The sequence below is a fragment of the Ramlibacter cellulosilyticus genome (assembly GCF_014297465.1).
GTDB lineage: Bacteria > Pseudomonadota > Gammaproteobacteria > Burkholderiales > Burkholderiaceae_C > Ramlibacter > Ramlibacter cellulosilyticus.
Window position 1 is genome coordinate 107,760 of the sequence record NZ_JACORT010000005.1, and the last position, 47,242, is coordinate 155,001.

Consider the following 47,242-nt stretch of genomic DNA (forward strand, 5'->3'; position numbering starts at 1 on the left):
TGTCTCCTTGTTGCGACCGGCAATGGTACGGCGTGCGGGTGCGTATAGTGGGTGCATGGCCTACGAACTGCACTACTGGCCCACGATCCAGGGCCGCGGCGAATTCGTCCGGCTCGCGCTCGAGTCGGCCGGTGCGGACTACGTCGACGTCGCGCGCGAGGAAGGCGGCATGGAGGCGATGATGGGCTACCTCGACGGCCCCGGCGTGAAGCGCCCGCCCTTCGCCTGCCCCTTCCTCGTCGACGGCCGCAAGGTGATCGCGCAGACCGCGGCCATCCTGCTGTACCTCGGCCCGCGGCTCGAGCTCGTGCCTGCGGGCGAGGCGGACCAGCTGTGGGTGCACCAGGTCCAGCTGACGCTCGCCGACCTCGTGGTGGAAGCGCACGACACGCACCATCCGATCGCGAGCGGCCTCTACTACGAAGACCAGAAGGCCGAAGCCTTGCGGCGCGCGGAAGACTTCCGGCGCAACCGCCTGCCCAAATTCCTCGGATGGTGCGAGGCCGTCCTGCAACGCAACGGCAATGCCGGTCGCGCGGTGCCGCGCATGGTAGGCGGCAAGCTCACGTACGCGGACCTGTCGCTGTTCCAGGTCGTCGACGGCCTGCTGTACGCCTTTCCGAAGGCAACGAAGCGCGTGCTGCGCAAGACGCCCCTGGTCGCCGCGCTGCACGCGGGCGTGCCGCGCCACAAGCGGCTGGCGGACTACCTCGCGAGCGAGCGGCGCATTCCGTTCAACCAGCAAGGCATCTTCCGGCGCTACCCGGAACTGGATGGCTGACCCATGCGCCGCCGCCTGCTGGTCACCGCCCTCGCCTGCGCGCCCGCCTTCGCGCAGGAGCCGCCCGAGTCGCCGCGTCCGCGCCAGAAAGTCTCCGCCGCGCAGATCTACGAGGCGCTGTCCAGGCGCTTCCCCGTGAAGCGCGGCCTGGGCGGCCTGCTGGAACTCGTGGTGAGCGCGCCGGGCCTCCTGCTCCTGCCCGCGCGCAACAAGATCGGCGCGTCGCTGCGCGTGGAAGCCAGCGGCCCCGCGCTGCGCACGCCGCAGGTGGGCGACCTGGACCTCGTCTTCGCGCTGCGCTACGAAGCGAGCGACCAGACGCTGCGCGCCTACGAACCCGAGGTGCTGGACCTGCGCCTGCCCGGCACCCCACCGGAGTCAGCGCAGGCGATCCGCGCGCTGCTGCCGCGCATCACGCGCGACCTGGGCGAGTTCGTGCTGCACCAGTTCACGCCGCGCGAACTGGCCCTGCCCGACACCATGGGCTTCAAGCCGGACCGGGTGACGGTGCTGGAGGACGGGCTGGAAGTGAGCTTCGCGCCCAAAGGCTCCTAGGTGCTCGGCGTCGTGTGTTGCGCGTCGATGGCGGCCTTCGCCTCCTCGATCGCGGCCAGTTCCAGCTTGCGGCTGCCGAAGCGCGGACGGCCGATGTAGTTGCTGACCGCGGTCACGCGCTTCACCACCCGGCCCTCGCGCCGGATCGTGTAGCTGCCGTGCCGGTCGGCCTCGATCTCGTAGCTCGGCCCGGTGCCGCCCACGCTCGCGTAATTCATCTTCATCTTGCCCCGGAATGTAGAGCCTTCTGCTGCTTTCCGGCGTGGGACGATCACGGATCGTTGCAAGGGTTGCGACCTGCGCACGGATGAGACGGTGCGGCGACATCCACCCGCGCCGTGCGCCGCTAGCATCGACACATCCATGCAAATGTTCCTGCGCTCCTGGCCCAGCCTGGCCGCCTGGCTGGGCCGCTGGTTCCGGCCCCTGTCCCGCCGCCGGCGCGGCGCAGGCGCGCGGGACACCGACGGCGGCACCCACGTCTCGCTCCTGAACGTCGTGCGTCCGCGGCGCGGCGGCCGCTACATGGCCGTCGACCAGATCGTCGGCGACCGCGCGGAATGCGCCTGGGTGGACGGCGGCGTCAAGCGCACCGGCTGGTACGCGCTGTCGGAGCTGGAAGTCGTGCCCGCGCTCGGCCCGGAGGACGCCCGCTGGCGCGAAGCCTTCCGCGCCGGCAACCACCGGAAAGTGGGTTGAGCGTCACGGGTGCTGGGGTGCGCTTCGCGCAACCCAGCCTACATCGCCAGCCTCCTGGGCCGGGTTCGCCGCCGACGCCGTAGGCTGGGTTGCGCGAAGCGCACCCCAGCAGCTCACGCCGTCGGGGACCGCCACCACCCCAGGAACGCCAGCACGCAGAACAGTCCGAGCGCCACGCCCGCGAGCACGTCGCCCGGGAAGTGCGCACCCAGCACCACGCGGCTCGTGCACACCAGCAGCACCATGCCCACCGCGACTGCGAGCGCCAGCGCCCGCTTCCAGCGCGTGCGCGTGTGCGCGTACACGAGGGCGCACAGCATCCCGTAGAACACCGTGGACGCGACCGCGTGGCCGCTCGGGAAGCTGTAGGTGGCGAGCTGCACGAGCGGGTCGTCCCACGCGGGCCGCGCGCGCTGGAACAGGTTCTTGAAGCCGACGTTCACCAGCATGCCGGTCGGGACCACCAGCAGCAGGCGCGCCGAGTTCCAGTCGCGCCGCCACGCGAGCCAGAACGCGACGACGGCCGTCGCGGCCAGCACGTAGACGGTCTGGTGCGCCGTCGTCACCGCCATCAGGACGGCCGTGAGGGTCGAACGGTGGCGGGAGGCGAAGAAGTGGCTCACCTGCTGGTCGAACTCCAGCATCGGCCCATGCGTCACCACCTGCAGCGCCAGCAGCACCAGCACGGCCAGGCAGAAGAGCATCGCGGCCGAGCGCCAGCGGCCGGCCCGCGGCGGGTTCACGAGCCGCGAGGCAAGCTCGGGTGCGGCCATGCGGGCAGCTCCTGCAGCGGGTGGGCGCGCCCCGCGGCGAGCGCCGCCTCGAACGCAGGCAAGGTGAGGCGCGGCTCGTCGCCGAGCCCGCGGACGATGCAGACACCGTCGGTGCCCGTGGTCGCCACCGCCTCGACTTCGCGCGGTTCGAGGATCCCGCCGATCGCCGTCACCGGCGCCCCGGCCGCGCGGCACCACCACGCCAGGTTGTCCAGCCCTTGCGGCACCCACGGCATGTCCTTGGTCGTCGTCGGCCACACCGGGCCGCAGGCGATGTAGCGCGGCGACAGCGTGCGGGCCCGCGCGAGCTCCCACAGGCTGTGCGAGCTGATGCCCAGCGCCATGCCGGTCGCACGCAGTTCGCGCCGGCCTTCGTCGCCGAGGGCCAGCAGGTCCTCCTGCCCGAGGTGCACCCCGGTGGCGCCGAGCTCGTGCGCGAGGCGCCAGTGGTCGTTGACGAACAGCTCGGCCCCGGCATCCGCGCTGTCGGCGACCGCCTGCTGCACTTGCTCGCGCAGCAGCGCGTGCCAGCCCGCATCCGGCTGCGCGGGCGTCTTGATGCGCAACTGCACCGTGCGCACGCCGGCGTCCAGCACCTGGCGCAGGCGGTCAGCGCTGTCGACGATGGCGTAGAGGTCCAGTCGGCGTTGCGCAGGGGCGAAGCGCGGCGGGTCGGGCAGTGCCTCGCCCCAGGACAGCAAGGGAAGCGCGTGCGGCGAAGCCATGGCGGCGACGATCAGGGCGTCGGCCGCAACGAAGCCGCGGCCCATCGCCTCACGCGCGCGCGCGGCGAGCGCCTCCGCGTCCTGCGACGCCGTCGCCAGCCAGCCGCGGGCATGCGGCGTGTCCAGCCAGGCGAACGCAGCGCGCGCGCCGACGATGCACACGGCTTCGCAGCCCTGCGCACGCAACGCCGCGGCGAGCTGCGGCGCTTCGCCCTGCGTCCCCGCGCGCTGCCTCGCCTCTCCCACCGTGCACAACAGCAATTCCTGCATGTCCTTCATCGCATCACCAATCCACCATCCACCACCAGCACCTGCCCCGTGACGAAGCCGCTCCACGGCGAAGCCAGGAACAGCACCGGCCCCGCCACGTCTTCCGGCCGAGCCAGCCGGCGCAGCGGCGTGGCCGCCATCAGGCCCTCGCGGAACGGTGCACGCGTCGCTTCGCTCGCGTCCGTGGGGTACACCAGGCCGGGTGCCACGCAATTCACGCGCACGCCCAGCGGGCCGAGCTCGGCCGCCAGGTTGCGGCTGAAGCCGACGAGCGCCGATTTTGCCGTCGTGTAGTCGTGGTAGGGGACGGTGGGCTGCTCGACGAGGTCGCTCACGATGTTGACGATGCTGCCCTGCGCCCGGCGGCGGAAGTGCGGCAGCACCGCGCGGCAGGCGTGGAAGGCGGCGCCCACCGAGCCTTCGAACTGCGCCTGGTAGTCGGCCCAGGAGAGCTCCTCGAAGCGCGACCGCTGCTCGGGGTCGAACGCGTACGCGCGGAAGGCATTGTTCACCAGCACGTCGATGCGGCCCGCTTCCGCCACCACCTGCTCCACGAGCGACTCCACCTGCGCGGGCTGCGTCACGTCGGCCTGCACGGCGAACGCGTCGCCGCCGAGCTCGCGGCATTGCGCGACGACGCGCTCGGCCGCCTCCGCATGGCGCAGGTAGTTGACGGCCACCGTCGCCTGCTCCGCCGCGAAGGCGCGCGCGATGGCCGCGCCGATGCCGCGGCTGGCGCCGGTCACCAGCACGACCTGGCCGGCGAAGTTCATCCCGGCTCTCCCTTGCGGCCCGGCAGCAGGTCCGCGCTCACGTGGCGCGCGACGTCCACGCGTTGCTGCAACAGGCCGAGCTTGCGGTAGGTGTCGGCGGCCGCCTGCAGGGAAGCGACGTCCATGCTGCCCAGGCCGCTGCGCCGCGTGAGCTCGGACACGCTCGCCGCGTTGCGCAGGCGGATGATCTCCAGGTTCAGCGCCGGGTCGGTGCCGTCGATGGCGCGTTTCGCCGCCAGCTGCGCCGCCTCCTGCGGCTCGCGCATCATCCACGCCGCGGCGTCGCGATAGCCGCGCAGGAAGCGCTGCAGCGCGTCGCGCCGCGTGCGGTAGGTCTCCTCGCGCACGACGAAGAGGTCGCTGGAGACCGGCAGGTACTTGCCGACCTCGATCACGTTCACGTCCGGCAGGCCGCGCCGGCGGCCGACCAGCAGCCCCGTGTCGGTGGCCGCGGTGGCGTCCACCTGCCCTTGCATCAGCGGCGCGAAATTGAGCAGGCCCGTGACGACCACCGTCACGTCCGCTTCGGTGAGCCCCGCCGTGTGCAGCAGCACCTGCAGCGCCTGCCGCGTGCCGCTCGCCAGGCTGTAGACGCCGATCTTCTTGCCCTTCAGGTCGGCCGGCTTCGTGATGCCGCTGTTCTTCAGCGAGACCACGTTGAAGACGTTCTGCGGATAGATGTCGTACACGGCGCGCAGCTGCTCGCCCTTGTCGAGCGCCGCGAAGAAGGAACCGGGGTCGCTGAAGGCGACGTCGGCTTGCCCGGCGAGGATGTTGCGGATCGCATCCGCGCTGCCTGCTCCGGGCACGTATTCCAGCGCGAGCCCCTGCGCGCGGTAGAAGCCCTTGTCCTCGTCCACCAGCAAGGGCGTGACCTCGGTGATGGGCTTGCTCCAGCCGGCGACCACGAAGCGCTCGAGGCGCGCCGTGCCTTGGGCGCGCAGTGCGAAGGGCGCGGCGAGCAGGCCGGCGAGCAGCGTGCGGCGGGGGATCGGGTTCATCTTCTTCTCCTCAGGTGTTGCGCGTGAAAGGCAGCAGCAGCCAGCGCTCCAGCAGCAGCGTGGCCTGGTAGGCCGCGAGGCCGAGCGCGGCGATGAGCACCAGCACCGCGAACATGCGCGCGGTGTCCATCGTGCCCTGTGTGGCGATGACGAGGGCGCCGAGACCCTGGCTCGCGCCTATGAATTCACCGACGACGGCGCCCACGAGCGCGAGCACCACGGCGACGCGCAGGCCGGCCAGGATGGCGGGCAGCCCCGACGGCAGCTTGAGGCGCCACAGCGTCTGCGCGCGCGTCGCGCCGAGCATGCGGAACAGCTCCAGGCGCTCGGGCGCGACCTGCTGCAGGGCGGTGAGCGTGTTCTCCATCAGCGGGAAGAAGCAGATCAGCGCCGTGATGACGACGGTGGACGTGATGCCGAAGCCGAACCACAGGACGAACAGCGGCGCGAGCGCGAGCTTGGGCACGACCTGGCTCGCGATGACGTAAGGCATGAGCAGGCGGCGCAGCGTCGCGTGCTCGCCGAGCAGCACGCCGGCCGCGAAGCCGAGGCTGCTGCCCGCCAGCACGCCCAGCACCAGTTCCAGCGCGGTGGCCCGCAGGTGCGGCCAGAAGTAGCCGCTCGCGAGCCCCTGCCACAGCGAGGCGGCAATGGCCGACGGCGGCGGCAGCACGAGCGCCGGCACCTTCAACGCCCGGCACGCCGCTTCCCACGCGAGGAGCAATGCGATGGCGAGCAGCAGCGAGCCCGCGCGCAGGGCCCAGTTCATGCGGCCGCGCCTTCCAGGTGCAGCGCCGCGCGCACCTGCGCGCACAGGCGCGCGAACTCGGTCCCGTAGCGCACCTGCGCATCGTGGCGCGGAAGGGTGACGGCGATCTCCTGGGCGATGCGGCCGTCCTCCACCACGTCGACGCGGTCGGCCAGGAACACGGCTTCGGCGATGTCGTGGGTGACGAAGAGCACGGTGGCGCCGCTGCCGCGTGCCATCGCGAGCAGGTCGCGCTGCAGCTCTTCGCGCGTGATCGCGTCGAGCGCCGCGAACGGTTCGTCGAGCAGCAGCAGCGAAGGCTGCAGGATCAGCGCCCGCGCGAGCGCCACGCGGCTCTGCTGGCCACCGGAGAGCTGGCGCGGGTACTTCTGCGCGTGCGCGGCCAGCCCCAGTTGTTCGAGCAGCCGCAGTGCGCGCTCGCGCTCCTGCGCATCCGGGCGATGGTGCAGCGTCACGGGCAGCAGCACGTTGTCGATCACGCGCAGCCACTCCAGCAGGTTGGGCGACTGGAAGACGAAGCCGATGTCCTGCGGCGTGCCGTGGAACACCACCCGCCCCTGCTGCGGCTCCAGCAGGCCGGCCGCCAGCTTGAGCAGCGTCGTCTTGCCGCAGCCGCTGCGTCCCACCAGGCAATGGAAAGCCCCTTGCGCGACGTCGAGCTCGGCGCCGTCCACGGTCGGCGGCCATCCGGGGAAGGCGAAACGCACCTGCTCCAGCTTCAGCAGGCTCACGGCCGCTCCTCCTGCGCGTACGGCGCAAGGCGGTCGGCCGCGCGTTCGGCGGAAGACTCGATCTCCACCATGCGCACCAGGTCCGCGAGGTTGAAGCGGCCGTCGTGGTGCCAGCCCGCTTCGGGGGAGGTCATCGCGCCGAGCGCCGCGATGCGCGTCACGCCGGCGCGGCCCAGCGCTTCGGCGAGCGCGAAGAGCTCGCGGGGATCGCAGGCGACGCCTGCTGTCTGCAGGAAACGCGCGTGCGGGGCCACCAGGGGCACGACGGCATCCAGCGTGTCGACGGCGCAGACCAGGATGCTGCGCGCGCCCGCCGTGGGGGCGAGCGGCCGCGCGGCGTCGCTGTACGCGACGGACCAGGTTGCGTCCGGTGCTCCGAGCAGTTCGCAGCCCGCGTCGGACAACGCCTGCAGTTCGGCGGACTGGCGCCAGCCCGAGACCGCGGCCGCTTCCTCCAGCGCGAGCGCACGGCGCGGAAAGCGGTGCTGCAGGCCCGCGAGTTCCGCCGCCACGTGCTGCGCGAAGCTGCGCGGGTCGGTGCGGCCGCCGCGCTGCACGTAGAACAGGTGCGGGGAATAGCAGCCCTGCTGCTCGTAACGCGCGATGTCGTGGGCCGCGAGGCGTGCGGTAGCCGGGCCGCGCTGCGCGTCGAGTGCCGCGCGCGAAATGACGCCAAAACCGAGCTTGTGCCCGTAGCCCAGGAAGCGCGTGGTGACGGGAACCTGCGCCCGCACCTGCGCGATCGCCTCGTTGCCCCCGTAGGCCAGCACGGCGTCCGCCTCGCCGAAAACCGCGCCGGCACTCGCCGTGTCGCCGCCCTTCCACCAGGCGATCGCCAGGCAGTCGGCGAGCGGCGGATGCACTTCGGCCAGCATGCGGGCCATCAGTGTCGCGAAGACGGGCTCCGCGCTGGGCAGCTTGCCGACGTTGCCGGCCTTCACGAGCAGCCCGCAGGCGAGGCTCCACAAGGGCAGGCCCGGGACGTTGCCGGCCCAGCTGTGCACCAGCAGGTCGGGCCCGCAGGCGCGCACGAAGCCGCCTTTGGCCGCCGGCTGGAATTCGTCCAGCACCTTGGGGTTGGCGAAATCCTCGGCGACGAAACGGTGCAGCTGCGGCGCGCGGAAGGACTGCAGGTAACCGGTGAGGCCCAGGCGCACCATCTCCGCGTCGTAGCCGCTCACGCGCGGCAGCAAGGCCTGCGCCTGCTGGCGGTACGGGTCGCGCGGGTCGAGCAGCCGCGCGATCGCGGCATCGAGGATCTCCACGATGCGCGAGACGGGCAGCGGCTTCAGGTGTTCGGCGGCCGCGGCTTTCACGCGCCGCGCGAGCGTGGCGAGCTGCGCGGGCTGCAGGACGGGAACGCGCACCTCGAGGCCGTCGAACGCGAGCACGTGCCAGCCCACCTCGTCTTCGGCCACGCCCGGCAGGTAGCCCGCGGTCCAGGCGGTCCTCATGGCTTCGCCGCTTGCAGGAATTCGGCCACGGCCAGCGAGCAGCCCTTGGCCTGCGCGCCTTCGGCACGACCGAGCAGCAGGAAGCCGTCGCCCGCGGCCACGCCCACGTCCTCGGTGAGGATGCTGGTGACGGAATTGAAGTTCGCGAGGTCGCAGTGGACCAGCACGCCGCGTTCGCCGCGCGGCACCTCGCGGCCGGTGAGCGGGTCCACCAGGCGCGAGCGCAGCCAGTGCGGCCCCGTCTTGACCGAAGGCACGCGGACGTTGCCGTCGTCGTAGAGCTGCGTGCTCAGCTCCGTCATGCCGTACATGTTGATGCAGCGCTTGCGCGGCACGCCGAAGGAGGCTTCGAGCCCCGCGTAGAACGCTTCCAGCGGCAGATCGCGGGCCTGGCCCTTGTAGCCGCCGGTGTCCAGGATGCGGCTGCCTTCCGGCAGGCGCAGGCGCTCGCCGCGGGCGTGCAAGGCGTCCACGAGGTGCACGAAGCTGTAGCTGGCGCCGAGCACCGCGCAGGGCTGGCCGCCTTCCTCCGCGCGGCGCAGCCACGCCAGCAGGCCTTCGACGTCCATGCCCTCGGGCGTGACGAACCACGCGCTGTCTTCCGCGCCGAAGTGGCGCACGGCCATCGCGAGGTAGTGCGCGAGCGAGGAGTTGGGCAGCGCCTGCTCGTCGGGGAAGAGGATCGCCATGGGCACGCGCGCCGTGCCGTGCAGGAAGCGGCGCGCGAAGTTGTCCCGCCAGGACGCGTCCCACACGGCGATGGTCGGGTGGTAGTGCCTGCCCTTCACGTCGCCGCGCGTGGTGCCGCTGGTCATGAAGACGCGTTCCGCGGCATCCGCCGGCGTGCAGCTGAGCGTCACCTCCTTGAAGGCGCTGATCGGCACCGCGGGAATGTCGCGCCAGCCCTTCACCGTGCGCGGCGTCGTGCCGCGCAACTGGCAGAAGCGGCGGTACGCCGCATTGTTCGCGTGCTGGTGCGCGAACAGGCGCAGCGCCAGCGCATCGAATTCCGCGTCGCTGCAGCCGTCCTGTGCGATGAAGGCGAGCAGCGCCTCGACGAGATCGCCGTGCATCACAGCGGCCGCAGTTGCATGGGCCGCGGCGCATGGCCGTGGTTCAGCGGGCCGCTGCCGGCGCCTGTGCGCACGCGCGCGCCGGCCTCCAGCGCGCCGCGCACGAAGCCGCTGGCACGCGCGACGGCCTCCGGCAGGTCGGCGCCGAGCGCGAGATGGCTCGCAATGGCGCTGGAGAGCGTGCAGCCGGTGCCATGCGTGTTGGGCGTGGCGATGCGCGGTGCGCGCAGCCACTGCGGCGCGGCGCCGCGGGCGAGCAGCAGGTCGCTCACGGTGTCGCCCGCGAGATGCCCGCCTTTCACCAGCACGGCCTGCGCGCCGCGTTCCAGGAGCTCGCGCGCGGCGCGCTCCATGTCGGCTTCGGTCGCGAGGGGACGCCGCACCAGCAACGCGGCTTCGTCGAGGTTGGGCGTGACGACGGTCGCCAGCGGGAAGAGCTCGCGCACGAGAACCTCGATCGCCGTTTCGTCGATGAGCTTGGCACCGCTGGTGGCCACCATCACGGGATCCAGCACGACGCGGCGCAGGCCGTACCTCTGCAGCGCCGCGGCGACCGTGCGCACGGTGTCCGCCGAATGCAGCATGCCGATCTTGACGGCATCGACCCCGATGTCCTCGACCACCGCGTCGATCTGGTCGGCGAGGATGTCCAGCGGCACCGCGTGGATCGAGCGCACGCCCAGGGTGTTCTGCGCGGTGAGGGCCGTGATGGCCGTCATGCCGAAGCAGCCGAGGGCGGAGAAGGTCTTGAGGTCGGCCTGGATGCCGGCGCCACCGCCCGAGTCGGAGCCTGCGATGGACAGGACGCGGGGGTAGGCGGATGCTGCGGTGCTGTTCACGGGGGCTCCTTCGCGAGGCAGGACAGCTCCGAAGGGTTCGCCCCCGACCGCGCGCGCGAGGTCAGGGTTGCAGCTCTCCTTCCGCCGGTCTGAACCGGTTCAAGTTCACGGGTCTGGATCTCAGCACGCCTTGGCGTACACCCCGGAGCTGCGCGCATTGTGGCACAGGACGGTGGGGTTCGCTGGCGCTCACCTTCCGGCGCTGGCGCGCCGCCACCCTACGAGCACCGGCCGCGCCCCAATGGGAACCGGGCGTGCCCCCGATGTAGGGTGGCGCGGCGCCAGCCGCGGCCGGTGAGCGCAGCGAACCCCACCGAACGGCCTCAGAATTTCGTGTAGCCCCCGTCGATCAGGAACTGCTCGCCCGTCGCGTACGCCGACGCCTTGCTCGCCAGGTACACCGCGATGCCGCCGAAGTCGTCGATCTCGCCCCAGCGTCGCGCGGGGATGCGGGGCAGCACCGCGTCGGCGAACTTGGGGTTCTGCACCGAGCGCTCGGTCATGTCCGTCACGATCCAGCCCGGCAGGATGGAATTGACGCGGATCCCGTGGCGCGCGAGTTCGACAGCGAGGGCGCGCACCATCGAGGTGACCGCGCCCTTGGAGGCACCGTAGTGGCTGTTGCGCGCCGCGCCCTCCACGGCCGCCGTGCTGGCCGTCGCCACCAGCGAACCGCCCTGCCCGTGCTGCGCCATGTGCCGGGCCGCCGCGCGGAAGGTGAGGAACACGCCTTCCACGTTGATGCGCTGCACGCGCCGGAACTCCTCCAGCGTCATGTCAGTGAGCAGCGTGCCCTTGCTGGAGACGCCGGCGTTGGCGAAGCAGCTGTCCACGCGCCCCAGGGCCGCGACGGACTGCCCGAACGTGCGCTCCACCTGCGCCTCGTCGCCGACGTCGCCGACGAAGGCGTGCACGCGGCCGGCGTCCCCGCACTCCTGCGCGAGGGACGCAAGTGCGCGCTCCGTCTTCTCCACGTTCGAGCCCCAGATCGCCACCCTGGCACCCGCTGCAAGCAGCGCGCGCGCCATGCCGTAGCCGATGCCGCCGTTGCCGCCGGTGACGACGACGCCCTGTCCCGCCAGGTCGAAAGGCCGGTACATGCGCTCAGGCCTTCTGCGCGGCGACGACCTTCTGCACCTGCGGCGCGGCAGCCAGCCGCGCCATGTGCTCCGCGACCTTGGGGAAGCGCTGCACGTCGACGCCATCGCCTTCCAGCCAGCCGGCGATGGTGAAGAGGTAGAGGTCGGCGGTGCTGAAGCGCTCCCCCAGGACCCAGGGGCCCTGCAGCATCTTCTCTTCGATGAGCGTGAAGCTCTCGGCCATCGTCTGCGGCACCTTCTTCTTCATGGCTTCGATCGCGGCCGTGTCCTCGGCGTCCACCCAGCGGTAGCCCCGCCCCTTGTGCGCGTGGTTCACGTGCACCGTGGACGCCAGGTAGCTGTTGAACTCGTTCACCTTCGCGAGCAGGAAGGGATCGTCCAGCGGCGCCAGGTTGGCGGCCGGGAAGGACTGCGCGACGTACTGCAGGATCGCGACGTTCTCGCTGATCGCACCGCGGTCCGTGACGAGCGCGGGCACGCGCCCCTTCGGGTTCACGCGCAGGTACTCGGGCGAGCGCTGCTGCTGGTTCCTGAAGTCCAGCCGCACGGCCTCGTACGGGGCGCCCGCGTATTCGAGGGCCAGGTGGGAAGCGAGGGCACAGGTGCCCGGGGCGTAGTAGAAGGTCAGCATGCGGCCGATTGTGGTCGGCCGCCGCCGGGCGCTCAAGTCCCGATTTTCACCAGTTCGATCTCGAACACCAGCGTGGCATTCGGCGGGATCACGCCGCCGGCACCGCGCTCGCCGTACGCCAGCTGCGGCGGGCAGGTGATGCGCGCCTTGCCGCCCGGCTTCATCAGCTGCACGGCTTCCGTCCAGCAGGGGATCACGCGGTTCAGCGGGAAGGCCGTCGGCTGGCCGCGCTTGTACGAGCTGTCGAACTCGCGGCCGTCCGGGAACGTGCCGCGGTAATGCACGGTGACCGTATCGGTCGCCTTGGGCGACGCGCCGCTGCCGGTGACCACGTTCTCGAACACGATGCCGCTCGCGGTCGTGGTGCGCGCGGTGCCGGTGAGGGCTTTCGCGTTCGGCACCGTTGCAGCGGGCGGGGTGGCGGTCTGCGCGCACGCGGCGACACAGGCGAGGCTGGCGAGGGCGATGGAAAGGGTACGCATGCGGGATTATGGGCTCGTCACGCCCCGGGGCGGCAGCGCACGATCGCGTCCAGCAGCAGGTGCGGACGCAACGGCTTGCTCAGGTGCACCGCGAAGCCGGCGGCCAGCGACTTGCGCTGGTCCTCGGGACGGGCAAAGGCCGTGAGCGCGATCGCCGGGAGCGCGGGCCGGGCCTGCTCCTGTTGCAGCTCGCGCACGCGCCGCAACAATTCGTAGCCGTCGCGACCGGGCAGGCCGATGTCGCTGACCAGCACGTCGGGCCAGGCCTGCTGCAGCGCCTGCACCGCCGTGTCGAAGTCTCCCGCCGTCCGCACGCGCACGCCGCGCTCGGAGAGCACCAGCGTCATCATCTCGGTGGCCTCGCGGTCGTCCTCCACCAGCAGCACGTCCAGCCCCTGCAAGGCATGCAGCTGCTCCTCGCCGGGCTCGTAGCCGCTTTCGGTTTCAGGGCCCTCGCTGGCCGTCGCGTCGGCAGGCTGCAGGGCCGGCAGCACCACGCGCATCGTGGTGCCGAGCCCCGGCCCCTCGCTGTGCGCGCTCACCACGCCGCCGTGCAGGTCGACGAGGTGCTTGACGATGGACAGCCCCAGCCCCAGGCCGCCGTGCCGCCGGTTGCCCGGCGCGTCGCTCTGGGTGAAGCGGTCGAACAGGTGGGGCAGGAATTCCGGCGTGATGCCCTGGCCGAAGTCGCGCACGTCCAGCAGCAGCCGGTCGCCTTCGCGCCGCAGCAGCACCTCGATGCGGCCGGCGTCGGGCGAGAACTTGACGGCGTTCGTCATCAGGTTCCAGAAGATCTGCTGGAAGCGCGCCGGGTCCAGCCACGCCGGCGCATGCGCCCCCGCGAGGTCGGTCTCCACGCGGATGCGCCTTTCGTTGATGGGCCCGGAGAGCGCCTCGATGGAGCTGGCGACCAGGTCCGCGGGATCGGTCCACTCGCGGTCCAGGTGCAGCTTGCCGGAGTTGATGCGCGAGACGTCGAGGATGTCCGAGATGATGCGCGCCTGCGTCTTCACGTTGCGCTCGATCGCCTCCAGCCCCTTCGCGCCCTCCGGCGTGATGCCGCGCCGCTTGAGGATGTGCACCCAGCCGATGATCGCGTTCAGCGGCGTGCGCAGTTCGTGCGAGAGCACCGCGATGAAGTCGTCCTTGGTGCGGCTGTGGCGCTCCGCCACCTGCCGTGCCGCCTGCTCGCGCTCCAGCACGTCGCGGCGGCGCTGCTCCAGCTCGTGCCGCTCCGAGACGTCGATGGCGATGGCGATGCGCACCCCGGGCTCCACGTGCGGCGACACGCTCCACTCCAGGGGCACGGGCCGGCCCGCCGCGTGCAGCAGCGGGAACTCGCCGCGCCACGGGGCGCCCTCGCCGCCCGCCGTCGCGAGCTGCCGCGCCACGAAGGACTGCCAGTCGGGCGGGACGATGTCGCTCACGGCGAGCCCGATCAGCGCCTCGCGGCTGCGCCCCAGCAGGCGAACCAGCGCCGGGTTCACGTCCGCGAAGCGGCCCTGTTCGTCCAGCAGCGCGATGCCGCTCTGCGCCTGGTCGTAGATGGCGCGGAAACGCTGCTCGCTGCGTCGCATGCGGTCTTCGGCGGTGCGCGCGCGGATCAGGGCCTGCAGCGTGGCGACCAGCACCGCGGGCTCGACCGGATGCACCATGTAGCCGTCGGCGCCGGCATTGAGGCCGGTGACGCGGTCCTCGTTGCGCACGTACTCCGCCGAGAGATGCACGACCGGCAGCGTGGCCGTCTGCGGGTTCGCGCGGATGCGGCGGCAAAGCTCGAAACCGTCGGTGTCGGGGAGGTGCACGTCCAGCACCACGGCGGAGACGCCGCCCGCGATCAGTTCCATCGCTTCGGCGCCGCTGCCCGCCTCTGCCGTGCGGAAGCCGGCCGCGCGCACGACCCGCCCCGTGGCGTACCGCGTCGCCGGGTTGTCGTCCACCACCAGCACGGTGTGCTCCGCGCGTTCGATGGTGGGGTGGATGACCTCCGGATCGATCATTCCGGTTTCGCGCCCTCCAGTTGGACAGGGATGGTGACGGAAAAGACGGAACCCTTGCCGGGCTCGCTGCGCAGGTCGACGCTGCCACCGAGCAGCGTCGCGAGCTTCTTGCTGAGCGACAGCCCCAGCCCGGTGCCGCGCAGGCGCTTCTGCAGCGGCGACTGCACCTGCTGGAAGTCCTCGAAGATGGAGGCGTGGAACTCCGGCGCGATGCCGATGCCCGTGTCCGCCACGGAGAAGGTGACGCGGCCGTCGCCCTCGAATCTCGCGCCGACGCGCACTTCGCCCTTCGGCGTGAACTTCAGCGCGTTGGCGATGAAGTTGCGCAGGATCTGCGACAGCTTGCGGTCGTCCGTGTACAGCTTGGGCACGTCCTGCGGCTCCTCGAACACGAGGTTGACCGCGGCGTTGGTGAGCACCGGCTTGAACATGCCGCGCAGCGCCGAGAACAGGTCGACCATCTCGAACCAGGCGGGGGAGATCTCCACGCGCCCGGCCTCGACCTTCGCGAGGTCCAGCAGGTCGTCGACCATCTCCGCGAATTCGGTGGCGTTCTGCTGGATGAAGGCGACCTGCCGCTCCTGCTCCTCGGTGAGCGGGCCGTCGACGCGATCGAGCAGCAGGCGCGTGATGCTGCGGATGGAGTTGATCGGCGTGCGGAACTCGTGGCTCATGTAGGCCAGGAAGCGGCTCTTGAGGTCCGTCGCCTGGCGCAGCTGCTCGGCCTGCGAGTCGAGCTCCGCGTACAGCGCCAGCACGCCGCGGTTGGTCTCCTCCAGTTCGGCGCGCAGATCCTGCGCTTCCTGGCGGCTTTCCGCCAGGGCGGCCTGCAGGTCGGTGGGAGGCGTGGAGGTGTCGGGGGGCATGTCAGTCCTTGCGCCGGAGCACGGCGACCGTCGCGTCGTCGCGCCCGCGGCAATGGTCGCGCGCCAGCAGCCCGGCGGCAATAGCCGGGTCGTGGCCGAGCACCGGCACCAGCACCTCGGCTTTCCAGCGTGTCTCGATGCCGTCGGTGCAGACCACCAGGAGCGCGTGGTCGGGCCAGGGCGTGACCGTCTCGTCCGGGCTGCGGATCTTGAGCCCCGCCGTGCCATGCTGGCAGAGGATGCTGCGGTCCGAGATGCCGGAGACCAGGCGCGCGACGACGTTGCCCGCGCCCGCGCTGCGGACGGTGCCTGCATCCGCGTCGCAGTGCAGCACCATGACGGCGGCGCCGCGTGTGCGGCGCAAGGACTGGTGCAGGCGTTCCAGCAGGTCGCGGGGGGCGGTGAACGGGTCTTCGGAGAAGCTCTCGAGCGCGACCGCCGCTGCCTCGGCGGCATCGGGGCCGTGGCCGAGGCCGTCGACGACCAGCACCGCGGCCCGGGGCCCGTCGAGGGCAAAGCCCCAGCCGTCGCCGCACACCAGTTCGCCGGGAGCGGCGAGCGACACGGCGCCCACGCACGCGGCGCCCGCGGGCGCGTCGCCGGCGGCGCGCACGCGCGCCAGGACCAGGGTGCCTTGCGAGCGGGCACTGTGCACGTCGAAGCTGTCGGCCAGCCGGCGGACGGCGCCCAGGCCGGTGCCGGGCGTGCCGGCGGTGGAGAAGCCGTCGCCCAGCGAGCGCTCCACGTCGTGCATGCCGGGGCCGGCGTCCACCGCCAGCACCTCGACTTCGCGACGCTCCCGCCGCATGGACAACCACATGCGGCCCGCCTGCGCATGGCGCACGAGATTGGTCGCCAGCTCGGTGACCACCAGCGCCAGCCGGCCGGCCGCCACGTCGTCGAAAGCGCATTCCGCCGCCAGCAGCGCCGCATGGCGGCGGGCCTCGCCCACGCGACTCGGATCCCCCATCGGGAACGCCGCGTGGAAACTGCCGGCCATCATTTCCACCGGGTGATGCTCACGCGTGTGCCCTGGCCGGGCTCGGACTGCAGCTCGAATTCCTGCACCAGGCGCTTGCTGCCCGGGAGGCCCAGGCCCATGCCGCCGCCGGAGGTCCAGCCGTCGGTGAGGGCGAGCTTCATGTCGGGGATGCCGGGGCCGGTGTCCTCGAAGTGCAGGCGCAGGCCGCGCCGCACGCCGTCGTCCAGCAGCTCCCAGCGCATCTCGCCGCCGTGGCCATGGACCACCGTGTTGCGGGACAGCTCGCTCGCGGCGGTGATCATCTTCGTCTGGTCCACCAGCGAGAACTTCAGCTGCTGCGTGAGCTGCCGCACCTTCTGCCGGCTGGCGACGATGTCTTCCTCGGTGCGCAGGGGCTGCGTGCCGGTGGCGTCTTCAGCGGGCAAACGCGTTCTCCTTGCGGGTCAGCGCAAGCAGTTCGACGCCGCGCTCCACGTTCAGGGCAGTGCGGACGCCTTCCAGCGACAGGCCGAGTTCGACCAGCGTGATGGCCACCGCGGGCTGCATGCCGACCACGACGGTGGTGGCATCGAGGATGCGCGAGATGCCGGAGATGCTCGCGAGCATGCGGCCCACGAAGGAGTCGACGATCTCCAGCGCGGAGATGTCGATGAGCACGCCCCTGGCGCCGCTCGTGGAAATCTTGTTCGCCAGGTCGTCCTGCAGCGCCAGCGCCATCTGGTCCTGCATGTCGACCTGGATGGTGACCAGCAACGTCTGGCCCATCTGCAGGATGGGAATGCGGTTCATGGCGTCAGGCGCCCTGGCGCGTGCGCGAGATGACGAAGCCCTGCTGCTCCATCGCCAGCTCCAGCGCGTCGGCGAGGCTCGACTTGGAGGCGATGCCCTGCAGGTCGATGCCCAGGTGCACGATCGTCTGGGCGATCTGCGGCCGGATGCCGCTGATGATGCACTCGGCGCCCATCAGGCGGATGGCGCTCACGGTCTTCAGCAGGTGCTGCGCCACCAGCGTGTCCACGGTGGGCACGCCGGTGATGTCGATGATGGCCAGCCGCGAGCCGGTCTCCACGATGCGCTGCAGCAGCGTCTCCATCACCACCTGCGTGCGGCTGGAGTCCAGCGTGCCGATCATGGGCACGGCCAGCACGCCCTCGAACAGCTTGATCACCGGCGTGGAGAGCTCCAGCAGGTCCTGCTGCTGGCGCTTGATGATCTCCTCGCGCGTCTGCTGGTAGGTGGTGACGGTCCACTGCGCCATGCGGTCCACCAGGGTGGAGAGGGTCCACACGGCGGCCATCTGGCGGTCGGCCTGGCCCGCGAGGTCGCGCTGGATCGCGGCGAACAGCGGCCGCTTGAAGGCGAGCACGAACACGCTGGTGTCGCCCGCGGACTGGCCTTGCGCCGCGCGCGAACGGGAGAGCCCCTCGAGCGTCTGCCGCAGCGGTGCCCAGGCCGGCTGCTGGAAGTTGTCGGGATCGCCGCCCGCCTGCAGCGCCTTGCGCAGGGCGTGCAGCAGTTCCTCCGCCTCCCCGCGCATCGCGCGGCGGTTCGCATCCGTGAGGCGCGTGGAAGCGGAACCCGCCTCCTGCAGCCACTCCGTCAGGATCTGTTCTTCGTGCTGCGTGACGAGTTGCAGCACGGTCTGTGTTTCTTGGGCCATGGGGCGGGAACGGAGTGGGGGTAAGGGACAGGCATTATGGGCGTGCGGTCGAGCTGCCAGGTGTAGGAGAAGACCGACACACGGTCGCGCTGCTATCCGAGGAGAGCGGGCAACTCCGCCATGTCGCCGAACACGCGCGAGGCGCCCGCGGCGCGCAGGGCGACGGGGGTGTCGTGCCCCGCTTCGGGTGGGCTGTAGCCCCACACTTCGCAGCCGGCCCGCAAGCCCGCCGTCACCCCGGTGACGGTGTCCTCGATCACGACGCAGCCTTGCGGCACGACGCCCAGCGGCTCCATGGCCGCGAGGTAGACGTCGGGGAAGGGCTTGGAACGGGGCAACTCGTGCCCGCTGTAGATGCGGCCCTCGAAGAACGGCAGCAGCCCGCACTTGGCCAGCTGCATCTCCACCTTCCAGCGATCGGCGCCCGAACAGCAGGCGATGCGCCCGAGGTATCTCTGGCTGATCGCCTCCACCGCCGCGACGGCATTCCGCACGGGCTGCACGGACGCGAGCAGCGCCTCGTTGCGGCGCTCGCGGAAGCGGACGAACCATTCCTCGGTGAGTTCCCTGCCCGTCTTCGCTTCGATCAGCGCCCTCTCGTCCTTCACGGCCTTGCCGAGGAAGATGCGCATCGACTCTTCGGGCGACAGCGTCCAGCCCAGCTCCGCCAGCATGGCGCGCAGCACCTGGTGGGTGATGCCTTCGCTGTCCACCAGCACCCCGTCGCAATCGAACAGCACGGCCTCGAAACTCATTTCGCGATCTCCCTGGGCGGCGCGAGGGTGAACAGCACCCACTCCGGCCGCATGTTGAAGCGCAGCGGCAGGATGCTCACGCCCACGCCGCTGGTGACGTAGAGGCGATTGTCGCCGTGCGCGATCCAGCCGTAGGCCCAGGCCCTCGGCGCCGCACCCGGCACGACCGGCGCACCGATGAAGGGCAGGTAGACCTGGCCGCCGTGCGTGTGCGCCGCAAGCGCGAAGCCGTGGATGCGCGGCAGGCGCGCGAATGCGGCGGGGTCGTGCATGACCACCAGCACGGGCGCACCCTTCGGCACGGCGCGGACGGCCTTCGCGGGATCGGCGTGGCCGGTGGAGTCGTCGCCGACACCCGCGATCCACCAGGCCGTGCCCGGCAAGGGCTGCGCCGCGTTCTCCAGCACGGTGATGCCGTGGCGGCGGAAGGCATCGGTGAAAGCTTGCCCGTCGTGCCACCAGTCGTGGTTGCCCAGCACGGCGACGACGCCGAGCGGCGCGCGCAGGCGGCCGAGTTCCGCGGCGATGACTTCGGAAGCGGGGCGACCATCCTCGGAGTGGAAGTCGCGATCGGCAATGAAGTCCCCCGGCAGGACGACGAGGTCGGGCTGCGCCGCATTGATCTCGTCCACCAGCGCGCGGGCGCGCTCCACCGTGGTGACGCGCCACAACGGGCGCAGCGACAAGTGCCAGTCGGATGCGACGGCCACCCGCAGGGAACGCGCAGGTGCGGGCTGCGCGACCTCGACGCGTTGCTCGCGCCGGGCGATCCAGCGTGGCTCCAGCAGCACGGACCACGCGGCGAGCGCGACGAGGAAGAAGCCGAATGCAAGCCGCCAGCGATTGCGGCGCGTCAAGAGAGGTCCCCGTCCACGTAGAACCAGCGGCCCTCCTCGCGCACGAAGCGGCTGCGCTCGTGCAGGCGGTGGCCGCGGCCGGCGAGGCGGGAGCGGGCGACGAACTCCACTTCGGCGTGCGTGGGGTCCAGTACGCGGTGGTCGCGCACGTCGAGGCCCAGCCACTTGAGCCCCGGCTCGAAGTCGACGGCGGGCGGCCGCGTGGAGGGGTGCCAGGTGGCGAGCAGGTACGGGCCATCCTGCAGCACGAAGGCGCTGTATCGGGAGCGCATGAGCGTCTCGGCATCCGGGGCGGGCTGGCTCGCGAAGCCGGCGAGGAAGGGGCCGCAGCACTGCGCAAACGCCAAGGGGCGGCCGCGCGCATCGACACGCCCGCACGGGCAGGGAGCCGCCGGCGTCATCCGCTCTTCTTCGCCTTGCGCTCTTCCAGCGTCTCCGTAGGGGCACCCTGCTTCTTCCATTCGCCGAAGCCGCCGTCGATGTGGGCAACATTCGTCATGCCCATCTCCTGCAAGGTCCTGGCCGCCAGCGCGCTGCGCCAGCCGGCGCCGCAGAAGAGGACGAACTCCTTGCCTTCCGTGCCGAACACCGGCTTGAAGTAAGGCGAGGCGGGATCCACCCAGAACTCGAGCATGCCCCGCGGCGCATGGAAGCTGCCGGGCACCGTGCCTTCCGCCTGCAGCTCGCGCACGTCGCGGATGTCCACGAGCTGCAGGTCCGCCGCGCCGAGGCGGGCGCGCACTTCCCCGACCGTATAGGTACGAACCTGCGCCATCGCCTCGTCGACCAGCGCCTTGTAGCCTTTGGTGATCGTCATTCCGGTGCTCCTCATCTGCCCACGGCAAGCCCAGCCTATCCTATAGTGGGGCTTCGAGCCCGGCCATGGACAGTCTGCCCCTTCCTCCCAAACCCCAGCGCTTCAAGCTCGGCGCGCCGCAGCGCGTCCTGGTGCTGGTGGATCCGCCCGCGCTCACGCTGCGCATGGCGGACGTCGTGCGCTCCATCCCGGGCCTGCAGCTCGCCGGCTTCTTCCACAACGCCACCGACGCCATCGAATGGACGGTGTGGGACCGCGGCGGCTGGCACTATGCCTTCGTCGACCTCGCCCTGCCGGAAAAGGCGAGCCAGGACGTGATCTCCCGCCTGCTCTCGCAGCCGAAGCCGGGGACGGTCGTGGCACTGGGGCCGCACCTGTGGAAGGAGATCCGGCAGGAGTGCGCCACGATGGGCGTGTACCACCTGCTGGAGAAGGGGGACATCGTGGCGTTCCGGGGGTTCCTGGAAGAACTGGTGCGCTAAGCCAGCGCCCGCTGGATCAGGATCTTCTGCACGTCCGACGTGCCCTCGTAGATCTGGCACACGCGCACGTCGCGCCAGATGCGTTCCACCGGGAAGTCGCTCACGTAGCCGTAGCCGCCCAGCGTCTGGATGGCGGCGCTGCACACTTTCTCGGCCACCTCGCTGGCGAACAGTTTCGCCATGGCCGCTTCCTTCAGGCAGGGCCTGCCGGCGTCGCGCAAGGACGCCGCGTGCCACACCAGCTGGCGCGCCGCTTCGAGCTGCGTCGCGCAGTCGGCCAGCCGGAAACCGACGGCCTGGTGGTGGAAGATGGCGGTGCCGAAGCTCTCGCGCTCCTTCGCGTACTGCAGCGCGACCTCGAAGGCGCTGCGCGCCATCCCCACGCTCTGCGCGGCGATGCCGATGCGGCCGCCTTCCAGCGCCGAGAGCGCGATGCGGTAGCCCTCGCCCTCCTCGCCGATCAGGTTCTCCGTCGGGATGCGGCAGTCCTCGAAGCGGATCTGCGCGGTGTCGCTCGAATGCTGGCCGACCTTGTCCTCCAGGCGCGCCACGACGTAGCCGGGCGTGTCCGTGGGCACGAGGAAGGCGCTCATGCCGCGCTTGCCCTCGGCCTTGTCCGTCACGGCGATGACGATCGCGAGCTGCCCGTTCTGGCCGCTGGTGATGAACTGCTTGACGCCGTTCAGGACGTAGCCGTCGTTCGTCTTCGCCGCCGTGGTGCGCAGTGCGGAGGCATCGCTGCCCACGTGCGGCTCGGTGAGGCAGAACACGCCCAGGAGCTCACCCTGCGCCAGGCGCGTGAGCCATTTCTTCTTCTGCGCTTCGCTGCCGTAGCGCATCAGGATCGCATTCACCGGGCAGTTGGTGACGCTGATCGCCGTGCTGGTGCCGCCGTCGCCGGCGGCGATCTCCTCGAGCACCAGCGCGAGCGTCAGGTAGTCGAGCCCCGCGCCGCCAAGCTCCTCCGGCACGCAGATGCCGTAGGCGCCCAGCGCCGCGAGACCCTTGTGCGCCTCGCGCGGGAAGGTGTGCTCGCGGTCCCATTGCGCCGCATGCGGCCAGAGCTGCTCGCGCGCGAAGTCGCGCACGGCGTCGCGGATCATTTCCTGGTCGGGACTGAGGAGCATGGCGAGCGTTCACCAGCCCTTGAAGGGGCTGCCGTCGTAGTTGATGAAAGGCACGTGCCGGTGCTTGCGCTGCTGCTGGTCCAGCGAGTGGCGCATCCAGTCCACGCTGGCGTCCACGGTGAGCGGCGCGCCGGCGCCGCCCATGTCGGTCTGCACCCAGCCGGGGCTGACCACGACGAAGGACGCGTGCGGGTAGTCCGGCTGCGCCGCGGCGACCGCCATGTTCAGGGCGGCCTTGCTCGCGCGGTAGACCCAGCTGTAGCTGGACTCCACGCCGGCGATGTGGCCCATCTGGCTGCTGACGAAGGCGAACTGCCCGCGTGCGGCTTCCACCAGCGGCGCGACCTGCACGATGGCCTGCATCGCGCCCCACACGTTGGTTCGCATCACGCGGTCGAAGTCGTCGCGCGACGGCGGCTGCTTCGCGTCGCCGCGCGACATGACGCCGGCCACGTAGAGGGCCAGGTCGATCTTCTCGCCATCGAGCTGCCAGCCGAGGCCGCTGACGCTGGCCGGGTCGGCGACGTCCACCTTGAGCGCCTTCGCGCCGAGGGCCTCGATGCGCGCGAGCCCCTCGGCGTCGCGGGCGGTGGCGATGACGGTGTGCTTCGCTTCGCGGTACTGGCGCACGAATTCGAGGCCGATGCCGCGGGAGGCGCCGATGACGAGGATGTTCATGGTTCGGGGGTGGCGGTGGGGTTCACTGCGTTCACCTTCCGGCGCTGGCGCGCCGCCACCCTACGGGAGAGCACCCCGTAGGGTGGTGGTGGAGCGAAGCGAAACCCCACCGAAGGGCCTCAAACGAGCTCGAGAGCGACAGCGGTCCCTTCACCGCCGCCGATGCACAGCGTCGCGATGCCGCGCTTGCCGCCGCGCGCCTTCAGCGCGTGCAGCAGCGTGACCATGATGCGGGCGCCGGACGCGCCGATCGGGTGGCCCAGCGCGCAGGCGCCGCCGTTGACGTTGACGATGTCGTGCGAGACCTTCAGTTCCTCCATCAGCGCCATGGGCACCACGGCGAAAGCCTCGTTCACTTCCCACAGGTCGACGTCGGACACCTTCCAGCCGGTCTTGGCCAGCAGCTTCTGCGTGGCGCCGACGGGCGCGGTGGTGAACCACTCGGGCTCCTGCGCGTGCGTGGTGTGGCCGACGATGCGCGCCAGCGGCTTGACGCCCAGGCGCTTCGCGGTGCTCTCGGTCATCATCACCAGCGCCGCGGCGCCGTCGTTGATCGAGGAGCTGGAGGCGGCGGTGATCGTGCCGTCCTTCTTGAACGCCGGACGCAGCTGCGGGATCTTGTCCAGCTTCACCTTGCCGGGGCCTTCGTCGATGCTGATGACGCGCTCGCCGGCACGGTCCTTCACCGTCACGGGCGTGATCTCGGTGGCGAAGGCGCCGGATTGCGTCGCGGCCTGCGCACGCTTGACCGACGCCATGGCGAAGGCGTCCTGCGCCTCGCGCGAGAACTTGTACTTGGCGGCGCAGTCCTCGCCGAAGGTGCCCATCGCGCGGCCCGGCTCGTAGGCGTCTTCCAGGCCGTCCAGCATCATGTGGTCGTAGACCTTGTCGTGGCCCATGCGGTAGCCGCCGCGGCCCTTGAGCAGCAGGTAGGGCGCGTTGGTCATGCTCTCCATGCCGCCCGCGACCATGATCTCGTGGGTGCCGGCGAGCAGCATGTCGTGCGAGAGCATCGCGGCCTTCATGCCCGCGCCGCACATCTTGGACAGCGTCACGGCGCCGGCGCTGCGCGGCAGGCCGCCCTTGAACGCCGCCTGGCGTGCGGGCGCCTGGCCCTGGCCCGCCATCAGGCAGTTGCCGAACAGCACTTCGCCGACGGCGTCGGCGGGGATGCCGGCGCGCTGCACGGCGGCCTTGATGGCGGCGCCGCCCAGGTCGTGCGCGGCGAGCGCGGAAAAGTCGCCCTGGAACGCGCCCATGGGGGTGCGCGCGGCGCCGACGATGACGATGGATTCAGCCATGGTTCACTCCTTCAGTAATTGGTCGTGGGGATGACGAGGGCGCCGCGTTCCTCCTCGGCGATGCGGCGGATGTAGTCCTGGAACTCGGGGTCTTCGCCCCGCAGCAGCAGCGGCAGCGCGTTGTGGAAGTCCTCGCGGCGGCACCACTCGCGCATGTAGTCGTCCCAGCTGTTCCAGCGGCGGGCCTCGGTCTCGCCCATGCGCGGCTTGTACGCCACGAGATAGGCGCGCTCGAACAGCGAGATCAGCATGTCGAAGATGACCAGCATGCGCTCCTTCTGTTCCGGCGTCGGGTTGAACAGCGGGTCGTTGGTGCGCAGGTGCAGGTCGGGATTGAGCAGCACGATCTTCAGGAAGTCGTTGTACGCGTCGGAGAGCAGCTGGTAAGCCTCTTCCTCCTCGTTGTCGCGCTCCTTGCGCTGCTCCCAGGCGAAGAACAGGATGGCGAAGGGCAGGCCCAGCGCCGTCACGATGAAGCTCGCCAGTTCCCATCCGTCGCGCCAGTTCATGCGACCGCCTCGGCGTTCGCGACCTGCTGCCGCCGCGCGAAGCGCTGCTCGCGCGCATAGGGAAAGACGTCGTGCACGTGCCCGGCGAGGATGCGCGCCTTGTGCGATTCCCAGAACGCCGGGTCGAGCAGGTCCGCGTGGTGGCGCAGGAAGACGTCGCGCACCGCGGGGTTGCCGAGCAGGAAGGGCTCGAAGGTTTCCGGGAACACGTCGCGCGGGCCGACCTTGTACCAGATCTCGCCGGAGAGCTCCTCCTCCTCGGTGCGCGCCTGCGGCACCTTGCGGAAGTTGCAGTCGGTGAGGTATTCGATCTCGTCGTAGTCGTAGAAGACGACCTTGCCGTTGCGCGTGACGCCGAAGTTCTTCCACAGCATGTCGCCGGGGAAGATGTTCGCCGCCACGAGGTCCTTGATCGCGTTGCCGTACTCGACGACCGCGTGCTCCACCTGCTCGCTGGCGCCCGCATCGAAGGCTTCCTGCAGGTAGATGTTCAGCGGGATCATGCGCCGCTCGATGTAGAGGTGGCGGATCACCACCTCCTCGTGGCCGTCGCCGTCCCGGTCGCCGATCTCCAGCTGGCTGGGGGCGAAGCGGCGGATCTCCTCGAGCAGTTCGTCCTCGAAGCGTTCGCGCGCAAAGGCCACCAGGCTGTACTCCAGCGTGTCGGCCATGCGGCCCACGCGGTCGTGCTGCTTCACGAGCAGGTACTTGCCTTGCACCTGCTCGCGCGTGGTGTCCTTCTGCGGCGGGAAGAAGTCCTTGATCACCTTGAACACGTAGGGGAAGGACGGCAGGTCGAACACCAGCATCACCATGCCCTTGATGCCGGGCGCGATGCGGAACTTGTCGCTGGAGTGGCGCAGGTGGTAGAGGAAGTCGCGGTAGAAGAGCGTCTTGCCCTGCTTCGCGAGGCCGAGCGCGGTGTAGAGCTCGCCCCGCGGCTTGCGCGGCATGAGGCTGCGCAGGAACTGCACGTACGCCGCCGGGATCTCCATGTCCACCATGAAGTAGGCCCGCGCGAAGGAGAAGAGCATCAGCAGCTCGTCCTCGCCGAACAGCGCCGTGTCGATCACGAGCTTGCCTTCGCGGCCGTGCAGGATCGGCAGGGCGAAGGGCAGCTCGGAGAAGCCGTTGATGATCTTGCCGACGACGTAGGCGCCCTTGTTGCGGAAGAACAGGGACGACAGCACCTGGATCTGGAAGTTGGCCCGCAGCTTCACGTGCGACAGCCGCGCGGCGATCGCTTCCAGCACGAAGCCGGCGTCGCGCTCCAGGTCCTCGAAGGGGCGGGCCAGGCGGAAGTTGTGGACGATGCGCACCAGCTCGTCGCGGAGCGTCTCGCGCGTCGGATAGTAGGAGCGGTACGTGGGCGTGGCCGCCGGCTCGGAGTTCTCGATGTACTCCGTGCTGACCGCCGGCCGCACGAAGATGAAGTCGTTGTGGAAGTAGGTCCGGTGCAGGATCTTGGTGGTGACCGTGTTGAAGAAGGTCTCCGCCAGCTCCGGCTGGTGGTGGTCGACGAGCAGCCCGATGTAGTGCAGCTTGACCTGGTGCCACACCTCCATGGATTGCTGGCCGGCCTTGAACTCCTTTTCCAGCCGCTGCACCGCCTCCTTCACGCGCAGGTCGTAGAACTCGATGCGCTCGCGCTGGGCGCGCTGCTGGCCGTGCCAGTCGGCCGTCTCGAAGCGGTGCTTGGCGCGCGCGGACTCGCTGCGGAACAGCTGGTAGTGCCGGTTGAAGCCATCGAGCATCGCCTTGGCGATGTCGAAGGCTTGCGGCGCATCCAGGCGTTCCGGGAACATGGTCCTGCTAGGGGCGCGCCCGGGCGGCGATCACGCCTTCGACGGCGGCGCGGTAGGTGGGCTCGATCGCGTCGGTGCTGGCGACGGTCATGTGCAGGTCCTGCAGCAGGCCGTCGTGCACGCCGAAGGCCCAGCCGTGGATGCTGACCTTCTGGCCCTTGGCCCAGGCGTCCATCATCACCGTGCTGACCGAGAGGTTCACCACCTGCTCGATCACGTTGAGGTCGACGAGCGCGTCGCCCCGCTGCTCGGGGGCCATGTTGTCCAGGAGGCCGCGGTGCCGGTCGCGCACGTCCTGGATGTGGCGGATCCAGTTGTCGGCCAGGCCGACGCGCGTGTTGTTCAGCGCGGCGAGCACGCCGCCGCAGCCGTAGTGGCCGACCACCATGATGTGCTCCACCTTGAGCATGTCCACGGCGAACTGCACGGTGGACAGCGCATTGAGGTCGGAGTGCACGATCACGTTGGCGACGTTGCGGTGCACGAAGACCTCGCCCGGGTCCAGGCCGGTGATCTGGTTCGCGGGCACCCGGCTGTCGGAACAGCCGATCCACATGAACTTGGGCTTCTGCTGCTTGGTCAGGCTGCTGAAGAAGCCGGGGCGGTCGCGCTCCATCTGCGCGGCCCATGCGCGGTTGTGGGCGAAGAGGTCATTGACGGATGGCATGGGCACATTCTCCCGGATGGGCGCGGTCTGTAGAACCACCTACGGGCTTTCCCCCTGCGGCGGCCCGCCTACATGGTCTCGGCGAACAGTTCGCGACCGATGAGCATGCGGCGGATCTCGCTGGTGCCGGCGCCGATCTCGTACAGCTTGGCGTCGCGCCAGAGGCGGCCGAGCGGGTACTCGTTGATGTAGCCGTTGCCGCCGTAGATCTGGATGCCCTCGCCCGCCATCCAGGTCGCCTTCTCGGCGCACCAGAGGATGACGGAAGCGCAGTCCTTGCGCACCTGGCGCACGTGCTCGGTACCGAGCTTGTCCAGGTTCTTGCCCACCGTGTACGTGAAAGCGCGCGCGGCCTGCAGTACCGTGTACATGTCCGCGACCTTGCCCTGGATCAGCTGGAACTCGCCGATGCTCTGGCCGAACTGCTTGCGGTCGTGGATGTACGGCACCACGTTGTCCATCACCGCCTGCATGATGCCGATCGGGCCCGCGGCCAGCACGGCGCGCTCGTAGTCGAGGCCGCTCATGAGGACCTTCGCGCCCCCGTTGAGCGCGCCGAGCACGTTCTCCGCCGGCACTTCGACGTCCTGGAAGACGAGCTCGCCCGTGTGGCTGCCGCGCATGCCGAGCTTGTCGAGCTTCTGCGCGATGGAAAAGCCCTTCATGCCTTTCTCGATCAGGAAGGCGGTGACGCCGCGCGCGCCCAGCTCCGGTTCGGTCTTGGCGTAGACCACCAGCGTGTCGGCGTCGGGGCCGTTGGTGATCCACATCTTGTTGCCGTTCAGGACGTAGTAGCCGCCCTTGTCCTCGGCCTTCAGCTTCATGGAGATCACGTCGCTGCCCGCGCCCGGCTCGCTCATCGCGAGAGCGCCCACGTGCTCGCCGGAAATGAGTTTCGGGAGGTACTTCTTCTTCTGCGCCTCGGTGCCGTTGCGCTTGATCTGGTTCACGCACAGGTTGCTGTGCGCGCCGTAGGAGAGGCCCACCGATGCGGACGCGCGCGAGATCTCCTCCATCGCCAGCATGTGCGCGAGGTAACCCATGTTGGCGCCGCCGTATTCCTCGGGCACCGTGATGCCCAGCACCCCGATCTCGCCCATCTTGCGCCACAGGTCCATCGGGAACTGGTCGGTGCGGTCGATCTCCGCGGCGCGCGGCGCGATCTCGCTCTGGGCGAACTGGTGCACGGTGTCGCGCAGGGCCTCGAGGTCTTCGCCGAGGCCGAAGTCCAGGCCGGGTAGCTGCTGCATGCTTGTCTCCTTGGGATCAGTGCCGGATGCCCGCGCGTCCGGTGATGGTCATGAGAGTGGCCGTCATGGTGGCGACCAGCTTCTCGCCGCCCTCGTGGTGCGCATAGGCGCGGCCCTCGGCCACGGTGATCGTGCGGCCCGGCTTGAGCACCAGGCCTTCCATGCGGAAGCGCTCGCCCTGCGCGGGCGCGAGCAGGTTGATCTTGTATTCGATGGTGAGCACGCCGGCGTCGGCGGGCATCAGCGTCGCGGCCGCGTACCCGCACGCGGAGTCGAGCGCGGTGGCCACCATGCCTGCGTGGAGGAAGCCATGCTGCTGCGTGAGCGCCTGCTGCCAGGGCAGCTCGATCACGGCGCGACCGGGCGCGACCTCGGCCAGCGTGGCGCCTATCGTGTGCATCGCCCCCTGTTTCGCGAAGCTGGCGCGGACGCGTTCTTCGAAGGCGGGATCCTGCGGTTCGGGGCGGTGGGCGGCCATGGCGGGTAATTGACGTTTACGTCAACGTCAATTATGCCCGGACCTTGTCCGCCTTGTCCTTTTCCAGCCGCGCCAGCAGGGAACGGGCCTCGCGCTCGTGGGTGCGCACCTCGTCCAGGTTGGCCTGCAGCTCGGCGAGCTGCTCCTCCAGCTGCTGCCGGTGCTGCGCGAGGATGGTGAGGAACTTGCGCAGCTGCGGCCCCGTGTCGCGCGGGCTGTCGTACATCTCGATGATGTCCTTCGCCTCGGTCAGCGACAGGCCCAGTCGCTTGGCGCGCAGGGTGAGCTTCAGGCGCGTGCGGTCGCGCGGGCTGTAGATGCGGTTGCGGCCGCCGGGACCGGACCGGGCGGGCTGCAGCAGGCCCATGTCCTCGTAGAAGCGGATCGCCCGCGTGGTGAGGTCGAACTCGCGGGCCAGGTCGCTGATCGTGTAGGTCGTGTTGGGATGCGTGGCGGCCATGGTCTTGTACGGCAGGGGACAGCGGCGCCCGCGGGGGCTGCCTACAATGGCCGATTACATCTGACGTTTACGTCAACGTCAACGGGGCGCCCATGAACCTCCTGGAACGCGAACTGCAGTACCCCCTGGGCGACACCCTGCCCGGGCCCGGCACGACCATCGAGCTCGCCCCCGGCGTGCGCTGGATCCGCATGGCCCTGCCCTTCGCGCTGGACCACATCAACCTCTGGCTGCTGCGCGACCGGCTGGACGGCCGCGAAGGCTGGACGGTGGTGGACTGCTGCATCACGCACGACGCGTCGAAGGCCCAGTGGGAGCAGGTGTTCGCGCACGAGCTGGAAGGCCTGCCCATCGTGCGCGTCGTGGTCACGCACATGCACCCGGACCACATCGGCCTGGCGCACTGGCTGTGCGAGCGCTGGAGCACGCCGGAACACGAGTGCCGCCTGTGGATCAGCGCGACGGACTACCACGCCGCCCGACTCGCGACACAGAGCACCACCGCCTTCGGCGGCGAAGGCGCGGCACGCTTCTTCGCGTCCCACGGCCTGGCCGACCCGGAGTCGCTGGAGAAGATCCGCGGCCGGGCGAACTACTTCCCCGGCCTCGTGCCCGCGCTGCCGCCGCGCTACCGGCGCATGCAGGACGGCGACCTGCTCGCGATCGGCGGGCGCAGCTGGCGCTGCATCAGCGGGTACGGGCACGCGCCGGAGCACATCTCGCTGTACTGCGAGGACGTCGACGTGTTGATCAGCGGCGACATGATGCTGCCGCGGATCTCCACCAACGTGAGCGTCTACGAGATGGAGCCGGAGGCGAACTCGTTGGCGCTGTTCCTTGCGTCGATCGACAAGTTCCGGCCGCTGCCGCCGGACACGCTGGTGCTGCCTTCGCACGGCAAGCCCTTCCGCGGGCTGCAAACGCGCATCCGCCAGCTGCACGAGCACCACCGCGAGCGCCTCGACGAGGTGATGGCCGCGAGCCGCGACCAGCCGGTGTCCGCCTGGGACATCCTGCCGATCCTGTTCAAGCGCAAGCTGGACCTGCACCAGACGACCTTCGCGATGGGCGAGTCGGTGGCGCACCTGCATGCGCTGTGGCATGCGGGCAAGATGCGGCGGACGAAGGATGCGGAAGGGGTGTGGCGCTTCGGGCCGGTGTGAGCAACGCCGGGGTGCGCTGTCGCGCAACCCAGCCTACCGGCCCCGAAGAGGAGCAGGGCCTCGAATTACGCGGATTTCGTAGGCTGGGTTGCGCGCAGCGCACCCCAGCATGCCGCCCTCACCACGCCGGCAGCGGCTCGTCCTTGAGCTGCCCGCGCAGCTCCGAGTAATTCGGCACCACGGTCTTCACCGTCTCCCAGAACCGCGGGCTGTGGTCCATCACCCGCAGGTGGCTCAGTTCGTGCGCCACCACGTAGTCGATCACCGGCAGGCGGAAGTGCACCAGCCGCCAGTTCAGGCGGATCGATCCGTCACTGTGTGCCGTGCCCCAGAGCGTGCCGGCGCTGGAGAGCGTCAGCTTGCGCCATTGCACCTTCAGCTGCGGCGCATAGTGGTTCAAACGCTCGACGAACAAGGCCTTCGCCTGGCGCATCAACCAGGCCTGCACCGCGTCGCGGATCTGCGCCGGCTGCGCCGTGTGCGGCAGGCCGATGTGCAGCGTGTGGCGGGCGACGCCGGGCAAGGTGCTCGTGTCGGTGCGCAGCAGCCCGCCCACGTCCTGCCGCGGGTCCAGAACCAGGATCACCTGCTCGCCGAGATAGGGAAAGGTGGCGCCGTCGGCCCAGGTGATGCGCGCCGCCTCGATGCGCTCCTGGCGCTCGCGTGCCGCTTCCAGCTTGTTGACGATCCAGCGCGCCTTGCTGCGCGTGGCCTGCTCCACTTCGCCGATGGGCACCCAGCGGGGCGCGCTGACGACCAGGCCCTCGGGACCGACGGCGAAGCCGATGTTCTTGCGCTTGGCGCGGCGGAATTCGTAGGCGACGACCACCTCGCCGAGGCGGATCTCGCGGTTCGCGTCCGGATGGCGGAAGGCCGTCGGCGCGAGCAGCGGCTCGATCGGCTCGCCGGGGACGGACTCGAGGTCCTCGGTGGGGACGACGAGTGCGGGCTTCGCCGCGGGAGGGACCGGTTTCGGCTCGTCGAACAGGTCGAGGAGGAGCTGAAACGGCGACTGCATGGGGCGCGATTCTACGGGCGCACCCCATGCCCCGCCAAGGCGCTCAGGCTTCCGCGACCTGCTTTTTTTCCTCGTGCGCGTAGGCTTCGGGGTCGAGGCGGCGCATCTCCGACTCGATCCACTCCTGCACCTCCTGCATCAGGCCCTCCGGCGTGCGGCCCTCGCTGGGAATCGGCTTGCCGATCGAGACGTCGCAGATCCCCGGGTGCTTCACGAAGGCCTTGCGCGGCCAGACCTTGGCCGAGGCCACGGCGATCGGGATCACGGGCGCGCCCGTGGCGATCGCGAGGCGCGTGCCGCCGGTCTTGTACGTGCCGACCTTGCCGCGCGGGATGCGCGTGCCTTCGGGGAACATGATCACCCACACGCCTTGCGCCAGGAGCCGCTTGCCCTGCTCCACGACCTTGTTGAAGGCCTGCGTGCGCTGGCTGCGGTCGATGTGGATCATGTCCATGCGCCCGATCGCCCAGCCGAAGAAGGGGATGTAGATCAGCTCGCGCTTGAACACATAGGCGAGCGGATGCGGCATCAGCGTGGGGATCAGGAAGGTCTCCAGCGTCGACTGGTGCTTCACGAGCAGGATCGCGGGGCTGGTCTTGCCTTGCGGCAGGTTCTCCATGCCGGTGACGCGCACCTGCACGCCGCACAGGATGCGCAGGCCGTCGATCTGCCACGACAGCCAGCGCTCGGCCTTCCAGTACATGGCCTCGCCGCTGGCCCACAGGGAAGACAGCACCATCCAGATCCCCCACGGGATGACGGTGACCAGCATCCAGAGGCCATGCAGGAGCGAACGGAGCAGGGACATCGATTCCTTTCGAGTTCAGGCGACCGGCTTGGGTGCCGGCGCGCGAGCGATCAGCCAGTCGGCGAACGCGGCGAGGTCCTGGTGGGCCCGCGTGCCTTCGGGGTAGCCCTCGGGCAGCGGCTTGCCGCGCAATGGCTCCGCCTTGCCCGTGAGCACCAGGTGCGGCTGGCAGCCGACGGCGACGCCGGCCTGCAGGTCGCGCGGCGTGTCGCCGACCACGTGCGTGGTGCGCAGGTCCACGCCGAAGCGCTCGCCGATCTGCTCGAACAGGCCCGGCAGCGGCTTGCGGCACTGGCAGTTGTCGTCGGGCGTGTGCGGGCAGTAGAAGACCGCGTCGATGCGACCGCCCAGCGCCGCGAGCGCCTTGTGCATCTTGGCGTGGATCGCGTTGAGCGAACCGACGTCGAAGAGCCCGCGACCGAGGCCGGACTGGTTGGACGCCACGGCGACGTGCCAGCCCGCGTGGTTCAGGCGCGCGATGGCTTCCAGCGCGCCCGGCAGCGGCTGCCACTCGTCCGGCGACTTGATGAACTCGTCGCTGTCGACGTTGATGGTGCCGTCGCGGTCCAGGATGACGAGCTTCATGGGGGCGTCCTTACTGGGCCAGGCGCGACAGGTCGGCGACGCGGTTCATCGCCTGGTGCAGCGTCGCGAGCAGGCCGAGGCGGTTGAGGCGCAGGTCGGTTTCTTCCGCGTTCACCATGACGTCGTCGAAGAAGGCGTCGACCGGCCCGCGCAGCACGGCCAGCGTCTGCAGCGACGCCGTGTAGTCGCCCGATTCGAACTGGGCCCGCGCCTGGGGCGCGATCTTCTGCGTGGCGGCGAAGAGCGCCTTCTCCGCGTCTTCCTTCAGCAGGCGCTCGTTGACGTGCGCGTCAGCCTTCTCGGCCTTCTTCAGGATGTTGCCGATGCGCTTGTTCGCGGCGGCCAGCGCCGGTGCTTCCGGCAGCGCCGCGAAGGCGCGCACGGCGGCGAGGCGCTTGGCGACGTCGCCGAGCCGCTGCGGCTTCAGCGCCAGCACGGCTTCGACTTCCTGCGCGCTGTAGCCCTGCTCGCGCAGCTGGCCGGCGAGGCGGTCGTAGATGAAGTCGAGCAGCTGCTCCGTCGTCTCCGGCGTGGCCTGGGGGAACAGGCCGAGGGCCGCGGTGACGATCTCCCGCAGGTTCAGCGGCAGGTCCTTCTCCATCAGCATGCGCACGATGCCCAGCGCATGGCGGCGCAGCGCGAACGGGTCCTTGTCGCCGGTGGGCAGCTGGCCGATCGCGAAGAGGCCGGCCAGCGTTTCCAGCTTGTCGGCGAGGGCCACCACGAGGCCCAGCGGGTTGCGCGGGAGTTCGTCGCCGGCGAACCGGGGCTTGTAGTGGTCCTCGATGGCGGTGGCGATCTCGTGGCCCAGCTTGTCGTGGCGCGCGTAGTAGCCGCCCATGATGCCCTGCAGCTCGGGGAACTCGCCCACCATGTCGGTGAGCAGGTCCGCCTTCGCCAGGCGCGCGGCGATGTCGGCTTCGTGGGCGAGGTGGTCGCTCCCGAGCTCGGCGCCGATCACCTTCGCGATCGCGCGCACGCGCTCGATGCGTTCCCCCTGCGTGCCCAGCTTGTTGTGGTACACGACCTTGGCCAGGCCAGGCACGCGCGATTCGAGGGACTTCCTGCGGTCCTGGTCGAAGAAGAACTTGGCATCGGCCAGGCGCGGGCGCACCACGCGCTCGTTGCCGCCGATCACCGCGCTTGGGTCCTGCGGGCGAATGTTGCTCACCACGAGGAAGCGGTTCGTGAGCTTGCCCTTCGCGTCCAGCAGCGGGAAGTACTTCTGGTTCGCCTTCATCGTGAGGATCAGGCATTCCTGCGGCACTTCGAGGAATTCCGCCTCGAATTGGCAGGTGAGCACGTTCGGGCGCTCGACCAGCGCCGTCACTTCGTCGAGCAGCGCGTCGTCTTCGATGGGGCGCGCGCCGCCGCCGACCTTCGCGGCCGCTTCCTGCAGCTGGCGGGCGATCTCGGCGCGGCGTTCGGCGAAGCCGGCGATGACGGCGCCATCGCGCTCCAGCGTCCTGGCGTAGCCGTCCGCGTCGGCGATGTGGACTTCCGCCTGCGCGGCTTCGAAGCGATGGCCGTGCGTGACACGGCCGGCCTGCAGGCCCAGCGCCTGCACCGCAACGACGTCCTTGCCGTGCAGTGCGACCAGCCTGTGCGCGGGACGCACGAACTTCACGTCCGTCCAGCCGTCGGCGAGCTGGTAGGTCATGACCTTCGGGATGGGCAGCTTCGCGATCGCTTCGTTCAGCGCCTTCTGCAGGCCGTCGGCCAGCGTCACGCCGGCCACGGTGCTGTCGTGGAAGAGCGCCTCGGCCTTTCCGTCCATGGCGCGCTTGAGCCTGGGCACCGCGGACGCATCGGCGCCGAGCGCCTGCAGCTTCTTCAGCAGGGCGGGCGTGGCGTTGCCGCTCGCATCGAGGCCGACGCTCACCGGCATCAGCTTCTGCGACACGGACCTGTCCGCGGCGCGCGGAGCGACGGCCGTGACGTGCGCCGCGAGGCGCCGGGGCGATGCATACGCCGTGAGCTTCGATTCGTTCGTCGCGAGGCCTTGTGCCTTCAGCTGCTCCAGCAGCACGCCGGCGAAGGACTCGCCCAGCTTCTTCAGGGCCTTCGGAGGCAGTTCCTCGACGAAGAGTTCGACCAGCAGGTTGTTCATGGACATCAGGCGGCCTTCTTCTGCATGTCGGCCACCCACTCGCGCGGCGCCATGGGGAAGCCCAGGCGCTCGCGGCTCTCGTAGTAGCTCTGGGCGACGCTGCGCGCCAGGTTGCGGATGCGGCCGATGTAGGCCGCGCGTTCGGTGACGCTGATCGCGCCGCGCGCGTCCAGCAGGTTGAAGCTGTGCGCGGCCTTCAGCACCTGCTCGTAGGCCGGCAGGGCCAGCTGCTGCTCCATCAGGTGCTTCGCCATCTTCTCGTGCGCGCCGAAGGCCGTGAACAGGAATTCGGCGTCGCTGTGCTCGAAGTTGTACGTCGACTGCTCCACCTCGTTCTGGTGGTACACGTCGCCGTAGCTCAAGCCTTCGGTCCACTTCAGGTCGTAGACGTTGTCCACGCCCTGCAGGTACATGGCCAGGCGCTCCAGGCCGTAGGTGATCTCGCCGGTGATCGGCTTGCAGTCGATGCCGCCCACCTGCTGGAAGTACGTGAACTGCGTGACTTCCATGCCGTTGAGCCAGACCTCCCAGCCCAGGCCCCAGGCGCCCAGCGTCGGGTTCTCCCAGTCGTCCTCGACGAAGCGGATGTCGTTCTTCTTCAGGTCGAAGCCCAGCGCTTCCAGCGAGCCCAGGTACAGCTCGAGGATGTTGTCCGGGGCGGGCTTGAGCACCACCTGGTACTGGTAGTAGTGCTGCAGGCGGTTCGGGTTCTGGCCGTACCGGCCGTCCTTGGGGCGGCGGCTGGGCTGCACGTAGGCGGCCTTCCACGGCTCGGGGCCGATGGCGCGCAGGAAGGTCGCCGTGTGCGAGGTGCCGGCCCCGACTTCCATGTCGTAGGGCTGCAGCAGTGCGCAGCCCTGGGCGTCCCAGTACGACTGCAGCTTGAGGATCAATTGCTGGAATGTGAGCATAGGCTGCGGAACGCGAAGGCCGTCCCGTTGCGGCGCGGGCCGGCGGCCCGCGGAACCGTCGATTTTAGGGCTGCGCGCCGGGTCGCCGCCCGCGCCAGCCCACCAGGGCGGCAACGGCAGCCACCGCCCACAGGGGCCAGAGGCCGAAGCGGGACACCCAGCGGGCGAAGGGGGTGATCGCCGTTCCGCCTTCGACTTCGCCCACCAGCACGCCGCGCGTGAGCCGCGGCAGGTTGGCGCTGACGTTGCCGTGGCGGTCGATGATGGCGGTCGCCCCGGTGTTGGTGGCGCGGATCATGGGGCGCTCGAACTCCAGGGCGCGCATGCGGCTGATCTGCAGGTGCTGGTCGATCGCCACCGTGTCGCCGAACCAGGCGATGTTGCTGAGGTTCACGAAGACGGTCGGGGCGGTCGCCGGGTCGGCAAAGCGCGCGCCGAGCTCCTCGCCGAACAGGTCCTCGTAGCAGATGTTCGGCGCGAGCCGCTGCCCGCCCCAGGCGAAGGAGGGCTGTCCCACGTCACCGCGGTTGAAGTCGCCCAGCGGGATGTTCATCATCCGCGTGAACCACTTGAAGAACGGCGGGATGAACTCGCCGAAAGGCACCAGGTGGTGCTTGTGGTACCGGTAGGGGGCCGCCCCGGGCGCGAAGCCCATGACCGAATTCGTGTAGCCCTGGTCGAAGTTGCCCAGCGGGATCCCGACCAGCGCCGCGCGCGCGCCCCGCGCGAACGTGTCGCGCATGCCTTCCAGGTAGCCATCGGGCAATTGCACCGGCAGCAGGGGGATGGCCGTCTCCGGCGCGACCACCAGCTGCGCGTCGGTGTCGCGCAGCCGCTTGCCGTACCACTCGAGGGCGAGGGGGATGCCGGTGCCGCCCTCGAACTTCTCGTCCTGCGGGATGTTGCCCTGGAGCAGGCCCACGCGCAGCCGCGGCCCCGCCGGCTCCGGGGTGGACAGGCGCGTGTGCGCATTGCAGGCGGCGAGCAGGCCCGCACTGGCCAGCACCGCCACCCAGTAGCGCCACGAGCCCGCAGGGTGCTGCACGAACAGCGACAGGAGGTAGGCACTCCAGGCGGCGAGCGCCCCGATGCCGTAGACGCCGACCCAGGGCGCGAACACGGCGAGCGGACCGTCCACGTGCGCGTAGCCGCCGGCGCCCCAGGGGAAGCCGGTGTAGAGGGTGCCGCGCAGCAGTTCGGCGCCCAGCCAGAGCGCGGCGAAGAGGGCGGCGTCCCAGCCGGGACCGCGCGGCGTGGCGTGGCGCCACAGCGCCGCGGCCAATGCGTAGTCCAGGGCGAGGAAGGCCGCGAGCAGCAGCACCGCCAGGCCGGCCAGCAGCGCCGGAAGCCCGCCGTAGACGTGCATGGAGATGAACAGCCACCAGAAGGTGGCCACCAGCCAGGCCGTGCCGAAGCACCACGCGACGACGGCGGCGCCGCGCCAGCCGGACTGCCGCTGCAGCAGGCCTGCGAGTACCGCGAGCGAGAGGATCTGCAGCCACCACAGGGGCTGCCCGCTGCCCGGCCAGGCGAGCGACAGGGCCTGCAGCACGCCGGCGATGGCCGCGGCTGCCGGGGCGGCGAAGCGATGCGCCCGGGCGATCAAGCGGGCTGGCCGTCCGCCTCGGCGGGCGAGACCTTGAACCAGCGCACCGCGCCGCCCTTGGTGTGGAGCACGACGAAGTTCAGGCCGCCCACGGTGGCGACCTCGCCCCGCTTCGGCACGTGTCCCATGCGGTGGGCGATCAGCCCGCCGATGGTGTCGAACTCGAGCTCGTCTTCCCCGCTGGCGAGCCGGGTGCCGAAGGCCTCCGCGACACGTTCGATGGAGGTGTCGCCGCTCACGCGGTACGTGCGGTCTGCGAGGCCGAAGATGTCGCCTTCGTCCTCGACGATGTCGAACTCGTCCTCGATCTCGCCGACGATCTGCTCCAGCACGTCCTCGATGGTGATCAGCCCGGCCACCCGGCCGAATTCGTCGATGACGACGGCGAGGTGGTTGCGGTTGCCGCGGAACTCGCGCAGCAGGTCGTTGAGGCCCTTGCTCTCGGGCACGAAGACGGCGGGGCGCAGCAGGGCGCGCGGGTTCAGGCCCGGCGCGCGCTGGAGCTTCAGCAGGTCCTTCGCGAGCAGGATGCCGATGATGTTCTCGCGGTCGCCCTCGTAGACGGGAAAGCGCGAGTGCGCCGTGTCGATGACGACGTGGAGGATCTCCTCGTACGGCGCGTCGATGTTGACGAGGTCCATGCGCGGCGCGGCGACCATGACATCGCCGGCCGTGAGCTCGGCCATCCGGATGACGCCCTCGAGCATCACGCGGGACTCGGGCCCGATGATGTCGGCTTCTTCGGCGTCGGCCAGCGTCTCGATCAGTTCGGCCTTCGAGTCCGGACCCGGATGGATGAACTCGGCGACCTTTTGCAGGAACGTGCGCTTGTCCTGCTTCTCATGCGCGGTGCGCGCAGGGTGGGGATCAGACACAGCCGTGAGGCGGAAGTGGAGGTGTCCATAGGATACCGGATTGGCCGTGCCCCTGGCTCAGCCGGCCGGCGGCGGCCTTCAGCGCCCGCTCTTGCGACGCGCGTCGATGGCGCCGCGGCGGATCTCCTGCAGCTGCGAGAGGAAGTCCAGGAAGCTCTTGGCCTGGCGCTTGAGGCGGTAGTCGGCCTGCGCGACCTGCTCGTCCACCATCTCGCTCACGCGGCTCTCCAGCGTGGCCGACGGCAGGCGGAGATAGGCCTCCGTTTCGCTGCCGGCGCGCTCGAGCGTGGCACCGGCGTTGCGCGCGATGCGCAGCATGGCCGTGTTCTCGGACAGCGCGTGGATGAACATCAGCTCCACGCCCTCGTTGCGCGCGTGGACCACGGCGCGGTCGAACAGGCGGGCGCCGTAACCGCGGCCGCGCGCCTTCTTCGCGACCGACACGCCGAACTCCGCGCCCGCGGGCGCCCCGGTCTCGCCCGGCATGAAGGCGAGGTGCGCCATCGCGATGAGCTCCAGTCGGCGGTTGAAGATGCCGAAGATGTCGTCGCGCTCGAAATCGAGCCCGTCCACGTAGCGGCCGATCTGTTCGTCGTTGGCGCTGTAGCCGAAGCGCAGGTAGCGGTCCTGCTCGTCCAGGGCCAGGAGGTGGTCGGCAATCCGCCGGCGGTGCCCCGCGCCCAAGGAGCGGATCGGCACGATGCGGTCGTTGCGATCGTCTTGCTGCGGTGCTTCCATGCTTCAAATATAAGGGTTTCCCCTTAGGAATTGCAGAGGCTTCAGGGAAAACACATGTTCACGCCATGACGCGTCGCACCTCGCGACGTTACTCACAGCGTGCTACAAATTCCAGTCACGGCCCACGCTTCTGACATGTCCGCCATTTCGCTCGCCCGTTCGCCCTTCACGCGCGCCAGGAAGGTGATCGCGGTGGCGGACGTCGTCGAGTCGGTGCGGCTCATGGAACGTGGCGAAGAGGCGTTCATCGAGCGCTGGCACCGCTTCGTCGACTTCGTGCAGGAGCAGATTCCCGCGCATGGCGGGCGGCTGCACAAGAGCCTCGGCGACGGCGTGATGCTGGAATTCGCCGACGCCGATGGCTGCATCCGGGCCGTGCTCTCCATGCAGGCGTGGTTCCGCGACGTGAACCAGGGGCTGCCGACGGAAGACCATGTGCACCTGCGCATCGGCGCGCACCTGGCGGTCTTCGTCGCGGACCAGTACGACATCTACGGCACCGACGTGAACGTCGCCGCGCGCATCGCGAGTCTCGCGGGTCCGGGCGAGGTGGTGATCTCGGCGGCGTTGCGCGCGGCGCTGGGACGCACCTTGGCCGTGCGCCTCGTCGACCTCGGGGAGTGCCACCTCAAGCACGTGAAGCAGCGCGTGCATGCGTACCGCGTGGCACAGGCCACCGAAACACCGGAGCTGCCGGGACACGGCGTGGACCCGGCGGGGCTGCGCGCGGCCGTGGCCGTGCTCCCGTTCGCCCTGCCGGGCCAGCAAGGCGACACGCTGTCGGACGAACTCATCGCGGGGCTGGCGCGCAGCGACGCGCTGCAGGTCGTGTCGCGGATGACGACGCCCGCGCTCGACGCGACCCGCGACACCTTGCAGGCGGAGTTGCAGGAGGTGGGCGCGCGCTACGTGCTGACCGGGCGGCCGCGTTCGCAGGGTGGCGCGCTGTCCCTCTACCTGGAGCTCGCCGACGCGGTGAACGGGCATGTGATGTGGGCCGAGAATTTCCAGGGCGCAGCCGATGCGGCGGGCGTGCTGGACAGCCGCTTGCGGTCCCAGGCGGTCGCAGCGGTCCACTCTGCCGTGATCGAACACGAGATGGAGCTCGCCGCCACGCGGCGCGTACCGGCACTCGAGGGCTCCACGCTGCTGCTCGGCGCGCTCGGCCTCATGCACAGGCTTTCGCCGGTGGACATGGAACAGGCGCGCCACCTGCTCGTGCACCTGCTGGACCGCTGGCGGCGCCATCCCACGGGCAATGCCTGGCTCGCGCACCTGCACGTGCTGCGCGTGCAGCAAACGGCCGCGGGCTTTGCCCAGCACGACGCGGCACTCGCCCGCGCGCACGCCGCGGCCGCCGCGCAGTCGGACCCGGGTTCGCCGCTGGTGCTGGCGCTCGATGGCTATTCGTGCCTGCACGGGATGCGCAACCTCGAAGCGGCCGCGGAACGGTACGCGCAGGCGCTCAGCCTGCGGCCGCAGCATTCGGTGGCTCTCCTCTTCCACGCGGAGCTGCAAGCCCTGCGCGGCGCCGCACGTTCAGCGCGGGCTGCGGCGCTCACGGCCCGCAGCCTGCTGGTGCTGGAGCCGATGCGCTATCTCTACGACGCGATCGCGGCGCTGGCGGCACTCGCCGACGGCGACCCGGAGGCGGCGGCGGGGCTCGCGCAACTGGCGGTGCAGCGCAATCCGCGCTACCTGCCGGCCTGGCGCAGCCTGATCGTCGCGCAGGTGGAATGCGACCGCCTTGGCGAGGCGCATGCGAGCCAGCAGCAGTTGCTCAAGCGCCTGCCGGCCTTCACGGTGCGGGGGTTCATCGGCTCGACGCCCTTGACCGACGGCCTGGAAGCTCGCTTCGCGGACGCCCTGCTCCAGGCGGGTGCGCCCGCGCACTGAGCGCGGCCTACCAGCGCGCAGGGAGCTTCTTCTTCAGCGTGATGCGCTTGATGCCCAGCTCCACGTAGCCGCCCTTTTCGAGGTCCTTCAGCAGGCGGCTCACCATCTCCCGCGAAGCACCGACGCGGCTCGCGATCTGCTGGTGGGTGATCTGCGTGAGCTGGATGGGGGCCTGCGTGCTTGCCGGCCCCTGCTGGCCCTCCAGCGTGTGGATGACGCGTCCGTACACGTCCATCAACGCCATCTGGCGCGCGGTCTCGGTGGCGGAGCGTGCGCGCCGGATCACCTGGGTGACCAGCTGCAGGGCGAAGCCGGGTTCGTCCGCCAGGTGCTGCTGCACCGCCGCTTTCGACACCAGGGCGCACAGCGACGGCTCCAGCGTCATCACCGAGGCGGAGCGTGGCCCGCCATCGAGCGACATCTCGCCGAAGTAGTCGCCCGCCTGGATGGTGCCGTAGGTGATCTCGCGCCCGTTCTCGTCGGTCGCGTACACCTTCACCTGCCCCTGCAACAGCACGAAGAGCGAATCGCCCGGCTCGCCCTCGTTGAGGATGATCGTGCTCTTGCGGTAGTTGCGGATGATCCCGCGCGCGGCCAGCCGGGCCAGCGACGGCTCCAGCGTGGCCAACAGCCTGTCCTGCTCGATGGCAGCCCTGGACACGTTCATGGCGTCCTCCCCTGTGGAAAACTCTAGCAGGTGCTCCGGCGAAGCCCAAGAGGGCTGCCTAGTGCACCGGGTCCTGCAGGTGCGCCGCCCCGATGGGCGGCAGCACGGCAACCTGGGCCACGAGCGCCCGCACGCCGTGGCAGTGCGTCTTGGCGCACATGCTGCGCACGTGGCTCCGGATGGTGGACACCGCGACATGGAGCTGCAGCGCGATCTGCGGTGCGGAATAGCCCTGGCAGAGGATGCCGAGCACCTGTTCCTCGGCGGGCGTGAGGCCGTGCGTGCGGGCGAAGAAGCAGAGCATCACGGCGTCGCACACCGATGCGCGCGAGAACAGCAGGGCGACCGAGCAGGTGGGCTGCAGCCGCTCGGGCCGCAGCGGCACGACCGCGATGCTGACGCGTTGCCGGGTCGCGGTGCGCAGCGCGATGAGGCTGCGGCGCCCGGTTTCCGCGCGGGCGAGCGCCTGCATCAGCACCTTCGATTGCGCGGCGTCCGTGGTGTGCAGGTGGCCCTCGTGCACGCCTACCACGCGCCGCCGCGCGAGCTCGTGCCGGGCGGCCTGGTTGGCGTGCAGCAACTGGCCCTTGGCCGACGCGAGCAGCACCCCATGCGCGAGCTCGTCCATGACGAGCGAGAGTCCGTGGCCCGGACCGTCCGGGATGGTCGCCACGTACATGGCGCTGCGCGCGCCTTCTGCCGATGCATCCATTCGCTTCCCCCTGTGTGAGGGAAAAAGCTTATGAACGCACCCTGCAGGAACGTTAGATATTCTCGGGACCGTTTCCGGTGAAGGAATCACCTTGACACGGAACTCGCAGGCTGGCGACGAGCTCCACCGTGCCGGAACGGACCTGCGGCGCGAAGGCGAGCGCCACGTGCGGCACGCCCGGCACGAAGCGGTTGTCCGCGTGCGGCAGGGTCGCGGTGTCGGCGGGAAACACGACGTTGTCGCAGTTGGAGTACCAGCAGGTCGCGGGCGGCAGGGGATGCCGCTCCTCGTCGCGCGCGAGTTGCGCCAGCCAGTCGCTGGCCAGCCGCATCTGCCGCCCGTTGGTCTTGCGGCTGAAGCGCGCCAGCCAGGTCCCGTGGTGGGGCGAGCCGATCGTCACGAGATGCGCCACGGCGCGCCGGCCCTGCGTGCCGCGCCACCATGCCCGCGCTGCGAGGCCGCCCATGCTGTGGCAGACGAGCACGGGGGCGCGCCCGGTGCAGGCCGTGACGCGTTCCACGGCCGCGTCGATCGCGTCGGCGAAGGCATCGATCGAGCCGAAGGGCGGCTCCAGGTTCACCGCGACACAGGCGTGGCCGCGCGCCCGGAAGTCCCGCATCCATGCGTTCCAGAATCCGCGATTGCACATGAAGCCGTGCACCAGCACGACGCCCACGCGTTGCGCGCACTGCGGCCCGATGGCGTCAGGCTGCACGCGCCAGCGCAGCGGCTGGCGCCAGTAGAAGGTGCGAAACAGGTGCGCGGTCTCCAGCCACCACGCACCCACCAGCTGGGCCGGCGAGGGCTGCGGCACCTTCGCCGCCTTGCCGACGCGCGCCACGATGGCGAGCTCCAGCGCAAGGGCGGCAGGGGCGACGAGTAGGATCGCCACGGCGCCGAGGAGGGCCTGCAGCGGCGACGCCGGCCAGCGCCAGAGGAGACAGGCCAGCACGAGGATGGCCTGGCCGCCGCAGGCCGCGAGCAGCAGCCGGGCGACGCTCGAGTGTCGGGGCATCCGGTGCAGTATCCCACGCGCCGTCCGCACCGCGGCGGCACCGGCGCCGCTAGACTGCGGCTCGCATGAGCACCGCGCAAACGATCCGTGAAGCCGTCGCCGAAGTGCAGCGCCTGCGCGAGGAATGCCGGGAATGGCCCGGCATCGGGCAGGCGGTGGTGCGGCTGAAGCGGTTCCAGGCGGCGCGGTTCGCCGGCACCTACGCGGACCTGCTTGCATCGGGGACCTATGGGGCGGCAGCGCGCTTCTTCCTCGAGGAGTTGTACGGTGACCGCGACTACGCCGATCGCGACACGCAGTTCGCGCGGATCGCGGGCGCGGTGGAAAAGCTCTTTCCCAGGGACGTGGCGCAGACGGCCGGCGCACTGGCGCAGCTGCACGCCTTGACCGAGTCGCTGGATCACGGGATGGCGCGTGCGATTCCGCTGGCGGATGCGGAAGATGTGGCCGCCTACGTGCGTGCCTGGAAGGCCGTCGGCCGGCGCGCGGACCGGCAGCGGCAGCTGGAATCCGTCGTGGGGCTCGGCGCCGAGATGACGCGCCTCACGCGGCTCCCGGGGCTGCGCACCATGCTGAAGATGATGCGGCGGCCCGCCGCGGCCGCGGGACTGAGCTCGCTGCAGTCCTTCCTCGAATCCGGGTTCGATACCTTCGCCGCCGTCGCCAGGCAGCAAGGCGGCGCGGAGCGATTCCTGGAGACGGTCCGCGAGCGCGAGCAGCGGCTCATGGACATGTTGTTCGACGACGAAGCTGTCGCTTGCGAGACGGAACTGCGTCGCATCCTAGGACAAGCCCGCTAGCCCGCAACCCGCCCGCCGCCCCAGAATGCGCCGCGAAGGAGCGCTTGGATGCAGCAGAGGCCCTGGCTCGCGCACTACCCGGAAGGGGTGCCGCACGACATCGACCCGGAGCAGTACGCGTCGCTGACGCAGCTGCTGGAGGAGTCATTCAGCAAGCACGCGAACCGCCCGTTCAGCGTGTGCATGGAACGGTGGATGTCCTACCGGGAGCTCGACGCGGCGTCGCGTGCGCTCGGCGCGTTCCTGCAGTCGCAGGGGCTCGAGCCCGGCGCCCGCGTCGCGATCATGCTGCCGAACATCCCCCAGTTCGCGGTGACCATGGCGGCGGTGCTGCGCGCGGGCTACACGTGCGTCAACGTGAATCCGCTCTATACGGCGCGGGAGCTGGAGCACCAGTTGCGCGACTCCGGCGCCACCGCGATCGTGATCCTGGAGAACTTCTGCCACACGCTGGAGCAGGTCATCGCGGACACGCCGGTGAAGCACGTGGTCGTCGCCGCGATGGGCGACCAGCTCGGGGCGGTGTACGGGCGCTGGATCACCTTCGCCGTGCGCCACCTGGCGAAGATGGTGCCCGCGTTCCGTCTTCCCCTGGGGGATGGCCGCACCGTGACGCCATTTCCCCGGGCGTTGGCAGAGGGCGCGCGGCTGACGCTGCGCCCCGTTGCGCAGAACCTGGACTCCGTCGCATTCCTGCAGTACACCGGCGGCACGACCGGCCTGTCGAAGGGCGCCGTGCTCACGCACAGGAACATCGTCGCCGCCATCCTGCAGGCGGAAGCCTGGTTCACGCCGGCGCTGCGCAAGGTGGGTGACGTCAGCCGCACGAACGCCATAGCGGCGCTGCCGCTGTATCACATCTTCGCGCTGACGCTGTGCCTGCTGGCGATCCGCTCCGGCGCGCACATGACGCTGATCCCGAATCCGCGCGACATCGGGCGCTTCGTGGAGACGCTGAAGAAGCGGCCCTTCCACATGCTGCCCGCGGTGAACACGCTGTTCAATGCGCTGCTGCAGCATCCGCAGTTCCGCTCCATCGACTTCTCGCAGCTGCACGTGTCGCAGGCGGGCGGCATGGCGGCCTCCGAAGGAACGGCGCGCCAGTGGCGCAAGGCGACCGGTTGCGTGATGGTCGAAGGCTGGGGCATGAGCGAGACCTGCGCGATCGGCACCAACAATCCCCTGGACTCCACGGAGTTCTCGGGCACGATCGGCATTCCGCTGCCCGGCATCGACTTCGCCGTGAAGGACGATGCAGGGCAGGACCTGCCGCTCGGCCAGCCTGGCGAGATCTGCATCCGCGGCCCCAACGTCACGCCGGGCTACTACGAGAAGGCGGAAGAGAATGCGAAGGCATTCACCGCCGACGGCTACCTCCGCACCGGCGACGTCGGCATCATGGACGAGCGCGGCTACACGCGCATCGTGGACCGGAAGAAGGACATGATCCTGGTGAGCGGGTTCAACGTGTACCCGAACGAGCTGGAGAACGTGATCTCCTTGTGTCCGGGGGTCGTGGAGTGCGCCGCCGTCGGCATTCCCGACGAGAAGCAGGGCGAAGCGATCAAGGTATTCGTCGTGAAGAACGATCCGGCCCTGACCGAGGACACCGTCGCCCGGCATTGCCGCGACAATCTGACCGGCTACAAGCAACCCAAGTACATCGAATTCCGGGATGAGCTGCCGAAGTCCAACGTGGGCAAGATCCTGCGACGCGAGTTGCGTGCGGCGAACTAGTCGAGGCGCAAGATGAGCGCCGTGGGTTTGCCGCCGGGCGTCGTGTTGCTCGAGCGCGGCTGGCTCTCGTCGAACAACATCGTGCTGCTTGGCAACGGCGAAGCGGCCGTGGTGGACAGCGGTTACTGGACCCATGCGGCGCAGACGATCGACCTGGTCGAGCGTGTCGCGCAGGGACGCGCGATGACGACCCTGGTGAACACCCACCTGCATAGCGACCACTGCGGCGGCAACGCGGCGCTGCAAGCCGCGCATCCGGCCTTGCGCACCCTGATTCCCCCCGGCCAGGCAGCCGCCGTGCGGGACTGGGATCCCGTCGCGCTGAGCCACGAACCGACGGGGCAGGCGTGCCCTGCTTTCCGCTTCGATGATGTACTGGTGCCTGGGACTGCCGTGCGCCTTGGCGCTGCGGACTGGGAGGTGCACGCGGCGCCAGGTCACGATCCGCACTCGGTCATCCTGTTCGAGCCCGCGTCGCGCACGGCGATTTCCGCGGACGCGCTGTGGGAGAACGGTTTCGGCATCGTCTTTCCCGAACTGGAGGGGGAGCGCGCCTTCGAGGAAGTGTCTGCGACCCTGGACCTCATCGAGCGCTTGTCGCCGCGGTTGGTTCTGCCGGGACACGGGCGGGCTTTCACGGGCGTAGCGGAGGCGCTCGCCCGCGCCCGCAGCCGGCTGGCCGCGTATGTGGCGGATCCGCGGCGCCACGCGGCCCATGCAGCCAAGGTCCTGCTCAAGTTCAAGCTGCTGGAACTGCAGCAGGTGCGACGGGCAGATTTCCTGACTTGGGCGGAAAACGCCGCCTATTTGCGGCTGGTGCATGAGCGCTTCGCCTCAGGGATGCCGCTTGCGGAATGGGTCGACGCGTTGTTGCGCGACCTGGCTGCGAGCGGGGCGCTTCGCGAGGAAAACGGGGCTTTGACCAACGCCTGAACGGTCGGAGGCGGGCTCGGGCAGTGGCTTCCGACGGCACGCGGTGCCATTCACCCTTCCGCGCCGCTTTTGTGGCGTACCGACGCCAACCGCGCCGATTGTGGCGCGATCTTCCGAGAATCGGCATCGCCGGCCAGCTGCCGTTTCGATCCGGAAAAACAAAAGGCCCGGCATTTCTGCCGGGCCTTCGTCGCTATAACAGCCTGACGATGTCCTACTTTCACACGGGAATCCGCACTATCATCGGCGCAGAGGCGTTTCACTGTCCTGTTCGGGATGGGAAGGAGTGGGACCACCTCGCTATGGTCATCAGGCATA

Annotated in this window: 52 protein-coding genes and 1 rRNA gene; 9 read left to right on the forward strand and 44 right to left on the reverse strand. The window is 70.0% G+C overall.

Features of this window, described 5'->3' with window-relative positions:
- Positions 1 to 55: 55 nt before the first annotated feature.
- A complete protein-coding gene (locus H8N03_RS13235) occupies positions 56 to 781 on the forward strand; it encodes a glutathione S-transferase (protein ID WP_187076663.1) in 726 nt (241 codons plus the stop codon).
- A 3-nt stretch (positions 782 to 784) separates the two neighbouring features.
- A complete protein-coding gene (locus tag H8N03_RS13240) occupies positions 785 to 1,336 on the forward strand; it encodes a DUF1439 domain-containing protein (RefSeq protein ID WP_187076664.1) in 552 nt (183 codons plus the stop codon).
- Here the strand turns inward: H8N03_RS13240 and H8N03_RS13245 are convergent.
- Complete coding sequence (locus H8N03_RS13245) at positions 1,333 to 1,560, reverse strand: hypothetical protein (protein WP_187076665.1); 228 nt, start codon at positions 1,558 to 1,560, stop codon at positions 1,333 to 1,335. The two genes, H8N03_RS13240 and H8N03_RS13245, sit on opposite strands and share 4 nt — an antisense overlap.
- A gap of 139 nt (positions 1,561 to 1,699) precedes the next feature.
- Between H8N03_RS13245 and H8N03_RS13250 the strand changes: the two genes are divergently transcribed.
- Positions 1,700 to 2,035: a hypothetical protein gene (locus H8N03_RS13250; RefSeq protein WP_187076666.1), complete on the forward strand. Its 336-nt coding sequence runs from the start codon at positions 1,700 to 1,702 to the stop codon at positions 2,033 to 2,035.
- Positions 2,036 to 2,148: 113 nt separating this feature from the next.
- On the opposite strand, the gene H8N03_RS13255 is transcribed toward H8N03_RS13250, so the two are convergent.
- The 22 genes from H8N03_RS13255 to H8N03_RS13360 form a co-directional block, all read right to left on the reverse strand.
- Positions 2,149 to 2,808, reverse strand: a complete 660-nt coding sequence (locus H8N03_RS13255) for a phosphatase PAP2 family protein (RefSeq protein WP_187076667.1) — start codon at positions 2,806 to 2,808, stop codon at positions 2,149 to 2,151.
- A complete protein-coding gene (locus H8N03_RS13260) occupies positions 2,775 to 3,812 on the reverse strand; it encodes a thiamine phosphate synthase (RefSeq protein WP_187076668.1) in 1,038 nt (345 codons plus the stop codon). Before H8N03_RS13260 ends, H8N03_RS13255 begins: the two co-directional genes overlap by 34 nt.
- Positions 3,809 to 4,576: an SDR family oxidoreductase gene (locus H8N03_RS13265; RefSeq protein ID WP_187076669.1), complete on the reverse strand. Its 768-nt coding sequence runs from the start codon at positions 4,574 to 4,576 to the stop codon at positions 3,809 to 3,811. The genes H8N03_RS13260 and H8N03_RS13265 overlap by 4 nt, the downstream gene beginning before the upstream one ends.
- On the reverse strand, positions 4,573 to 5,577 hold the full coding sequence (locus H8N03_RS13270) for an ABC transporter substrate-binding protein (RefSeq protein WP_187076670.1): 1,005 nt from the start codon (positions 5,575 to 5,577) through the stop codon (positions 4,573 to 4,575). The genes H8N03_RS13265 and H8N03_RS13270 overlap by 4 nt, the downstream gene beginning before the upstream one ends.
- 10 nt (positions 5,578 to 5,587) lie before the next feature.
- A complete protein-coding gene (locus H8N03_RS13275; protein ID WP_187076671.1) occupies positions 5,588 to 6,346 on the reverse strand; it encodes an ABC transporter permease in 759 nt (252 codons plus the stop codon).
- Complete coding sequence (locus H8N03_RS13280; protein ID WP_187076672.1) at positions 6,343 to 7,077, reverse strand: ABC transporter ATP-binding protein; 735 nt, start codon at positions 7,075 to 7,077, stop codon at positions 6,343 to 6,345. The genes H8N03_RS13275 and H8N03_RS13280 overlap by 4 nt, the downstream gene beginning before the upstream one ends.
- Entirely contained in the window at positions 7,074 to 8,531 is a 1,458-nt protein-coding gene (locus H8N03_RS13285) for an acyl-CoA reductase (RefSeq protein WP_187076673.1), read from the reverse strand. The genes H8N03_RS13280 and H8N03_RS13285 overlap by 4 nt, the downstream gene beginning before the upstream one ends.
- Positions 8,528 to 9,604, reverse strand: a complete 1,077-nt coding sequence (locus H8N03_RS13290) for a LuxE/PaaK family acyltransferase (RefSeq protein ID WP_187076674.1) — start codon at positions 9,602 to 9,604, stop codon at positions 8,528 to 8,530. Before H8N03_RS13290 ends, H8N03_RS13285 begins: the two co-directional genes overlap by 4 nt.
- The gene (gene thiD / locus H8N03_RS13295) at positions 9,604 to 10,443 is read right to left on the reverse strand and encodes a bifunctional hydroxymethylpyrimidine kinase/phosphomethylpyrimidine kinase (protein ID WP_187076675.1); all 840 of its coding nucleotides are present in this window, start codon (positions 10,441 to 10,443) and stop codon (positions 9,604 to 9,606) included. The genes H8N03_RS13290 and thiD overlap by 1 nt, the downstream gene beginning before the upstream one ends.
- 323 nt (positions 10,444 to 10,766) lie before the next feature.
- Entirely contained in the window at positions 10,767 to 11,543 is a 777-nt protein-coding gene (locus H8N03_RS13300) for an SDR family NAD(P)-dependent oxidoreductase (RefSeq protein ID WP_187076676.1), read from the reverse strand.
- A 4-nt stretch (positions 11,544 to 11,547) separates the two neighbouring features.
- Positions 11,548 to 12,174 (reverse strand): glutathione S-transferase family protein, encoded by a 627-nt coding sequence (locus tag H8N03_RS13305; RefSeq protein ID WP_187076677.1) that lies wholly within the window; start codon positions 12,172 to 12,174, stop codon positions 11,548 to 11,550.
- A 32-nt stretch (positions 12,175 to 12,206) separates the two neighbouring features.
- Positions 12,207 to 12,656, reverse strand: a complete 450-nt coding sequence (locus tag H8N03_RS13310) for an FKBP-type peptidyl-prolyl cis-trans isomerase (RefSeq protein ID WP_187076678.1) — start codon at positions 12,654 to 12,656, stop codon at positions 12,207 to 12,209.
- Positions 12,657 to 12,673: 17 nt separating this feature from the next.
- Positions 12,674 to 14,656 carry a hybrid sensor histidine kinase/response regulator gene (locus tag H8N03_RS13315; RefSeq protein ID WP_187076679.1) on the reverse strand — a complete coding sequence of 661 codons (1,983 nt, stop codon included), beginning with the start codon at positions 14,654 to 14,656 and terminating at the stop codon, positions 12,674 to 12,676.
- Complete coding sequence (locus H8N03_RS13320) at positions 14,653 to 15,522, reverse strand: sensor histidine kinase (protein ID WP_187076680.1); 870 nt, start codon at positions 15,520 to 15,522, stop codon at positions 14,653 to 14,655. The genes H8N03_RS13315 and H8N03_RS13320 overlap by 4 nt, the downstream gene beginning before the upstream one ends.
- 1 nt (position 15,523) lies before the next feature.
- Positions 15,524 to 16,525, reverse strand: a complete 1,002-nt coding sequence (locus tag H8N03_RS13325) for an ATP-binding protein (RefSeq protein ID WP_187076681.1) — start codon at positions 16,523 to 16,525, stop codon at positions 15,524 to 15,526.
- Complete coding sequence (locus H8N03_RS13330; RefSeq protein ID WP_187076682.1) at positions 16,522 to 16,929, reverse strand: anti-sigma regulatory factor; 408 nt, start codon at positions 16,927 to 16,929, stop codon at positions 16,522 to 16,524. Before H8N03_RS13330 ends, H8N03_RS13325 begins: the two co-directional genes overlap by 4 nt.
- Positions 16,919 to 17,293: an STAS domain-containing protein gene (locus H8N03_RS13335; RefSeq protein WP_187076683.1), complete on the reverse strand. Its 375-nt coding sequence runs from the start codon at positions 17,291 to 17,293 to the stop codon at positions 16,919 to 16,921. The genes H8N03_RS13330 and H8N03_RS13335 overlap by 11 nt, the downstream gene beginning before the upstream one ends.
- Before the next feature lie 4 nt (positions 17,294 to 17,297).
- A complete protein-coding gene (locus tag H8N03_RS13340) occupies positions 17,298 to 18,164 on the reverse strand; it encodes an STAS domain-containing protein (protein WP_187076684.1) in 867 nt (288 codons plus the stop codon).
- A 92-nt stretch (positions 18,165 to 18,256) separates the two neighbouring features.
- The gene (locus tag H8N03_RS13345) at positions 18,257 to 18,919 is read right to left on the reverse strand and encodes an HAD family hydrolase (RefSeq protein ID WP_187076685.1); all 663 of its coding nucleotides are present in this window, start codon (positions 18,917 to 18,919) and stop codon (positions 18,257 to 18,259) included.
- Positions 18,916 to 19,776, reverse strand: a complete 861-nt coding sequence (locus tag H8N03_RS13350) for a metallophosphoesterase (RefSeq protein ID WP_187076686.1) — start codon at positions 19,774 to 19,776, stop codon at positions 18,916 to 18,918. Before H8N03_RS13350 ends, H8N03_RS13345 begins: the two co-directional genes overlap by 4 nt.
- Positions 19,773 to 20,177, reverse strand: a complete 405-nt coding sequence (locus tag H8N03_RS13355; RefSeq protein WP_187076687.1) for a YchJ family protein — start codon at positions 20,175 to 20,177, stop codon at positions 19,773 to 19,775. Before H8N03_RS13355 ends, H8N03_RS13350 begins: the two co-directional genes overlap by 4 nt.
- A complete protein-coding gene (locus tag H8N03_RS13360; RefSeq protein ID WP_187076688.1) occupies positions 20,174 to 20,593 on the reverse strand; it encodes a rhodanese-like domain-containing protein in 420 nt (139 codons plus the stop codon). The genes H8N03_RS13355 and H8N03_RS13360 overlap by 4 nt, the downstream gene beginning before the upstream one ends.
- 65 nt (positions 20,594 to 20,658) lie before the next feature.
- Between H8N03_RS13360 and H8N03_RS13365 the strand changes: the two genes are divergently transcribed.
- Positions 20,659 to 21,075, forward strand: a complete 417-nt coding sequence (locus tag H8N03_RS13365; protein WP_187076689.1) for a response regulator — start codon at positions 20,659 to 20,661, stop codon at positions 21,073 to 21,075.
- On the opposite strand, the gene H8N03_RS13370 is transcribed toward H8N03_RS13365, so the two are convergent.
- The 9 genes from H8N03_RS13370 to H8N03_RS13410 all read right to left on the reverse strand — a co-directional run bounded on the left by H8N03_RS13370 (position 21,072) and on the right by H8N03_RS13410 (position 29,350).
- Positions 21,072 to 22,202, reverse strand: coding sequence for an acyl-CoA dehydrogenase family protein (locus tag H8N03_RS13370; RefSeq protein ID WP_187076690.1), 1,131 nt, complete (start codon positions 22,200 to 22,202; stop codon positions 21,072 to 21,074). The genes H8N03_RS13365 and H8N03_RS13370 overlap by 4 nt on opposite strands.
- A 9-nt stretch (positions 22,203 to 22,211) precedes the next feature.
- Positions 22,212 to 22,880: an SDR family oxidoreductase gene (locus tag H8N03_RS13375; RefSeq protein ID WP_187076691.1), complete on the reverse strand. Its 669-nt coding sequence runs from the start codon at positions 22,878 to 22,880 to the stop codon at positions 22,212 to 22,214.
- Between the two features lie 119 nt (positions 22,881 to 22,999).
- Complete coding sequence (locus H8N03_RS13380) at positions 23,000 to 24,181, reverse strand: acetyl-CoA C-acyltransferase (protein ID WP_187076692.1); 1,182 nt, start codon at positions 24,179 to 24,181, stop codon at positions 23,000 to 23,002.
- 11 nt (positions 24,182 to 24,192) lie between these two features.
- Entirely contained in the window at positions 24,193 to 24,690 is a 498-nt protein-coding gene (locus H8N03_RS13385; RefSeq protein ID WP_187076693.1) for a hypothetical protein, read from the reverse strand.
- On the reverse strand, positions 24,687 to 26,495 hold the full coding sequence (gene aceK, locus H8N03_RS13390; protein WP_187076694.1) for a bifunctional isocitrate dehydrogenase kinase/phosphatase: 1,809 nt from the start codon (positions 26,493 to 26,495) through the stop codon (positions 24,687 to 24,689). Before aceK ends, H8N03_RS13385 begins: the two co-directional genes overlap by 4 nt.
- 7 nt (positions 26,496 to 26,502) lie before the next feature.
- Positions 26,503 to 27,162: a carbonate dehydratase gene (gene can / locus H8N03_RS13395; protein WP_187076695.1), complete on the reverse strand. Its 660-nt coding sequence runs from the start codon at positions 27,160 to 27,162 to the stop codon at positions 26,503 to 26,505.
- Between the two features lie 68 nt (positions 27,163 to 27,230).
- Positions 27,231 to 28,412 carry an isovaleryl-CoA dehydrogenase gene (locus H8N03_RS13400; protein WP_187076696.1) on the reverse strand — a complete coding sequence of 394 codons (1,182 nt, stop codon included), beginning with the start codon at positions 28,410 to 28,412 and terminating at the stop codon, positions 27,231 to 27,233.
- A gap of 16 nt (positions 28,413 to 28,428) precedes the next feature.
- Positions 28,429 to 28,890: a PaaI family thioesterase gene (locus H8N03_RS13405; RefSeq protein WP_187076697.1), complete on the reverse strand. Its 462-nt coding sequence runs from the start codon at positions 28,888 to 28,890 to the stop codon at positions 28,429 to 28,431.
- A 31-nt stretch (positions 28,891 to 28,921) separates the two neighbouring features.
- A complete protein-coding gene (locus tag H8N03_RS13410; RefSeq protein ID WP_187076698.1) occupies positions 28,922 to 29,350 on the reverse strand; it encodes a MerR family transcriptional regulator in 429 nt (142 codons plus the stop codon).
- 92 nt (positions 29,351 to 29,442) lie between these two features.
- Between H8N03_RS13410 and H8N03_RS13415 the strand changes: the two genes are divergently transcribed.
- Entirely contained in the window at positions 29,443 to 30,513 is a 1,071-nt protein-coding gene (locus H8N03_RS13415; RefSeq protein ID WP_187076699.1) for an MBL fold metallo-hydrolase, read from the forward strand.
- A 118-nt stretch (positions 30,514 to 30,631) separates the two neighbouring features.
- On the opposite strand, the gene H8N03_RS13420 is transcribed toward H8N03_RS13415, so the two are convergent.
- The 8 genes from H8N03_RS13420 to H8N03_RS13455 all read right to left on the reverse strand — a co-directional run bounded on the left by H8N03_RS13420 (position 30,632) and on the right by H8N03_RS13455 (position 39,164).
- Positions 30,632 to 31,531, reverse strand: coding sequence for a M48 family metallopeptidase (locus tag H8N03_RS13420; protein WP_187076700.1), 900 nt, complete (start codon positions 31,529 to 31,531; stop codon positions 30,632 to 30,634).
- Between the two features lie 43 nt (positions 31,532 to 31,574).
- The gene (locus tag H8N03_RS13425) at positions 31,575 to 32,339 is read right to left on the reverse strand and encodes a lysophospholipid acyltransferase family protein (RefSeq protein ID WP_187076701.1); all 765 of its coding nucleotides are present in this window, start codon (positions 32,337 to 32,339) and stop codon (positions 31,575 to 31,577) included.
- A gap of 15 nt (positions 32,340 to 32,354) precedes the next feature.
- Entirely contained in the window at positions 32,355 to 32,924 is a 570-nt protein-coding gene (gene gmhB / locus H8N03_RS13430) for a D-glycero-beta-D-manno-heptose 1,7-bisphosphate 7-phosphatase (RefSeq protein WP_187076702.1), read from the reverse strand.
- A 10-nt stretch (positions 32,925 to 32,934) separates the two neighbouring features.
- Positions 32,935 to 35,040: a glycine--tRNA ligase subunit beta gene (gene glyS, locus H8N03_RS13435; protein ID WP_187076703.1), complete on the reverse strand. Its 2,106-nt coding sequence runs from the start codon at positions 35,038 to 35,040 to the stop codon at positions 32,935 to 32,937.
- Entirely contained in the window at positions 35,040 to 35,945 is a 906-nt protein-coding gene (gene glyQ, locus H8N03_RS13440; RefSeq protein ID WP_187076704.1) for a glycine--tRNA ligase subunit alpha, read from the reverse strand. The genes glyS and glyQ overlap by 1 nt, the downstream gene beginning before the upstream one ends.
- A gap of 64 nt (positions 35,946 to 36,009) precedes the next feature.
- The gene (gene lnt / locus H8N03_RS13445) at positions 36,010 to 37,551 is read right to left on the reverse strand and encodes an apolipoprotein N-acyltransferase (protein WP_187076705.1); all 1,542 of its coding nucleotides are present in this window, start codon (positions 37,549 to 37,551) and stop codon (positions 36,010 to 36,012) included.
- Entirely contained in the window at positions 37,548 to 38,426 is an 879-nt protein-coding gene (locus H8N03_RS13450; RefSeq protein ID WP_187076706.1) for a CorC family transporter, read from the reverse strand. The genes lnt and H8N03_RS13450 overlap by 4 nt, the downstream gene beginning before the upstream one ends.
- Positions 38,427 to 38,504: 78 nt before the next feature.
- On the reverse strand, positions 38,505 to 39,164 hold the full coding sequence (locus tag H8N03_RS13455; RefSeq protein ID WP_187076707.1) for a GNAT family N-acetyltransferase: 660 nt from the start codon (positions 39,162 to 39,164) through the stop codon (positions 38,505 to 38,507).
- Positions 39,165 to 39,299: 135 nt separating this feature from the next.
- Between H8N03_RS13455 and H8N03_RS13460 the strand changes: the two genes are divergently transcribed.
- Positions 39,300 to 41,060 (forward strand): adenylate/guanylate cyclase domain-containing protein, encoded by a 1,761-nt coding sequence (locus tag H8N03_RS13460; protein ID WP_187076708.1) that lies wholly within the window; start codon positions 39,300 to 39,302, stop codon positions 41,058 to 41,060.
- A 7-nt stretch (positions 41,061 to 41,067) separates the two neighbouring features.
- Here H8N03_RS13460 and H8N03_RS13465 read toward each other — a convergent pair whose 3' ends face one another.
- Genes H8N03_RS13465 through H8N03_RS13475 form a run of 3 tightly spaced genes read right to left on the reverse strand, consistent with a single transcriptional unit; the run spans position 41,068 to position 43,454 of the window.
- Positions 41,068 to 41,727, reverse strand: coding sequence for a Crp/Fnr family transcriptional regulator (locus tag H8N03_RS13465; protein ID WP_187076709.1), 660 nt, complete (start codon positions 41,725 to 41,727; stop codon positions 41,068 to 41,070).
- A 58-nt stretch (positions 41,728 to 41,785) separates the two neighbouring features.
- On the reverse strand, positions 41,786 to 42,439 hold the full coding sequence (locus H8N03_RS13470) for a helix-turn-helix transcriptional regulator (RefSeq protein ID WP_187076710.1): 654 nt from the start codon (positions 42,437 to 42,439) through the stop codon (positions 41,786 to 41,788).
- Positions 42,440 to 42,491: 52 nt separating this feature from the next.
- Complete coding sequence (locus H8N03_RS13475; RefSeq protein ID WP_187076711.1) at positions 42,492 to 43,454, reverse strand: esterase/lipase family protein; 963 nt, start codon at positions 43,452 to 43,454, stop codon at positions 42,492 to 42,494.
- 65 nt (positions 43,455 to 43,519) lie between these two features.
- On the opposite strand from H8N03_RS13475, the gene H8N03_RS13480 reads away from it, so the two are divergent.
- The 3 genes from H8N03_RS13480 to H8N03_RS13490 are packed head-to-tail and all read left to right on the forward strand — an operon-like array spanning position 43,520 to position 46,924.
- Positions 43,520 to 44,254, forward strand: coding sequence for an FFLEELY motif protein (locus tag H8N03_RS13480; protein WP_187076712.1), 735 nt, complete (start codon positions 43,520 to 43,522; stop codon positions 44,252 to 44,254).
- Between the two features lie 48 nt (positions 44,255 to 44,302).
- A complete protein-coding gene (locus H8N03_RS13485; protein ID WP_187076713.1) occupies positions 44,303 to 45,991 on the forward strand; it encodes an AMP-binding protein in 1,689 nt (562 codons plus the stop codon).
- A 12-nt stretch (positions 45,992 to 46,003) separates the two neighbouring features.
- Positions 46,004 to 46,924: an MBL fold metallo-hydrolase gene (locus H8N03_RS13490; protein WP_187076714.1), complete on the forward strand. Its 921-nt coding sequence runs from the start codon at positions 46,004 to 46,006 to the stop codon at positions 46,922 to 46,924.
- A gap of 201 nt (positions 46,925 to 47,125) precedes the next feature.
- Here H8N03_RS13490 and rrf read toward each other — a convergent pair.
- Positions 47,126 to 47,238: ribosomal RNA gene (gene rrf, locus H8N03_RS13495) — 5S ribosomal RNA — on the reverse strand.
- Positions 47,239 to 47,242 lie beyond the last annotated feature (4 nt).

Bases quoted from the DNA above. Each gene is read 5' to 3' on its own strand.
- H8N03_RS13235 (WP_187076663.1), top strand. From the start codon at position 56: ATGGCCTACGAACTGCACTACTGGCCCACGATCCAGGGCCGCGGCGAA.
- H8N03_RS13240 (WP_187076664.1), top strand. From the start codon at position 785: ATGCGCCGCCGCCTGCTGGTCACCGCCCTCGCCTGCGCGCCCGCCTTC.
- H8N03_RS13245 (WP_187076665.1), bottom strand. From the start codon at position 1,560: ATGAAGATGAATTACGCGAGCGTGGGCGGCACCGGGCCGAGCTACGAG.
- H8N03_RS13250 (WP_187076666.1), top strand. From the start codon at position 1,700: ATGCAAATGTTCCTGCGCTCCTGGCCCAGCCTGGCCGCCTGGCTGGGC.
- H8N03_RS13255 (WP_187076667.1), bottom strand. From the start codon at position 2,808: ATGGCCGCACCCGAGCTTGCCTCGCGGCTCGTGAACCCGCCGCGGGCC.
- H8N03_RS13260 (WP_187076668.1), bottom strand. From the start codon at position 3,812: ATGAAGGACATGCAGGAATTGCTGTTGTGCACGGTGGGAGAGGCGAGG.
- H8N03_RS13265 (WP_187076669.1), bottom strand. From the start codon at position 4,576: ATGAACTTCGCCGGCCAGGTCGTGCTGGTGACCGGCGCCAGCCGCGGC.
- H8N03_RS13270 (WP_187076670.1), bottom strand. From the start codon at position 5,577: ATGAACCCGATCCCCCGCCGCACGCTGCTCGCCGGCCTGCTCGCCGCG.
- H8N03_RS13275 (WP_187076671.1), bottom strand. From the start codon at position 6,346: ATGAACTGGGCCCTGCGCGCGGGCTCGCTGCTGCTCGCCATCGCATTG.
- H8N03_RS13285 (WP_187076673.1), bottom strand. From the start codon at position 8,531: ATGAGGACCGCCTGGACCGCGGGCTACCTGCCGGGCGTGGCCGAAGAC.
- H8N03_RS13290 (WP_187076674.1), bottom strand. From the start codon at position 9,604: ATGCACGGCGATCTCGTCGAGGCGCTGCTCGCCTTCATCGCACAGGAC.
- H8N03_RS13300 (WP_187076676.1), bottom strand. From the start codon at position 11,543: ATGTACCGGCCTTTCGACCTGGCGGGACAGGGCGTCGTCGTCACCGGC.
- H8N03_RS13305 (WP_187076677.1), bottom strand. From the start codon at position 12,174: ATGCTGACCTTCTACTACGCCCCGGGCACCTGTGCCCTCGCTTCCCAC.
- H8N03_RS13310 (WP_187076678.1), bottom strand. From the start codon at position 12,656: ATGCGTACCCTTTCCATCGCCCTCGCCAGCCTCGCCTGTGTCGCCGCG.
- H8N03_RS13315 (WP_187076679.1), bottom strand. From the start codon at position 14,656: ATGATCGATCCGGAGGTCATCCACCCCACCATCGAACGCGCGGAGCAC.
- H8N03_RS13320 (WP_187076680.1), bottom strand. From the start codon at position 15,522: ATGCCCCCCGACACCTCCACGCCTCCCACCGACCTGCAGGCCGCCCTG.
- H8N03_RS13325 (WP_187076681.1), bottom strand. From the start codon at position 16,525: ATGATGGCCGGCAGTTTCCACGCGGCGTTCCCGATGGGGGATCCGAGT.
- H8N03_RS13335 (WP_187076683.1), bottom strand. From the start codon at position 17,293: ATGAACCGCATTCCCATCCTGCAGATGGGCCAGACGTTGCTGGTCACC.
- H8N03_RS13340 (WP_187076684.1), bottom strand. From the start codon at position 18,164: ATGGCCCAAGAAACACAGACCGTGCTGCAACTCGTCACGCAGCACGAA.
- H8N03_RS13345 (WP_187076685.1), bottom strand. From the start codon at position 18,919: ATGAGTTTCGAGGCCGTGCTGTTCGATTGCGACGGGGTGCTGGTGGAC.
- H8N03_RS13355 (WP_187076687.1), bottom strand. From the start codon at position 20,177: ATGACGCCGGCGGCTCCCTGCCCGTGCGGGCGTGTCGATGCGCGCGGC.
- H8N03_RS13360 (WP_187076688.1), bottom strand. From the start codon at position 20,593: ATGACGATCACCAAAGGCTACAAGGCGCTGGTCGACGAGGCGATGGCG.
- H8N03_RS13365 (WP_187076689.1), top strand. From the start codon at position 20,659: ATGGACAGTCTGCCCCTTCCTCCCAAACCCCAGCGCTTCAAGCTCGGC.
- H8N03_RS13370 (WP_187076690.1), bottom strand. From the start codon at position 22,202: ATGCTCCTCAGTCCCGACCAGGAAATGATCCGCGACGCCGTGCGCGAC.
- H8N03_RS13375 (WP_187076691.1), bottom strand. From the start codon at position 22,880: ATGAACATCCTCGTCATCGGCGCCTCCCGCGGCATCGGCCTCGAATTC.
- H8N03_RS13380 (WP_187076692.1), bottom strand. From the start codon at position 24,181: ATGGCTGAATCCATCGTCATCGTCGGCGCCGCGCGCACCCCCATGGGC.
- H8N03_RS13385 (WP_187076693.1), bottom strand. From the start codon at position 24,690: ATGAACTGGCGCGACGGATGGGAACTGGCGAGCTTCATCGTGACGGCG.
- aceK (WP_187076694.1), bottom strand. From the start codon at position 26,495: ATGTTCCCGGAACGCCTGGATGCGCCGCAAGCCTTCGACATCGCCAAG.
- can (WP_187076695.1), bottom strand. From the start codon at position 27,162: ATGCCATCCGTCAATGACCTCTTCGCCCACAACCGCGCATGGGCCGCG.
- H8N03_RS13400 (WP_187076696.1), bottom strand. From the start codon at position 28,412: ATGCAGCAGCTACCCGGCCTGGACTTCGGCCTCGGCGAAGACCTCGAG.
- H8N03_RS13405 (WP_187076697.1), bottom strand. From the start codon at position 28,890: ATGGCCGCCCACCGCCCCGAACCGCAGGATCCCGCCTTCGAAGAACGC.
- H8N03_RS13410 (WP_187076698.1), bottom strand. From the start codon at position 29,350: ATGGCCGCCACGCATCCCAACACGACCTACACGATCAGCGACCTGGCC.
- H8N03_RS13415 (WP_187076699.1), top strand. From the start codon at position 29,443: ATGAACCTCCTGGAACGCGAACTGCAGTACCCCCTGGGCGACACCCTG.
- H8N03_RS13420 (WP_187076700.1), bottom strand. From the start codon at position 31,531: ATGCAGTCGCCGTTTCAGCTCCTCCTCGACCTGTTCGACGAGCCGAAA.
- H8N03_RS13425 (WP_187076701.1), bottom strand. From the start codon at position 32,339: ATGTCCCTGCTCCGTTCGCTCCTGCATGGCCTCTGGATGCTGGTCACC.
- gmhB (WP_187076702.1), bottom strand. From the start codon at position 32,924: ATGAAGCTCGTCATCCTGGACCGCGACGGCACCATCAACGTCGACAGC.
- glyS (WP_187076703.1), bottom strand. From the start codon at position 35,040: ATGTCCATGAACAACCTGCTGGTCGAACTCTTCGTCGAGGAACTGCCT.
- glyQ (WP_187076704.1), bottom strand. From the start codon at position 35,945: ATGCTCACATTCCAGCAATTGATCCTCAAGCTGCAGTCGTACTGGGAC.
- H8N03_RS13455 (WP_187076707.1), bottom strand. From the start codon at position 39,164: ATGGAAGCACCGCAGCAAGACGATCGCAACGACCGCATCGTGCCGATC.
- H8N03_RS13460 (WP_187076708.1), top strand. From the start codon at position 39,300: ATGTCCGCCATTTCGCTCGCCCGTTCGCCCTTCACGCGCGCCAGGAAG.
- H8N03_RS13465 (WP_187076709.1), bottom strand. From the start codon at position 41,727: ATGAACGTGTCCAGGGCTGCCATCGAGCAGGACAGGCTGTTGGCCACG.
- H8N03_RS13470 (WP_187076710.1), bottom strand. From the start codon at position 42,439: ATGGATGCATCGGCAGAAGGCGCGCGCAGCGCCATGTACGTGGCGACC.
- H8N03_RS13475 (WP_187076711.1), bottom strand. From the start codon at position 43,454: ATGCCCCGACACTCGAGCGTCGCCCGGCTGCTGCTCGCGGCCTGCGGC.
- H8N03_RS13480 (WP_187076712.1), top strand. From the start codon at position 43,520: ATGAGCACCGCGCAAACGATCCGTGAAGCCGTCGCCGAAGTGCAGCGC.
- H8N03_RS13485 (WP_187076713.1), top strand. From the start codon at position 44,303: ATGCAGCAGAGGCCCTGGCTCGCGCACTACCCGGAAGGGGTGCCGCAC.
- H8N03_RS13490 (WP_187076714.1), top strand. From the start codon at position 46,004: ATGAGCGCCGTGGGTTTGCCGCCGGGCGTCGTGTTGCTCGAGCGCGGC.